General features: G+C 65.1%; 48 protein-coding genes and 3 pseudogenes (1 of these 51 running past the window's edge). 25 read left to right on the top strand and 26 right to left on the bottom strand.

What is annotated here, in order from left to right; translation table 11 throughout:
* The 6 genes from LFM09_RS44805 to LFM09_RS44780 form a co-directional block, all read right to left on the bottom strand.
* Window positions 1-1,513, bottom strand: partial view of a hypothetical protein gene (locus tag LFM09_RS44805; RefSeq protein WP_414102736.1) — the beginning only. Its footprint begins 1,727 nt before the window's first position; the window shows 1,513 of its 3,240 coding nt (coding positions 1-1,513); the start codon lies at window positions 1,511-1,513; the stop codon falls past the left edge of the window.
* Window positions 1,514-1,657: 144 nt separating this feature from the next.
* Window positions 1,658-2,356 (bottom strand): hypothetical protein, encoded by a 699-nt coding sequence (locus LFM09_RS44800; protein WP_414102735.1) that lies wholly within the window; start codon window positions 2,354-2,356, stop codon window positions 1,658-1,660.
* A 228-nt stretch (window positions 2,357-2,584) separates the two neighbouring features.
* On the bottom strand, window positions 2,585-2,881 hold the full coding sequence (locus LFM09_RS44795) for a WXG100 family type VII secretion target (RefSeq protein ID WP_414102734.1): 297 nt from the start codon (window positions 2,879-2,881) through the stop codon (window positions 2,585-2,587).
* Window positions 2,882-2,929: 48 nt separating this feature from the next.
* On the bottom strand, window positions 2,930-3,277 hold the full coding sequence (locus LFM09_RS44790; protein ID WP_414102733.1) for a WXG100 family type VII secretion target: 348 nt from the start codon (window positions 3,275-3,277) through the stop codon (window positions 2,930-2,932).
* Window positions 3,278-3,659: 382 nt separating this feature from the next.
* Window positions 3,660-4,544 carry a DUF2199 domain-containing protein gene (locus LFM09_RS44785; protein ID WP_414102732.1) on the bottom strand — a complete coding sequence of 295 codons (885 nt, stop codon included), beginning with the start codon at window positions 4,542-4,544 and terminating at the stop codon, window positions 3,660-3,662.
* Between the two features lie 343 nt (window positions 4,545-4,887).
* Window positions 4,888-5,559 carry a helix-turn-helix transcriptional regulator gene (locus tag LFM09_RS44780; RefSeq protein ID WP_414102731.1) on the bottom strand — a complete coding sequence of 224 codons (672 nt, stop codon included), beginning with the start codon at window positions 5,557-5,559 and terminating at the stop codon, window positions 4,888-4,890.
* 309 nt (window positions 5,560-5,868) lie between these two features.
* Here LFM09_RS44780 and LFM09_RS44775 point away from each other — a divergent pair, with 309 nt between their 5' ends.
* Window positions 5,869-6,570, top strand: a complete 702-nt coding sequence (locus LFM09_RS44775; RefSeq protein ID WP_414102730.1) for a response regulator transcription factor — start codon at window positions 5,869-5,871, stop codon at window positions 6,568-6,570.
* A 296-nt stretch (window positions 6,571-6,866) separates the two neighbouring features.
* A complete protein-coding gene (locus tag LFM09_RS44770; RefSeq protein WP_414102729.1) occupies window positions 6,867-9,815 on the top strand; it encodes a BTAD domain-containing putative transcriptional regulator in 2,949 nt (982 codons plus the stop codon).
* A 43-nt stretch (window positions 9,816-9,858) separates the two neighbouring features.
* Here LFM09_RS44770 and LFM09_RS44765 read toward each other — a convergent pair whose 3' ends face one another.
* The 4 genes from LFM09_RS44765 to LFM09_RS44750 are packed head-to-tail and all read right to left on the bottom strand — an operon-like array spanning window position 9,859 to window position 14,586.
* Window positions 9,859-10,770 (bottom strand): carbohydrate ABC transporter permease, encoded by a 912-nt coding sequence (locus LFM09_RS44765; RefSeq protein ID WP_414102728.1) that lies wholly within the window; start codon window positions 10,768-10,770, stop codon window positions 9,859-9,861.
* Entirely contained in the window at window positions 10,767-12,098 is a 1,332-nt protein-coding gene (locus LFM09_RS44760) for an ABC transporter permease subunit (RefSeq protein ID WP_414102727.1), read from the bottom strand. The genes LFM09_RS44765 and LFM09_RS44760 overlap by 4 nt, the downstream gene beginning before the upstream one ends.
* Window positions 12,095-13,381 (bottom strand): ABC transporter substrate-binding protein, encoded by a 1,287-nt coding sequence (locus tag LFM09_RS44755; protein WP_414102726.1) that lies wholly within the window; start codon window positions 13,379-13,381, stop codon window positions 12,095-12,097. The genes LFM09_RS44760 and LFM09_RS44755 overlap by 4 nt, the downstream gene beginning before the upstream one ends.
* Window positions 13,378-14,586, bottom strand: coding sequence for an ABC transporter ATP-binding protein (locus tag LFM09_RS44750; protein ID WP_414102725.1), 1,209 nt, complete (start codon window positions 14,584-14,586; stop codon window positions 13,378-13,380). The genes LFM09_RS44755 and LFM09_RS44750 overlap by 4 nt, the downstream gene beginning before the upstream one ends.
* 202 nt (window positions 14,587-14,788) lie before the next feature.
* Between LFM09_RS44750 and LFM09_RS44745 the strand changes: the two genes are divergently transcribed.
* On the top strand, window positions 14,789-16,060 hold the full coding sequence (locus LFM09_RS44745; RefSeq protein ID WP_414102724.1) for an ATP-binding protein: 1,272 nt from the start codon (window positions 14,789-14,791) through the stop codon (window positions 16,058-16,060).
* A gap of 383 nt (window positions 16,061-16,443) precedes the next feature.
* Window positions 16,444-18,966: a trehalose-phosphatase gene (otsB, locus tag LFM09_RS44740; RefSeq protein WP_414102723.1), complete on the top strand. Its 2,523-nt coding sequence runs from the start codon at window positions 16,444-16,446 to the stop codon at window positions 18,964-18,966.
* A gap of 49 nt (window positions 18,967-19,015) precedes the next feature.
* Here otsB and LFM09_RS44735 read toward each other — a convergent pair whose 3' ends face one another.
* On the bottom strand, window positions 19,016-19,642 hold the full coding sequence (locus LFM09_RS44735; RefSeq protein ID WP_414102722.1) for a helix-turn-helix transcriptional regulator: 627 nt from the start codon (window positions 19,640-19,642) through the stop codon (window positions 19,016-19,018).
* Between the two features lie 180 nt (window positions 19,643-19,822).
* Between LFM09_RS44735 and LFM09_RS44730 the strand changes: the two genes are divergently transcribed.
* Window positions 19,823-20,509: a response regulator transcription factor gene (locus tag LFM09_RS44730; protein WP_414102721.1), complete on the top strand. Its 687-nt coding sequence runs from the start codon at window positions 19,823-19,825 to the stop codon at window positions 20,507-20,509.
* Window positions 20,510-20,516: 7 nt separating this feature from the next.
* Here LFM09_RS44730 and LFM09_RS44725 read toward each other — a convergent pair whose 3' ends face one another.
* The gene (locus LFM09_RS44725) at window positions 20,517-21,140 is read right to left on the bottom strand and encodes a helix-turn-helix transcriptional regulator (RefSeq protein WP_414102720.1); all 624 of its coding nucleotides are present in this window, start codon (window positions 21,138-21,140) and stop codon (window positions 20,517-20,519) included.
* Window positions 21,141-21,282: 142 nt separating this feature from the next.
* Here LFM09_RS44725 and LFM09_RS44720 point away from each other — a divergent pair, with 142 nt between their 5' ends.
* Window positions 21,283-21,639 (top strand): hypothetical protein, encoded by a 357-nt coding sequence (locus LFM09_RS44720; protein ID WP_414102719.1) that lies wholly within the window; start codon window positions 21,283-21,285, stop codon window positions 21,637-21,639.
* Window positions 21,640-21,921: 282 nt separating this feature from the next.
* Here LFM09_RS44720 and LFM09_RS44715 read toward each other — a convergent pair whose 3' ends face one another.
* Window positions 21,922-22,398, bottom strand: a complete 477-nt coding sequence (locus LFM09_RS44715) for a hypothetical protein (RefSeq protein ID WP_414102718.1) — start codon at window positions 22,396-22,398, stop codon at window positions 21,922-21,924.
* A gap of 300 nt (window positions 22,399-22,698) precedes the next feature.
* On the opposite strand from LFM09_RS44715, the gene LFM09_RS44710 reads away from it, so the two are divergent.
* Both LFM09_RS44710 and LFM09_RS44705 read left to right on the top strand, forming a co-directional pair.
* Window positions 22,699-23,517 carry an SAM-dependent methyltransferase gene (locus LFM09_RS44710; RefSeq protein ID WP_414102717.1) on the top strand — a complete coding sequence of 273 codons (819 nt, stop codon included), beginning with the start codon at window positions 22,699-22,701 and terminating at the stop codon, window positions 23,515-23,517.
* A gap of 238 nt (window positions 23,518-23,755) precedes the next feature.
* Window positions 23,756-26,287, top strand: coding sequence for an AAA family ATPase (locus LFM09_RS44705; RefSeq protein WP_414102716.1), 2,532 nt, complete (start codon window positions 23,756-23,758; stop codon window positions 26,285-26,287).
* Between the two features lie 3 nt (window positions 26,288-26,290).
* Here LFM09_RS44705 and LFM09_RS44700 read toward each other — a convergent pair whose 3' ends face one another.
* Both LFM09_RS44700 and LFM09_RS44695 read right to left on the bottom strand, forming a co-directional pair.
* Window positions 26,291-26,572 (bottom strand): HAD family hydrolase, encoded by a 282-nt coding sequence (locus tag LFM09_RS44700; RefSeq protein ID WP_414102715.1) that lies wholly within the window; start codon window positions 26,570-26,572, stop codon window positions 26,291-26,293.
* Window positions 26,569-26,937: an HAD hydrolase-like protein gene (locus LFM09_RS44695; RefSeq protein WP_414102714.1), complete on the bottom strand. Its 369-nt coding sequence runs from the start codon at window positions 26,935-26,937 to the stop codon at window positions 26,569-26,571. Before LFM09_RS44695 ends, LFM09_RS44700 begins: the two co-directional genes overlap by 4 nt.
* Before the next feature lie 99 nt (window positions 26,938-27,036).
* On the opposite strand from LFM09_RS44695, the gene LFM09_RS44690 reads away from it, so the two are divergent.
* Window positions 27,037-27,198 (top strand): hypothetical protein, encoded by a 162-nt coding sequence (locus LFM09_RS44690; RefSeq protein WP_414102713.1) that lies wholly within the window; start codon window positions 27,037-27,039, stop codon window positions 27,196-27,198.
* 336 nt (window positions 27,199-27,534) lie between these two features.
* Here LFM09_RS44690 and LFM09_RS44685 read toward each other — a convergent pair whose 3' ends face one another.
* Both LFM09_RS44685 and LFM09_RS44680 read right to left on the bottom strand, forming a co-directional pair.
* A complete protein-coding gene (locus LFM09_RS44685; RefSeq protein WP_414102712.1) occupies window positions 27,535-28,782 on the bottom strand; it encodes an MFS transporter in 1,248 nt (415 codons plus the stop codon).
* Window positions 28,783-29,800: 1,018 nt separating this feature from the next.
* Window positions 29,801-30,439 carry a helix-turn-helix transcriptional regulator gene (locus LFM09_RS44680; RefSeq protein WP_414102711.1) on the bottom strand — a complete coding sequence of 213 codons (639 nt, stop codon included), beginning with the start codon at window positions 30,437-30,439 and terminating at the stop codon, window positions 29,801-29,803.
* 308 nt (window positions 30,440-30,747) lie between these two features.
* Between LFM09_RS44680 and LFM09_RS44675 the strand changes: the two genes are divergently transcribed.
* Window positions 30,748-31,755 (top strand): glutathione S-transferase family protein, encoded by a 1,008-nt coding sequence (locus LFM09_RS44675; protein ID WP_414102710.1) that lies wholly within the window; start codon window positions 30,748-30,750, stop codon window positions 31,753-31,755.
* 12 nt (window positions 31,756-31,767) lie between these two features.
* Here the strand turns inward: LFM09_RS44675 and LFM09_RS44670 are convergent, their stop codons facing one another.
* The 5 genes from LFM09_RS44670 to LFM09_RS44650 all read right to left on the bottom strand — a co-directional run bounded on the left by LFM09_RS44670 (window position 31,768) and on the right by LFM09_RS44650 (window position 40,588).
* The gene (locus LFM09_RS44670; protein ID WP_414102709.1) at window positions 31,768-33,087 is read right to left on the bottom strand and encodes a cytochrome P450; all 1,320 of its coding nucleotides are present in this window, start codon (window positions 33,085-33,087) and stop codon (window positions 31,768-31,770) included.
* On the bottom strand, window positions 33,084-34,559 hold the full coding sequence (locus LFM09_RS44665) for a pyridoxal phosphate-dependent decarboxylase family protein (RefSeq protein ID WP_414102708.1): 1,476 nt from the start codon (window positions 34,557-34,559) through the stop codon (window positions 33,084-33,086). Before LFM09_RS44665 ends, LFM09_RS44670 begins: the two co-directional genes overlap by 4 nt.
* A complete protein-coding gene (locus LFM09_RS44660; protein WP_414102707.1) occupies window positions 34,556-36,007 on the bottom strand; it encodes an FAD-dependent oxidoreductase in 1,452 nt (483 codons plus the stop codon). The genes LFM09_RS44665 and LFM09_RS44660 overlap by 4 nt, the downstream gene beginning before the upstream one ends.
* Window positions 36,008-36,230: 223 nt before the next feature.
* The gene (locus LFM09_RS44655) at window positions 36,231-36,815 is read right to left on the bottom strand and encodes a malonic semialdehyde reductase (RefSeq protein WP_414102706.1); all 585 of its coding nucleotides are present in this window, start codon (window positions 36,813-36,815) and stop codon (window positions 36,231-36,233) included.
* Between the two features lie 497 nt (window positions 36,816-37,312).
* Window positions 37,313-40,588 (bottom strand): BTAD domain-containing putative transcriptional regulator, encoded by a 3,276-nt coding sequence (locus tag LFM09_RS44650; RefSeq protein WP_414102705.1) that lies wholly within the window; start codon window positions 40,586-40,588, stop codon window positions 37,313-37,315.
* Between the two features lie 538 nt (window positions 40,589-41,126).
* Between LFM09_RS44650 and LFM09_RS44645 the strand changes: the two genes are divergently transcribed.
* Entirely contained in the window at window positions 41,127-41,432 is a 306-nt protein-coding gene (locus tag LFM09_RS44645; RefSeq protein ID WP_414102704.1) for a hypothetical protein, read from the top strand.
* Between the two features lie 316 nt (window positions 41,433-41,748).
* On the opposite strand, the pseudogene LFM09_RS44640 reads toward LFM09_RS44645, so the two are convergent.
* The 3 genes and pseudogenes from LFM09_RS44640 to LFM09_RS44630 form a co-directional block, all read right to left on the bottom strand.
* Window positions 41,749-42,565, bottom strand: a pseudogene (locus LFM09_RS44640) (transposase family protein).
* A 196-nt stretch (window positions 42,566-42,761) separates the two neighbouring features.
* A complete protein-coding gene (locus LFM09_RS44635) occupies window positions 42,762-43,100 on the bottom strand; it encodes a cupin domain-containing protein (protein WP_414102703.1) in 339 nt (112 codons plus the stop codon).
* Window positions 43,101-43,372: 272 nt separating this feature from the next.
* Window positions 43,373-44,092 (bottom strand): annotated as a pseudogene (locus LFM09_RS44630) (transposase family protein).
* A gap of 6 nt (window positions 44,093-44,098) precedes the next feature.
* On the opposite strand from LFM09_RS44630, the pseudogene LFM09_RS44625 reads away from it, so the two are divergent.
* The 9 genes and pseudogenes from LFM09_RS44625 to LFM09_RS44585 form a co-directional block, all read left to right on the top strand.
* Window positions 44,099-44,230, top strand: a pseudogene (locus LFM09_RS44625) (IS5/IS1182 family transposase); the annotation flags it as partial.
* A 507-nt stretch (window positions 44,231-44,737) separates the two neighbouring features.
* The gene (locus tag LFM09_RS44620) at window positions 44,738-46,192 is read left to right on the top strand and encodes a cytochrome P450 (protein ID WP_414102702.1); all 1,455 of its coding nucleotides are present in this window, start codon (window positions 44,738-44,740) and stop codon (window positions 46,190-46,192) included.
* A gap of 129 nt (window positions 46,193-46,321) precedes the next feature.
* Window positions 46,322-47,950: a prenyltransferase/squalene oxidase repeat-containing protein gene (locus tag LFM09_RS44615; protein ID WP_414102701.1), complete on the top strand. Its 1,629-nt coding sequence runs from the start codon at window positions 46,322-46,324 to the stop codon at window positions 47,948-47,950.
* Between the two features lie 17 nt (window positions 47,951-47,967).
* A complete protein-coding gene (locus tag LFM09_RS44610) occupies window positions 47,968-48,618 on the top strand; it encodes an acetoacetate decarboxylase family protein (RefSeq protein WP_414102700.1) in 651 nt (216 codons plus the stop codon).
* A 5-nt stretch (window positions 48,619-48,623) separates the two neighbouring features.
* A complete protein-coding gene (locus LFM09_RS44605) occupies window positions 48,624-49,973 on the top strand; it encodes a protoporphyrinogen/coproporphyrinogen oxidase (protein ID WP_414102699.1) in 1,350 nt (449 codons plus the stop codon).
* On the top strand, window positions 49,970-50,626 hold the full coding sequence (locus LFM09_RS44600) for a hypothetical protein (RefSeq protein WP_414102698.1): 657 nt from the start codon (window positions 49,970-49,972) through the stop codon (window positions 50,624-50,626). The genes LFM09_RS44605 and LFM09_RS44600 overlap by 4 nt, the downstream gene beginning before the upstream one ends.
* On the top strand, window positions 50,619-51,527 hold the full coding sequence (locus LFM09_RS44595) for a terpene synthase family protein (protein ID WP_414102697.1): 909 nt from the start codon (window positions 50,619-50,621) through the stop codon (window positions 51,525-51,527). Before LFM09_RS44600 ends, LFM09_RS44595 begins: the two co-directional genes overlap by 8 nt.
* Window positions 51,528-51,887: 360 nt before the next feature.
* Window positions 51,888-52,661 carry a DddA-like double-stranded DNA deaminase toxin gene (locus LFM09_RS44590; RefSeq protein ID WP_414102696.1) on the top strand — a complete coding sequence of 258 codons (774 nt, stop codon included), beginning with the start codon at window positions 51,888-51,890 and terminating at the stop codon, window positions 52,659-52,661.
* The gene (locus LFM09_RS44585) at window positions 52,652-53,059 is read left to right on the top strand and encodes an Imm1 family immunity protein (protein ID WP_414102695.1); all 408 of its coding nucleotides are present in this window, start codon (window positions 52,652-52,654) and stop codon (window positions 53,057-53,059) included. The genes LFM09_RS44590 and LFM09_RS44585 overlap by 10 nt, the downstream gene beginning before the upstream one ends.
* A 259-nt stretch (window positions 53,060-53,318) precedes the next feature.
* Here LFM09_RS44585 and LFM09_RS44580 read toward each other — a convergent pair whose 3' ends face one another.
* The gene (locus LFM09_RS44580; RefSeq protein WP_414102694.1) at window positions 53,319-54,173 is read right to left on the bottom strand and encodes a DUF5753 domain-containing protein; all 855 of its coding nucleotides are present in this window, start codon (window positions 54,171-54,173) and stop codon (window positions 53,319-53,321) included.
* A 294-nt stretch (window positions 54,174-54,467) separates the two neighbouring features.
* On the opposite strand from LFM09_RS44580, the gene LFM09_RS44575 reads away from it, so the two are divergent.
* The 5 genes from LFM09_RS44575 to LFM09_RS44555 all read left to right on the top strand — a co-directional run bounded on the left by LFM09_RS44575 (window position 54,468) and on the right by LFM09_RS44555 (window position 57,631).
* Window positions 54,468-54,782, top strand: a complete 315-nt coding sequence (locus LFM09_RS44575; protein WP_414102693.1) for a hypothetical protein — start codon at window positions 54,468-54,470, stop codon at window positions 54,780-54,782.
* A gap of 125 nt (window positions 54,783-54,907) precedes the next feature.
* Window positions 54,908-55,333 carry a hypothetical protein gene (locus tag LFM09_RS44570; RefSeq protein ID WP_414102692.1) on the top strand — a complete coding sequence of 142 codons (426 nt, stop codon included), beginning with the start codon at window positions 54,908-54,910 and terminating at the stop codon, window positions 55,331-55,333.
* Window positions 55,330-56,277, top strand: a complete 948-nt coding sequence (locus tag LFM09_RS44565; RefSeq protein WP_414102690.1) for a DUF5753 domain-containing protein — start codon at window positions 55,330-55,332, stop codon at window positions 56,275-56,277. Before LFM09_RS44570 ends, LFM09_RS44565 begins: the two co-directional genes overlap by 4 nt.
* Window positions 56,278-56,345: 68 nt before the next feature.
* Entirely contained in the window at window positions 56,346-57,218 is an 873-nt protein-coding gene (locus tag LFM09_RS44560; RefSeq protein ID WP_414102689.1) for a DUF5753 domain-containing protein, read from the top strand.
* Window positions 57,219-57,349: 131 nt separating this feature from the next.
* Entirely contained in the window at window positions 57,350-57,631 is a 282-nt protein-coding gene (locus tag LFM09_RS44555; protein WP_414102688.1) for a hypothetical protein, read from the top strand.
* Window positions 57,632-57,671 lie beyond the last annotated feature (40 nt).

Below are 57,671 nucleotides of genomic sequence, written 5' to 3'. Positions count from 1 at the left end.
GCGAGCCGGCTTCCCACGGCTTCTTGACGCCGCCGAGCAGACCGGACGAGTCCGGCCGCTCCGCACCAGCACCACCGGGCTGCCCACCCATACCCGCAGGAGGCGGCATCATCGGTGCTCCCGGGGGCGCGGTCGCGCCGCCGCGATCAGTGCCCGTGCTGGTTCCGGGCGGCCCCTCGATGTTGAGCGGGGGCGGCTTCGGCAGGTTGGTACTGGTGCCCGACCCGACGGTGCTGTTCGACGGGGAGTTCACCGACAACGACGGCGGCTTGACGGCGCCGGCACCGGTGCCGGTTCCTGTACCACCGGTTCCGGTACCGGTTCCACCGCCTGTACCGCCGATGGCGCCGGGGGGGCGCGGAACGTTCAGCGGAGGTGGTGCCGGCACATTGGTGTTGCCACCGGTGGTGTTCCTCGGCGGAGGCACGTTCAGCGGAGGCGGAGGGTTCACACCCGCGTTGCCACCACCAGCGCCAGCGCCGGGAGGCGGAGGCACGTTCAGCGGAGGCGGCGGGTTCACGCCCGCGTTGCCACGGCCACCAGTACCACCGCCAGCACCACCACCTGCACCAGGAGGCGGAGGCAGATCCAGCGAAGGCGGAGGCGGAGGGTTTCCGCCCGCGTTGCCACGGCCGCCAGTACCACCGCCAGCACCACCACCTGCACCAGGAGGCGGAGGCACGTCCAGCGAAGGCGGAGGTGGAGGCGGAGGCGGAGGGTTTCCGCCCGCGTTGCCACCACCAGCACCACCGCCGGCTCCGCCGCCACCAGCACCAGCGTCGCCGCCAGCGCCACCGGGAGGCGGAACGTTGCCGTCAGAGCCGGGCGGCCCTGGAGTGACGTTGAAGTCAGCGGGGTTCGGCGGTGTCACGCTGTTGGTGTTCATGACGTACTGCTGGGCGAGGACCCGGACGACCTTCCTCATGTCCTCGCCCATTTGCGCGACGAGTTCGGGGTAGTCGGAGATCCGCGCGAGGCCGTCGCCCATCGTGACGCCAACCGAGCGGACGTAGGTGGCGTAGTAGCTGTCGATCCACTGGATCGTTTCCTGCGCCCACTGCAGGTAGTTGCCGCTGTTCCAGAGCTGAGCGGGCACGTTGTTCGTACCGACGAACTCGCCGCCGTTGATCTGCTGTGCCTTGGCCTCGAGCTTCGCCGCGAAGAGGAGGTTCATCGAGCGGAAAGCCGCGGAGGCGGGACTCTGCCACGCGCCGTTCTCCCCCGCGAGCGCTTCGGTCTGCAGCCTGACATTGTCGCTCACGTACTGTAGAGCCGCGCGCGCACGGTTGAAGACCACGGAGGCGTTGCGGAGCGAGTCGGGGTCCGCGAAGGGTGTGCTCGTCGGAATGGCCGCAGCGGGCGCCGCCGAGTAGCCGACGACGGCGGCCCGGATCTGCTTCCAGTCCCAGCTCTCGTAGTCCCTGTTGTCGGTCAGGTTCGCGGTGGGATCCGCGAAGACCCCGCCGTTCGGACCGAGCCTGAACCCGTCTTTGTCATATACGCCGGGAGGCATCGCACACCCACACCTTTACTGAAGACAGGCCGGCCAGGCTGGCGACAGCACCTGGCAGACACCGGAACCACTCACCGCCGAAGGTGGCGTGCCGGGCCCTAACACTGCTGGCTGGGCCCGGCTGGGTCGGACTCGTCGAACTGATCAGCTGGCAGCACCCAGAGGCAGGTTGTCGACCCTGGACTTCACCGTGGCCACCATCCGCGTGAACTCGGCGGCGTCCATATCGCTGAGCTCGTCCGCGTTCCTGTACTTCTGCACGATCTCGTCGCACCGCGCGGCGACTTCATTGATGATCGTCTCCGCCTCCACGAGCACCTGGCGCGTCGACACGAGCAACGTGGCGCCGCTCTGCCCGCTCGCACCGCCGAACACCTTGGCCTTGAAGTTGTTCGCGGCACCGAAGTTGCCCGGACCGAATCCCCTGGCCGCGAGGTCGTCCAGCTCCTTGATCGCCCCAGCGATCACGGGCAGCAACGCCCTGATGCTGCTGGCGTAGTACCTGATGGCCTCAACACTGACGACGGTGACACCCCTACCTGGGCTGTCGGCCCCGCCGGGCACGTTGGGCGCAGGCGGAAACGGCGGCTGTGAACCCTTGTAGATGTCCCACGGGTCGCCGTTCTGAGCACCACTGGTGTCAGGCGTCCAGCTGGCGTCCGGCTTCGGCACGGCGGGACCGCCCGAATAGACCTGGTCACCGTTGTCGTACTTGAGCAGCCAGCTGCCGTTCTCCTGCTTCGTGGCGCTGACGAAGTCATACCCGTCGTGTCCATCGGCGTGCTTAACACCGGGCGGTAGGGTGGCGATCACGGTTCCGGGATTGACATCATCGGCCGGCATTTGCCACACCTCCTTCATCTCTCGGGCCAGGAACGAAAACGGGCAGACGCGACGGGTCTGTCCTTGTCCTGGGCGACTTGCTTCGAAGTGACGCTCGTGAACTTGCTGTTCGGGTTGACCACCTGGAACCGTGGCGACGCGGACCGTGGCCGGGTGGACTCGGCCACCCGGCCACTAAGTGCACGCAACACCCAAGCGAGTTCTCAGCCGATCACTCGCACCGAACGCTCAGCTCCAGCTGTCGGTGATGGCCGTCTCGGTGTTGTTCATGCGAGTCGTGATGTTCTGGAGCGTCTGCGACGCGACCTGCAGCGACTGCGGCATCGCGTTCGCGGCAGCGTCCCAGCGCCTCTTCCGCGCCTCGTACTGAGGCTTCGAGCTGGGCGACTGCCAGGCGCTCAACGACGCCTGGAGGTCCGCGTGCATCGTGTCCAGCTCGGACTTGATCCTCGTGTTGGCGTCCATCATCTCCGCTGCGACGGAGTTGTTGATGCCCGTGCTGTAGGTGTAAGTGGGCTGACTCATGGTTCGTTTCCCTTCTGGAGTGCTCGGGCTGTGCGGAACGGTCCGCGATCAGAGCCCGGGCAGCTGGGCTTCTCCGGAGTGGACGGCCATCTGGGCGAGGCCTTGTGCGGCGTCGCTCTCCGTGTCGGCGTCACTCTTGCCCACGACCTGGGCACCGTCGCGCATGATCCTGACCATCTCGCCCAGCGCAGCTTCGATTTCCTGGACGTTTGCGAACCAGCCCGACATGGCGCGGCGGTACGTCGTGGCGGCGCTACCGCTGAAGGTGCCGAACAAACTTGCGATCGAGGCCTCGACCTGGTCGCGCTCGGACCTGACAATTCGCAGGGTCTGTTCCATCCGCGCCGCCGCGGCTTCCATACCCTCTCTAGTTACCGAGGTCTCGGCACTAGTCATCGCTACTCAACTCCTCATTTGAATCCCACGAAGTCGCCGGTCCATGCCCAAAAAATGAGGGCTACAGCCACCGAAACGTCGTTTTGGCGTTTAACTGGACGATCAGTCCGGCGAAGCCACCTAAATAGGTGAGGCCACCACGGATACACTTCAACACCGGGAGCTTGCCGCCCCTAAATCTGGACGCTAGCCGCGGCGACGCAGCTCACGCAACCGGCGTGCCCGAACATGCCCCAGCTGTTTGCCCTTTCAGACATCGACCCGGCCGGCACGGCCTATATCTACGTTCCACGCATGAACAACCTGCGGTTCACGTACCACAAACCGGATTTCAGATTCACCCGGCGAGCGTCTCATTTCGCAGTCCGCTGCGAATCCGTCTTCACCCGTGGTGGCGGACCGAACGCAGCACGTGCAGCGCCCACTTCTGATCGTCCGGGTCGCGGTAAAATGCGCCGAGACTCAACGCGGTGCCCTGCCGGACCACGTGGGCATAGAAGTCGTACTGCGGAAGACCATCGACCTCGGTCTCCAGCCAGAAGGCATGGGTGATGTCCTCGTCCGTTGATGTGATGAGCGTCTGCCCCTGAGGCACCTCAGGGGCATCTTTCAGCAAGTCGCGCAGGACCTCGGCCGGCGGGCGCCGCTCGGTGTCGGTCAGCACGTCGACGAACACCGAGCGATCGGTCTTGGCGAACCGCCAACTGCCTCCGTTGAGTCCGGCCACCATGCCCTCACCTCGCTCGAGGCTCCAGTGCTTGCTGACCTTGACACGGATGGCGATGGGCAGCGGGTCGGGAAACCAACTCAGCACGATGTCGCGGTCCCAGGTCTCAGTCAGCATTCGCTGGAGCATGGGATGGTCCGAGTTCATGATTGTCGGCGGCTCGTCCATCGCACGGACCGAAGCCATCACCTCCGCACCACGCAGCGAGGCCGTCCATGGCTTGAGGTCGTTACCTAGCGTGCCGTACAGGACCAGGCTGGCCCAGGAGGAGTCGTGCCAGGCGGTTGACGCGCGCCGGAAGTCCTCCTGGCCGATCTCCATCCACGCCATGTACATGAGCGTCGTGCTTCCCGTAAGCGCCACGGGCAGAAGGCACCGCACGAACGTCTGCCCAGACTCCAAGCGCAGGAACGCTGCATTGGGGTCGGTCTCGTCCGCCGCAATCGCGCCATCAGGCAGCGGCACCGTCAGATCGATGCGACCGGGATTGTTGATCGCTGCGCCGCAGCAGGCGCACCGCTCGGCCGGAGTTGTCGTCACAGCGACGAGGATATTTCAACGCCGCACTCGGTCCAGTCCGATCCGCCAGCCGGGTAGCCGCGATACCTCCCGATCAGCCCTTCCGTGCCGATCTCGGGCTTCGATCAGGCCGGACCGACTCCTCACCGCGGCGTTCGAGGGACAGCAGCCCCGTCATCTTCCGGCTCTTCGACGATCCCCAGGAGAACACCGTTCTCACTCATTTCGTAGACACCCTGAAGCACCTGAGACGTGAATACGTCCTTCAGCGCGTCGGACTCAAGTTCGAACGATTGGGCCGCAGTACTGCGCATCGACTTCTCCTAGTCGGCTTATGAACCCAACACCGGACACCGGGAACCGGTCAGATAGCACCAACGCGCATTGCATATGACACCGCGTGCGCGCGGTTACGCAGCTTCAAACGGCTCATCACGTCCTGAATGATTTTCTTGATGGTGCGCTCGGAATAATTCAGCTCGCCCGCGATGCGACTCGTGTCGCACCCGTCGGCCAACCGCCGGAGCACCTCCACCTCACGCACGGTCAGCCCACCCGTGAGCGGCCCCTGCGACACCAGCAGATCACTCTGAGCCGACCGCACCTCGTCGACGAGCCAGCGCACCAGCAGCTCAGGTATGACCGCCCGTCCGGCATAGCTGGCCACCACCGCGCGTACCACCTGAGCGGACGTCGCGTCCCGATACGGAAGAACGCTCACCACCCCGGCTGCAAAGAGCCGCGACAGGTATCGCTCCCGCATGGGACCAGCCAGCAGCACGACCCGCTGCCCCAGGTTCTCTGTTTCCTGCTCCCACCCCGCGAGCTCGTCGACCACGGCATCGGTCACCAACTCCGCCAGTGCCACGACCACATCCGCAGCGCCGCGCTCGGCCACCTCCAACGCCCCCGCCTCCCGGCACGTGGCCAGGGCGACCTCCAGGTCGTCCGCCAGCCGCGCATCACCCGCCAGCACCGTCACCGCCACCCGAACGGGCTTGGACGACACAGCTCCTGCAACCGCGTGCGAATCCATCACGGCACCTCTTCCACCTGGCACGGCACATTCGACGTCCGAGAACAACACAGAACTGTCAACGCGCCGTCGACACACCGTCTACGAGGCAGCGACAGCCGAGCCGACGACTGCGGCAGGCCAGCCAGAAGGGACGTCAAGCGGGTGCACCTCCAGCGCCTGGACACCAGCAAACCGGGAGAATGCGCAGTTCACAGGGTGTGACATGGACTACAGGTCACACCTGTCCCCCGGCCGTCGACATCGCGTCGACAGGACGTTGACAGCCCGCTGCTGTACTGGGCCACAGCGAATCGGAGGTGCAGCATCATGGACTGTCCCGGAGTTGTCAGCACTACACTGCGCGGAGTGGCAGGCGGCGGCTTTCCCAATGAGGCCGGCGACCACATCGCGGTCGGACTGTTGTCGGGAGACCCGGAGTCGGTCACGTCGTTGCGGCTCACGCTCCGGACATCGCCCGCCTTGAGGTTCCTGGACAAGGCGGACAGGTGCCAGTCCGACGTCGTCCTCGCCATCACGGACACCGTTGACGACACCTTCCTCGACGCGCTCACCGCGGTCGCTGAGGAGGCAAGCAACCCGCGACAGCGGATCGTGCTGGTGAGCGGTCGACTGCAACGCCGGCACCTGCCACGCGTGTTCAGTGCGGGCGTCGCGTGTGTGCTCGCACGCCGCGACGCCACCCCCCAGCGGCTCGCCCGCGCGATCTTCGCCTGCCACCGCGGCCAAGCTGTGCTGCCCGGACAGCTCACGCGATGGTTGCTGGACGAAATCCGATTTGTCCAGCACGACCTGCTCGCCTCCCAGAACCTCGCCCCCGGCGGACTGACCACCCGCGAGGTCGAAGTGCTCCGTCACATCGCCCAGGGCGACGAGACCTCCGAGGTCGCCGCGAAGCTGAGCTACTCGGAACGAACGATCAAGAAGATTCTGCAGGACATGCTGGTACGCCTGCGGCTGCAGAACCGCGCACACGCTGTCTCGTACGCGATGCGAGTCGGCGCCATCTGAACGTTCCTCGATGCGGCTGCCTCCTGACCGTCGCATCGACGGCCTCCTCAGGTTTGGAGGGCCAAGCACTCACATCGTAATAGCACAGCCGCTCGTCACCCAGGTGCATCCGCCGCAGGGTAGACGGCGCAATGAACACTGCCCGGATGGCTTCGGCTGAACGGTGCATCGGGACGTAGCATGCGGACATGGTCGCGTTCAACCTGCCCGAGACGAGAGAGGTACTTCCACGGACCGGTGAAGGTCTCGCTCTCGCAGTACTCGGGTCAGTGCGCATATGGCGCAACGGTACGGAGTTGGACGCGGGATCACCGCAGCAGCGGCTCACTCTCGCCGTGCTGGCACTGGCCCGCGGCAGGGTGGTGCAGGTCTCGGAGATCATCGCGGCCTTGTGGGGCGATCGGGCACCTCAGGCGGCGCGCGGTACCGTCAGGACCTACGTCCACCGGCTGCGCCGTGCGTTCGACGACGGCTCGGACACACGGAACCCGTTGCGATCGGCCGGGAACGGCTATCAGCTCAAGATCGATGACGACGCCTTCGACCTGGGCCGTTTTCTTACCGCGCGCCAGGCCGCCGCCGAGGCCAGAGCGAATGAGGACACTCTCGGCGCGGTGGCACAGCTGCGCGACGCCACCAGCGAGTGGCATGGCGACGCCCTCGCCGGGCTTCCCGGCGAATGGGCCGAGTCCGAACGGCACCGCCTCAAGCGCCTCAGCATCCAGACGATCGAAACGCTCGCAGAGCTCGAGCTCGAACTGGGCCACAGCACAGAGGCCGCGGAACGGCTGATCGCACTCGCGGAGGCCGAACCACTGCGGGAACGAACGCACGAGCTGCTGATGCTCGCCCTGTACCGCGCCGGCCGGTCCGCCGAGGCACTCACGGTGTTCGAGAGACTGCGCATCACACTGCGCGACGAACTCGGCGTCGACCCTGGATCTTCGCTGCGTACCCTGCACCAACGCATCCTGAACGCCGACGCCGCACTACTGCCGGCGGCACGAACCGAAGCGACACCGCCACCAGCCGCGCTTCCTGCCGTGATCCGTCCCGCCCAGCTGCCGGCCTCCCTGCCCATTTTCATCGGCCGACGAACCGAACTCGACGAGCTCACCACGAGGCTCTCCACCGCACCGGTTCCCGCTGCGGTGGTGGTGCACGGCACCGCAGGTGTCGGCAAGACGACGTTCGCGGTGCACTGGGCGAACCACGTCGCACCGTCCTATCCGGACGGACAACTCTACGTCAACCTCCGCGGCTTCGAAGCGAGCGGCGCCGCCAGGAAGCCGGAGGAGGTGCTCAGCGAGCTGCTCGATGCACTCGGCGTGTCCAAGACGAACCGGCCGACCAGCGTCGACGCCCTCACCGCTCTCTACCGCAGCGCAATGGCCGACCGGCGCGTGCTCGTTCTGCTCGATAACGCGCGAACCAGCACCCAGGTACTGCCTCTCCTACCCGGAGGACAGCACTGCCTCGCATTGATCACCAGCCGCGTCGAACTGACGGGCCTTGTCGCCACCACAGGCGCACACACGATCACACTGGACCTGATGGACGACCAGGAGTCCACTGAGCTCATAGCCGCGCGACTCGGTGCGAACCGGGTGGCCGCCGAACCCGGCGCCGTCCGCGAGATCGCGGCCACCTGCGCGCGGCTTCCCCTCGCACTGGCTGTGGTCTGCGCTCGCATCGCCAGCAACCCCAGGCTCCCACTCTCCGACGCCGTGCATCAGCTCACGCACCACGCCGAGAACCGGCTGGATGCGCTGGGCGCCGCCGAACCGAGCATGGACCTGCGCTCGCTGCTGTCCTGGTCGTACCACGCACTCACACCTCAGGCCGCGCGCCTCTTCCGACGCCTCAGCCTCCTCCCGGGAACCGAGTTCACTCCCGACGCGGCCGCCAGCCTCATCGCACTGCCACTGCGCCAGGCGAACAAGTTCATGCAGGAGCTGACCAGGGCTTGCCTGCTCATGCCGCACCGGGGCCGGTACAGCTGGCACGACCTTCTCCGCGACTACGCCAGGGAACTGCTCGAGGAGACCGAGAGCGCCGACGAGGTCCGAGCAGCGCATCACCGACTCTTCGACCACTACCTCTTGCTCACCAAGGCAGGCACGGAGGGGATGGATCCGCACAACGAGGACCAACCGCCTTCGATCGAGATCGCTGAAGGGGTGCTGGAAAGCCGGAACTTCGACGAGCTGTCCTCGGTGGCCATGTTCAACTCCGCCTACGACACCGTGCTGACCCTCATCCGCCGCGCCGCCGAGACGGGGTTCGAGCAACACGCCTGGCATCTCACCTGGTACATGCGCCGTTACCTCGACTGGGCCGGTCGCATCGACGACCTCGCCACCTGCAACGAGATCGCCCTGCACGCGGCACAGCGAGTCAACGACCAGCGCGGTGCCGGCTACGCGTATCGCGGACTCGCCCGCGTCGCCTGGTGGTACAACGACATCGACACATGCCTGAGGTACATGGACTCCGCAGCCGCGGAGTTCGCAGCCGTCGGTGACCGCCTGGCGGAGGCATACGTCCACCGCCAGGCGGTCGGCGTGCTGGCGGCCGTCAAACAGATCGACGCCGCGCTCGATCGAATCGAACGGGCACGAGAACTCCTGCGGGCCGAGAACCGGATGGACCTGGAACGCGGATTGCTCAGCGTCGCCGCCAAATGCCTGTTTCAGCAGGGCCGGTACGAAGAGGCCATCGAGGCCGGGCACGTCGCCAGGGAGCGTAACCAAGAAGTGGGACTCAGGGACGACCTGTCCACCGCTCTGACCGTGCTCGCCTACGCCCATGCATACCTGGGCGACTACACAGCTGCCGTGCAGTACATGGAGCAGGAGCTGGAGCTCCAGCGTGGCAGCGAGGAGTTCACCGGGCCCAACTACGCGGCGAGCCGACGTGGTCAGCTGACCAACGAAATGATTCTGTTCGGCCGCATGCTCTTCGCCGCCGGAGAGCACGAGCGGGCAGAACAGGTGCAACGTGAGGCGCTGCGACGACTCCGCAGCGAACTGACCGACGCCTGGTCGACAGCGGACCTGGACGGCAGCCGGGGTGATCAGCACGCGGTGCTCGCCGACTTGGACGCATTGCTGGCTGTGGACCAGCCAGACCACGACTGGCACGTCGCCTGCGAGGCGATTTTCCACCGGGCCGACGAGGAGACCAACTCCGTCGGCTCCCGGCACTGGCTGGACGATGAACTCCCACCGAAGGATCCGAGGTGAAGAACGGTGCTCGGCCGGCGTGATCACGGCCGAGCACCGCGCTCTATTTGGTGGACCCGGCTAGCACTCCCTGTACGAAGTACCGCTGGAACACCAGGAACACACCCAAAGGCACCACCATCGACAAGAACGCACCGCTGGCCAGCAAGTCGATGTTGGTGCCGAACTGGCGCAGTTGCCCTCGCAGAGCGACCGTGATCGGCGCCGAGTCCTGGTCGGCGAACACCAACGCCACCAGCATGTCGTTCCACACCCACAAGAACTGGAAGATCGCCAGTGACGCGAGTGCGGGCTTGGCGACCGGGAAGACGACCCTGCGGAAGATGACCCACTCGGTCGCACCGTCCATCCTCGCCGCTTCAACGAGGTCACGAGGGATTCCGGTGAAGAAGTTGCGCAGCAGGAAGATCGCGAACGGCAGCCCGAAGGCGACGTGGAACGCCACCACACCGGCGATCGTGCCGAACAGGTCCAGCGCCCCGAACAGCTTCGCAACCGGGATCAACGCAACCTGCACCGGCATGACCAGCAGACCCACCACCACCACGGTGAGCCAAACCCGTCCCGGGAACTCGATCCAAGACAGCCCATACGCCGCCAGCGCCGCCACCACCACCACGAGGACGGTCGACGGCACCGCGATGTAAACGGTGTTGAGGAACGACTGCAGGACCGTCGTGTTGCCCATGAGGTCGACGTAGTTGTCCAGAGTCAACTCGGCGGGCTTGGTGAAAACGGTCCACCAGCCCGACTCGCTGTTCGCCCGCTCGTCGCGCAAAGAGGCAACCAGCAATCCGAACACCGGCATCAGCCAGAACACCGCGACCAGCGCGAGCACGACCTGAACCGCGCCGTTGCCCAGCCCCGCCATCGCACGGGACAGCACGCCCCGGCGCGGCGCTCCGGAAACGCTCAGCTCCACGACGCGAGGCTCGTCCTCCACAACAGTGCTCACGTCTGCTCCCGTCGGAATCGGCGGATGTTGAACAACATCGCGGGCGCCACCAAGACGAACAGCAACACCGCCAGCGCGCTGCCCGCCCCCTGGTCACCACCGGCACCGAAGGAGACCTGCCACATCTGCAGCGCCAGCACGTTCGCCTCCTCCTGCACCGAGCCGGGCGCGATGACGAACACCAGCTCGAAGATCTTCAACACGTTGATCACCAGCGTCACGAAAACGACCAGCAACACCGGCATCAGCAACGGCACCGTCACCCGCCGGAAGACCTGCCACTCCGTCGCACCGTCCACTCGCGCCGCTTCGAGCGCGTCGCGCGGGATCGCGGAGAGTCCCGCGGCGATGAAGGTGATCGCGAACCCTGTCATGATCCAGATCCAGGACGAGATGATCACCGGGGTGATCAGCGAGGGTCCAAGCCAGGTCAGTCCGCGAAACGGCAACTCGAAATTGTCCGAAGGAAACCGCAGCGCGTATTCGCGGTCAGCGAGGTCCGGGAAGGTGAACACACCGTCGGATCCGGTCTTGGTGCGAGCAACGACCGTTCCGTCGGCCACCGCCTCGACGGTGATGCCGGGTAGCCCGCGCTCCTCAGGGTCCGTCTTCGACGCCACGCCGCCCGCCGAAACGTCCAGCCACACCACGCCGCGCAGCTCCCCCGGTTTCGGGACCGGGACGGCCGCACCAGCCGCGGTGTCGGGCATCTCCTGCGGTGCGAACCCGACCATCGGGACGGTAACGACGTCACCGTTCTGATGAGACGAGGTCGTGGCGTAACCGTCCGGTGTCGCCGTGAGCGCCCTACCGTCACGTGGTCGCGCGCCAGGGAACGACGACGGCGAGGCGAACACGTCGTGCACGCCGACCGTGACGGCGTTGACGATGCCCTGGTCTGGGTCTTCCTCGTACACCAACCGGAAAATGATGCCGGAGGCGAACAGTGAGATGGCCATCGGCATGAAGAGCACCAGCCGGAACGCCGTCGCCCAGCGGATCCGCTCCGTGAGCACCGCCAGGATCAGCCCGAGACCGGTAACCGCCGCCGGCGCCACCACGACCCAGATCACGTTGTTCTTGAACGCGATCAGCGTCCTCGGGTCGGTGAAGAGGTCCACATAGTTGCCGAGCCCGACGAACTCGTCGCCGGAACGGTCGAAGAAGCTGCGCACCAACGAGTACAACAACGGATACACGACGAGCGCGCCGAGCACGAGCAGTCCGGGCAGCAGGAACGGGATGGCCTGTGCCGGAGACCGCCCAGGGGTCGGATCCGGCCGCACTCGGCGCGTCCGCGCAGGTGGGCGTTTCGTGGCTGCGGTCATGCGGTGAACGCCTTCGCTGCCTCGGCCTCGAGTCGTTGCATGGTCGCGTCGATGCCGGCTGGGTCGGCCAAGAAGTCCTGCAACGCCTTCCACTCCCCCGCGCCCTTCGTGCCGCCAAACGCGGACGGAGCGAGGTCGGACATGTCGAAGCGCACGTTGTCGCCTGCCTTCACGATCTGCTGGGCGAGCTCACGGGTCACGTCGTCGGGGTAGGCGTCCACCGGCACGTTCTTGTTGGGAGACAGGAAACCGCCGAGCCCCGCCCACACCGCGGCGGCGTCGGACGAAGCCAGGTACTCCATGAGCTTCGTGGTGGCCTCGTCGTCCTTGAACTGCACCGCCATGTCACCACCCGCGACGACGGCGGGCGAGCTGCCGTTGATCGACGGGAACGGAAAGAACCTGGCGTCACCGCCCACCTTCGCCGAGGTGCTCGCGGTGATGACACCGGAGACGAAGTCGCCCTCGAACACCATCGCGGCCTTCTGTGGGTTGCCGAAGACGTTCGTCACCGACTTGGGGAACTCGGTCTGCAGCGCGCCGGCCGACCCGCCCTCGATGAACTGCTGGTTGCCGAAGAGCTGGGCCAGCGTCTGCAACGCGGTCCGCACCGACGGGTCGGTCCACGGGATCTCGTGCTTGCTGAGCTTGTCGTAGTTCGCCGGTCCCGCGGTGCGCAGGTAGACGTTCTCGAACCAGTCGGTCAGCGTCCAGCCGTCGGCGCCCGCGATCGACACCGCCGGCGTGCCCGCGTCCGAGAGCGTGCGCGCCGCCGTGTTGAAATCGTCCCAGGTCTTCGGCACGGCAACACCGGCCAGCGTGAGCGCGTTGTTGCTATACCAGATGGTGGACTTGTTGGCAGCCTTGAAATACACGCCGTAGAGCTGGCCCTTGACGCTGCCGAGCTGCTTCCACACACCGGAAAAGTTCTCATCGACGGCGGCGGAGACACTCGCCGCGACCGGCTTCAGCTTGCCGTCTGCGGCGTACCGCGCGACGAGGCCCGGCTGGGCCACCAGCGCGACGTTCGGCGCGGTACCGCCCTGCAGCCGGGTTTCCAGCACGGTGGGCAGCTCGTCGCCGGCCGCCGTGTAGGTCACGTCGACCCCGGTCTCCTCCTCGAACGTCTGGAGCACCTGCTCGAAGCGCGCCTGCTCGTCGCCGGACCAGGTGCCGACGACCTCGACAGTCTGCCCGCGCAGCCCGTTCTGACCGCCCGTACCGCCGGAGCACCCGGCCACCATCAGTGCTGTGACGACTGCTGTGATTCCGAAGAGTCTCATCGCTGGTCTCCTGAAGTTGTCCAGATGGAGCGTCCGGTGGCCGGGTCGAAGAAGTGCAGGCGGGAGGTGTCCACCCAAGTGGCGATCTGCTGGCCCTCATAAACGTTCGTGCGGGGCGAGAACCGTCCGACCAGGACAGTTCCCTGCTCTGGAGTGGGAAGGTCGGCAGTGCCCGCGTCCTCGGCCAACAGGCGGGTGTCCTCGGTGTTCGCCGGTGACGCGTCGATCGGGAGGTGCACGAGCACATCCGATCCCATGGCCTCGACGAGGTCCGCGACCGAGTGCAGGATCTGGCCCTCCTGCGCGTCGACGAGCGAGGCGTCCTCCATGTCCTCCGGCCGGATCCCGACGACGACCTCCTTGCCCACGTACTTCGCAAGAGCGGGGCGCGCGTGCAGCACGGAGTCCGGCAGCAGCAGGGTGTCCGAGTTCAACGAAACCCAGTACCGGTCGTTGATGTGGTACAACCGCGCGGTCACCAGGTTCATGCCAGGTGAGCCGATGAAGCCGGCGACGAACAGGTTCGCCGGACGGTCGTAGAGCTCCTGAGGTGGGCCGACCTGTTGCAGCACACCACGTTTCATCACGGCCACCCGATCACCGAGTGTCATCGCTTCGGTCTGGTCATGGGTCACGTAGACCGTCGTCACACCGAGATCACGCTGTACCCGCGCGATCTGTGCGCGCATCTGCACCCGCAACTTGGCATCCAAATTGGACAGTGGCTCATCCATCAGGAACACTTGCGGTGAGCGCACGATCGCGCGGCCCATCGCCACCCGCTGCCGCTGACCGCCGGACAAGTTGCGCGGCTTGCGGTCGAGGTGCTCGGCGAGCTCCAGCGCCTCGGCGACCTCGCGCACCCGCTCGTCGATCTTCTGCTTCGGCAGCTTGCGCAACGTCAGGCCGAACGCGATGTTGTCGTAGACGTTCAGATGCGGATACAGGGCGTAAGACTGGAAAACCATCGCCACGTCCCGATCTCGGGACGGCACGTCGTTGACGACGCGCTCGCCGATCCGGACGCTGCCCTCGCTGATGTTCTCCAGCCCCGCGATCATCCGCAGAGCGGTGGTCTTCCCGCAGCCGGACGGGCCGACCAGCACCAGGAACTCACCGTCGCGGATGTCGAGATTCAGATCTTCCACCGCGCGAGTGCCGTCTGCATAAGCCTTGCCGAGCCCGGTGAGGACTACTTCAGCCACACCTTCTCCTCGCTCTCTTGCCAGCCGAGCCATCTGCGGTCCAGAGCGGCCGGTGCGAGGAAAGTAGTGCGAGTTCCCTTAACCGATCCTTAAAGGCGGAACACGTTTGGGTCGGTCTGCAACACAGGGATGACGACACGGCAACAGCGATTTACTCTCCGGTCATGTCTCATGACTTCGCGGTGCTGCCATGAAACGCGAGATGACCAGATCGTTGGTCTTGGTGGCCGGAATCGTCGCGCTGGTTCTCGTCTGCGCCGGAACCGTACTCCTGTTGTGGGACAACGCCCGCCAAGCCGCCGCCGCCGACCGCCAAGACGTCGCAACGGTGGCAGCGGTCGTAGCGGTGACCGGCGAACCGGACCACCTCCGGTCCGCTGTGGCCCGCACGTCCGCCGGAGCAGACGGCAGGATCGCCGTTCATCTCGCGGCCGGCGGCATCATCGGTTCCGGTCGAGCGTCCCGCGCCGAGGTGGCCGCAGTGGCAGCCGGCGCACCGGCTCCGTCGTCGTGGCGAGTGCTGCCAGGTCGCGCCGTTGTCGAGCTGGCGGAGCCAGCGTCTGTGGTGGACGCCGCGACGACGCTCGAAATAGGGCTGCTCGTGCTGATCGGTGTGGTCGGTGGTGCCATCGCTGTCCCGGTGGGGGCCTGGCGATTCAGCCCTCTGCTCCAGGACATGCGGACTCTCGCCGACGCCGCGCGCGCTGGCGGGACGCGAGTGCGTGCGACCGGACCGCGCGAGCTCGCCGACCTCGCCGCGGCCGTGAACGAGGTCGCCGATCGCACAGATCGGTTACTGGCCAACGAACGCGAGATGATCGCGGACGTGTCGCACCGGCTGCGCACACCGTTGACCGCACTGAGGCTCGACATCGACGTACTCGACGACAGCGTGGTCGCGAACCGGATCCGCAGCGCGGTGTGCGCGATGGACCGTGACGTGGACTTGATCATCGAGTCGTTGCAACCGGTCACGCCGGCGCGCCCCGCCGAGTGCGACCTGGCCGCGGTCGTGCGGGCGCGCATGGAGTTCTGGACTGTGCGCGCCACCGACCAGAACAGATGGTGCGAGGTGGACGTTCCCGATCAACCGATGCCGGTCGAGGTGCCCGCGGACGTCCTCGCCGCAGCCGTGGACACAGTGCTGGACAACATCTTCCAGCACACCCCCGAAGGTTCGCCGATCGCTGTCGAGGTCGTCGCGCACGCCGACTGGGTCACGCTGGCAGTGGAAGACGGCGGCTGCGGGGTGTCCGCGCCAGCCGAGGCAGTGCTGCGAGGGAGGAGCGGAGGCGGTTCGACCGGTCTGGGGCTCGCGATCGCACGTGCTGCAGCGGAGTCCACCGGCGGGTCACTGCACGTGGAACGCGGCAGACTTGGCGGCGCACGCATCAGGATGAGGTTCGGCGGAGCGGGCAGAACGGGCCGTGACTCGGCGCCGCGCGCGTGGCGGCTCTGGCACAGCACGCGCTGACGAGACGGAAGGTGCCCGCCGCTCTGAGAGAGGAGCAAACGGCGGGCACCACCTCGCGCACGCCGGGGGTGTCGTCAGCGCGAGGTCTCCAGTAGGTGGCGGGACACCTACGGCGTCAACCGGCGAGGATTGCAGCACTCGGCCGGAAGTCTTCCACAATTCTCAGCGGGGGACTTTCGTGCTCCACATTAAGTCCTGCAGCCCCCAGATTGCCAAGCACAGAGACCGAAGTGGAGCACGCGGGCAAATTAATGTGCATCAGCGGGCAACCACTCTTCAAAAAAGGAAGTCAATGTGCTTGTCTGCGCTGCGAGCCCGTGTTAGTGGAGGAAAATATAGTGACGGCTGCGACGACGACTTCTCACGGCACAGGCCCAACACCTGTGCAGGCACTGCCATTCGAACTTCGGCAAGGTCTCACGAGCCTTGCCCGGGCGCCGCACCTGCTGGTCGCGTGTGACTACGACGGCACGCTGGCCCCGATCGCCGGAGCGCCCGACGAAGCCTTTCCCGACTTGCGTGCGGTCGCTGCGCTGCGTTCGCTCGCCGGCCTGCACGAGACGACCTGCGCGGTCATCTCGGGACGTGCGCTGCGCGACCTGGCCGCACTGTCCCGGTTGCCGGGTGAGGTGCACCTCGTCGGGTCACACGGCTCAGAGTTCGACGTCGGCTTCGTCAACGTGCTGCCCGAGCGCGCCCGCGACACACTCGCCGCGCTGTACCGCGAACTCGACGCTCTGGTCAGGGTGACGCCAGGTGCACTGCTCGAGCTGAAGCCCGCTGCCGTCGCGGTGCACTACCGCAACTGCTCGGAGTCCGCAGCGCAACGCATGCTGAAGGTGCTGGAGGCCGGCCCGTGCACCTGGGAAGGTGTGCAGGTCACCGAGGGCAAGGCCGTGATCGAGCTCGCGGTCGTCGAGACCGACAAGGGCCACGCCCTCGACATCCTGCGGCACCAGGTCGGCGCCACCGCGGCGATCTTCCTGGGCGACGACGTGACGGACGAGAAGGCGTTCGCGCGCCTGCACGGTCCGGACCTGGGCATCCGCGTCGGTGCGGGCGAGTCACTCGCCCAGCACTACGTGAACGACCCCGCCGACGTCGCGCTGGTGCTGGCGTTCCTGCTGGAGGAGCGCCGGGCGTGGCTGCACGGCGACCAGGCCGTGCCGATCGAGCGTCTGACGATGCTCGCGAACGAGCGTTCCGTCGCTTTGGTGACGCCGGACGCCAAGGTCAACTGGCTGTGCCACCCCGAGCCGGACTCCGCGGCGATCTTCGCGGACCTGCTGGGCGGCCCTGCCGCGGGCCACTTCTCGATCAAGCCGGAGCACGGGTCGTTGCCGCTCGGGCAGCGCTACCTGCCGGGCACGATGATCGTGGAGACCCGCTGGTCGCGGTTGCTCGTGACGGACTACCTGGAGCACGACCTCGCGTCGCACCGCACCGATCTGGTGCGCCGGATCTCGGGCTCGACGAACGCGGTGATCACGTTCGCGCCGCGCCCGGAGTTCGGCCAGGTGCCTGTCCGGTTGCTGCGCGAGCGCGACGGTCTGCGCGTGGTCGGCACCTCGGACCCGATGGTGCTGCGTTCGCCGGGCGTCGACTGGGAGATCACCTCCGACGGCGTCCAGGAGACCGCACGCGCCGTGGTCCGGCCGCGTGAGGGTGCGGCGGTGTTGCTGGAGCTGCGTTGCGGCACCGACGACCTCACCGAGCCGGCCGCGGACGAACCTACGCGGCAACATCGTGCAGCCACCTACTGGTCCGACTGGGCCGCCGGGCTCACGGTACCCGCAGTTGAGCGCGATCTGGTGCTGCGTTCGGCGTTGACCTTGCGCGGTCTGGTGCACGTGCCGTCCGGCTCGATCATGGCGGCGGCCACGACGTCCTTGCCAGAAGAGCTGGGCGGTGTCCGCAACTGGGACTACCGCTACTGCTGGCTGCGTGACGCGGCTATGACTGCATCCGCCCTCGTCTCGCTGGGTTCGTTCGCCGAGGCGGAGGGCTATCTCGACTGGCTTCACGGTGTACTCGCGACGGTACCGGGCCCGGAGCGCCTGCATCCGCTGTACACGTTGCAGGGCACGCAGCTCGGCGCCGAGGCCGTGATCGACACGCTCCCCGGCTACGCGGGCTCACGCCCGGTGCGCGTCGGCAACCTGGCCAACCAGCAGGTGCAGCTCGACGTGTTCGGCCCGGTCGTCGACCTCGTGGTCTCCCTCGCCACGGCACGAGGTTCGCTCTCGGACGCCGACTGGACGATGGTCCAGGCGATGGCCGAGGCGGTCTCCCGCCGCTGGCACGAACCCGACCACGGCATCTGGGAAGAACGACACGCGCCGCGCCACCACGTGTACTCCAAGGTCATGTGCTGGCTGACCATCGACCGCGCGATCAAGCTCGGCGAACAGTTCGGCCGTGCCTTGGATCCCTCATGGGTGCCGTTGCGCGACACCATCGCCACCGACGTGCTGAAGAACGGCTGGAACGACGAGGTCCAGTCCTTCACCACCGCCTACGACGGCGACGATCTGGACGCCGCTTCGCTGTTCGTCGGTCTGTCCGGGCTCATCGATCCTGCGGATGAGCGCTTCCAGTCGACCGTCACGGCGATCGAGGCGGAACTGCGGTCCGGCTCGACCGTGTACCGCTACCACCGCGACGACGGCCTGCCGGGCGACGAGGGCGGCTTCCACCTGTGCGCCGCCTGGATGATCGAGGCCTACCTGCTGACCGGCAGGCGCACCGAGGCCGAGGAGCTGTTCGGCCAGATCGTCGCCGCCGCAGGTCCCACCGGTCTGCTGCCGGAGGAGTACGACCCGGTCGCCGAGCGGTCTCTCGGCAACCACCCGCAGGCGTACTCGCACCTGGGCCTGATCCGCTGCGCCCAGCTGCTCTCGCAGTGACCGACGCGGCTGCCGAACCAGACCCGAGACCGGTTTCGGCAGCCGCTTGTCACACCAACCCGACGCGTGCGGCCTGCGCAACCGCTTCGCAACGGTTGAGCGCTCCGCATTTCCGAACCACGACCTGCACCCGGTTGACCACCGTACGGTGCGATAGCGACAGCTTCGTGGCGATCTCGTTGGTGCCCCAGCCGCGCGCAACCAGTTTCAACAGTTCGACCTCTCGGTCTTCCAACACCGCCATCGGGTGGTCATGGTGGTGGACCGTCGCACGCACATCCTCAAGCTCGCCACGCAGTGCGGCGACCAGCGACTCCGCGCTGGTCGCCGCATGTTGAGGCTGTTGCCTCGGTGCCGCGACCACAGCGGCCACCAGGCGATCGCGATCCATCGATCCGCGTGGCAACAGGCTCACGACCTGGGCAGGCTCCGCCCTGCCAAGTACGTCATCGGGCATGTTGTCGAGCGCCAGCACGACGACCGCGCCCTTTCGCCGCGCCGTTTCTCCAAGTGAATCGAGAAAGGGCCCGTCAACCAGGCGCGCAACGGCAACGAGCACGTCCACCGGGGAATCTGGGAGCGCATCGGCGATAGTGATGTCTGGATGCGAAGTGAGCCAACTCGCCACCCCTGCGATGACGACCGGCTCGGCCTCCGGCAACTGCACCCGAATCACTCAGATTCCACCTTTCGTGTACTTCCGTTCTCGCATCGATGCCTCGGCGGATATCAATCCGTGCCCTTCCAACCCGCAAGCGCCGTCAAGACGTCCCTCGCGCCTGAGCGGCAGGCAGTATCTCGCCATAGCCTTTCCCCTGGAGGGCCCGTCCGGCTCCACCTACGCACGCGAGGTAGCATGTATTCCGTTCTGCTCGTCGAAGATGACGATGCAATCAGAGCTGCTCTGCGCGACGCGTTGATCGAGCGCCGTTTTTCCGTCGTCGCGGTCGCGACCGCAGCGGAGGCACTGCGGGAAACCGCCGCCGGTCCCGTGGACATCGTGTTGCTGGATCTCGGTCTTCCAGACCTGGATGGGACCGCTGCTCTGCGCATGATCCGCGGTATCAGCTCGGTCCCAGTGATCATCGTGACCGCTCGTCGCGGCGAGACGTCCGTCGTGCAGTTGCTCGACGCCGGCGCAGACGACTACGTGGTCAAGCCGTTCTCCGCTGATCATCTCGTCGCACGCATGCGTGCGCTGCTGCGCCGGACGTCCGCCTCCTCTGTCCCGGAACAACATGTCGTTGCCGCTGGAGGACTGCAGATCAATCTGCTCGAGCGCAGCGCGTCGTTCCACGGACAGCACCTCGACCTGACCCGGCGCGAGTTCGACCTGCTGGCTTACCTCGCCGAACGACCCAACCGCGTTGTGACCCGACGGGAACTGAGCGACCAGGTCTGGGCGAGCTCCGAGAAGGCCAGCGATCAGACCATCGACGTGCATCTGTCGTGGCTGCGCCGCAAGCTGGGCGAGACCGCCGCCAGACCACGCTATCTGCACACGATCCGCGGAGTCGGCGTCAAGCTCGTTGTGTCCACCTGACCGCCGGTCAAATCGCGCCGACCCGCGCCGCATAGGCGACCGCGTGCGCGCGGTTGCGGAGATTCAGTCGGCTGATCATGCCCTGAATGATGTTCTTCACCGTACGTTCGGAATACCACAACGCCTCTGCGACCTCAGCCGTGTCCTTGCCCTCGGCCAGCAAGATCAGGACGTTGATCTCCCGCGGTGTGAGGCCTGAGCTGGTCAACCCGTTCGGACGCAAGACCTTGTCATGCAACGTGTGCACCTGGTCCAGCAACGGCCCGATCAGCTTCGCCGGAATCTCCCCCGCGCCGCCGACGACAGCGTTGATGGTGTGAATCAACCTGTCCCCAGTTGCCTGCGACATGGGCACAACAGCCCTCACCCCGCACTCCACCGCTCCCAGCAACTGGGATTCCCGAAGGTCCTGCACCACGAGGACGATCGGCTTGGCGAACTCGGGCATTTTCTCCCGAAGCCCTCGCAGATCGGAAATCCTCAAGTGATCGTGCGCCACCACGAGAACATCCGCGTCCTGCCACCGCTCCACCGGAACAGTTTCGATGGCTGCCTGCCCTCGCAGCAGCGCCATCACTCCGGCACGCAATATGGGCGTGTGCGCGTGTACCGCAACCGGTGTCGGATCCACTCGACGGCCTCCTCGCCATTCCGCATCGAACGCAATGATGAGGGAGCAATTCTTAACGCATCCTTAAAGCAAATTCACGACTAACGGGTAACATAGACCTGGTCCACATACTGGGCTAGTCCGCGATGCGGGACTCCGCCTGGTGAGCGGTTTCCAGGTTCCGCAGAACCAAACCTGCGTGAAACGCCATCGCCTCACCGTCGTCGCGCTCCACAGCCGCGACCAGCTCCTCTGCCGCTACAACCGACGCCAACAGGTCAACGACCTCTTCCGCACCTTCGTAGTCCTGCTGACGCACAAGCTCGCGATGAACCTCGAACAACAGCACATCATCGACCGGCCGGGGTTCTGGAACCGCCATCGCAGCCGTCCTTTCGACAGAGTGACCATGAGATTGGACGACCAGAGGCCGTATGGCCAGCGCCCGACCACGTTCCTGCCCTCACGGACGTTCAAGGCGTGCCTCAAACACACCATGGGCGTGTCATGCTGCGTTTGATCTATGACTCCTGATACCGCCGATGTCGTCGAACGCCTCCCCACGTCGTTGCCAGGGTTCCGGCAAAGTCGTCCCGCCGCCCGAAATGCCCGATGAGAGCGCGCCCACGACCGCGCGTTGTCGATGAACGGAACCTTCATCGACCTGACGTGGATGAAGGTTCCGTTCATCCGCATCAGGCTCATTTCCAGCTCTTGATCGACTCGCTGCCCCTGCACTCAGGCCAGGAACTGCCGAGCGACTTTGCCGGAACCCACGTCGTTGCGGTGAGCGGCTCAGCATTCACCCGATGAGAACGCCATCACGCCCTGCCGCCCGCCAGGGAGTCCTGTGTGCACGCAGGGCATAGGGAGTTACGGCGTTGATCGCGGATAGGACCGAAGCGGCGCGCGGGAACCAGCGGCGGGCAGGATCCGGTGCGCGGAACCAACTGCGGTCGCACGGCAGCATAGTGGTCAGCAGTGGCAGCCGCAGTGCGACGGGGACAGTCAGGTACCGCACGCCAGAGGGCATCTCGAACTGCCCGAACGTCGCGTCGTCGGCATCCGCCAAGAACGTGACGCGCGCGTCCGGCCGCTTCACGAACAGTGCGGGCGTGTGAATGTCGTTGCGTTCCAGGGCCTTTTGCACAGGCACCGCCCGATCTACCGGGACCTCGAACGCGACGACGCCGCGGCCCAGCGGGAGCAACACAGCATCCCCTTCGACACGGACTGGCCAGAAGTGGCGTTCGCGGTACCAGGCCTCGGCGCGCTCCACTTCGGCGGACTGAGCTGGTTGCATCACCGGACTCCTTCGCATCGCAGATGCTCTCAGTGCAGCATTCAGATGGCCAGTGACTGAACCTCCCACCAACAGGGATGCCCAAAAGGGCCCAAAACTTCAACCGATCCCTCCGCTGGCAACGGCCTTCTGACAATCGACGCCTGCCGATCGGTGCGCAGCTGTGCAGCACCGGTGGACAGGATGGGCATGCATCGACCACAACCCCGCCATCAAGACGATCGCTGTGACTTCATCCCTCGGGACCCACATCCGTGCGATCAACGGAGGAAACCGATGTACACGTCGTCGGGCCGCGCGACGGACTACCACGACGCCGACATGGTCTGTATCGCACGGGTGCACGACTACCTGCGCGGTGGCGAACACAACTTCTCGTTCGACCGGCGCTACGCGGACGCCGATCCCGAGCTCGCCCACGTGGTGCGCGCGATCCTCCGCCGTGAGCGTTCCTTCCTCGGCCACGCGGTGCGGTTCATGCTGAACCAGGGAATTCGCCAGTTCATCGATCTGGGCTCAGGACTGCCGGCGAAGGGCAGTGTTCTCGACATCACCGCCCAACTCTGCCCAGATGCACGGGTGGTGCACGTGGACGCCGACCCAGCAGTGGTGGAGTACGGACGTCTCATCCTGGCCGAGCAGAACGAACGCACACACTTCCTCTTGGCCGACGCCACCCGGCTCGACCACGTTCTCGGCCCCTCCATCGTGGCGGGAATGCTCGAGCTGCACAGGCCGATCGGTGTGCTCGCCATCGGATTGCCGCACCTGCTGTCGTCATCAGCGCGCGCGCTGTCGTTCCTTTCCTCGTACGGCGCGGCGCTCGCACGCGGCAGTGCGGTGGCCGTCACTCACCTTGTGCCGTGGTTCGCTGACCGGCTCACGACCGCCGCGGCGCCGCTCATGGCCGGTCCTGGAAAGTCCGTCTATCCGCGACGGAGGCGCAAGGTCGCGTTGATGTTCGACGGCTTCGACATGGTGGAGCCCGGCATCATCTCGTTATCACGTCAGTGGGCCTCGGGGCCGCCCGCTCCCGATCCGCTAGCGGGGAACGAGGACACAGCGATGCTGGCTGGCCTGGGCATCAAATCGTGACGCCACCGTGGAGCGGACCGCCAAAGACGACCCATTGTTCGGCCGAGTGCTCTCCGGCTCGGGAGGTAGCGGTACGCAGGTGTCGGGGTGTGTCACGCCGAGCCGCCTCTCAGCGATCGTGCTCTGCCAGAACGCGACGACCACGAACAGACCCTGAGCGTCCGGCGTTCGCCTGACTGCGGACGCCGTGGCATCCTCGATTCCGCAGTTGCGGAACGGCAGGGGGAACGGATCACCTATGACGCTGGTCGGACGTGACGACGTTCTGTCGATCTGTCACAACGCGCTTGACGGCGCTCGTTCAGGCAGGGGCAGCGTCATCGTGGTTCGGGGCGGTGCCGGCGCAGGGAAGACCGCGCTGCTGCGCGAGTTCGGAAACACCGCAGATGCCGCGATGGTGCTGAGTGCGACCGGATCGTACGGCGAGCGGGAACGCGCCTCCGGATTGGTCGCGCGGCTGCTCTCCAGATCGGATGCCGACGCTGGCGGTCGACCTCACGCGGTGCTGGCAACGTTGCGCGATGCAGGAGACCCTGTGGTGCTGCTCGTAGACGACCTCCAGTGGTGCGACCGTGAATCCCAGCGCTGGTTGTCAGCGCTCGCGGAGCAATCAGGCCATTGGCCGGTCGTCCTCGTCACGGCGGTGAGCGACGGCGCGCCGGGGTGGGATTCCGCTGAGGTGGAAGATGTCCTTTTCGCGGGTACCCACCACATGAAGCTCGACAACCTGGACCACGAGGAAGTCCGGGAGATGCTCGAGTTGCTGCACGGCGAGGCTCCGGCTGACCGGGTGGTTGCGGAGTGCCTGCGCGCCACCGGAGGTGTTCCGTGGCTGGTGGCGGGGTTCCACGACGCCGAGGCGATCGCGTTGTCTGCGAGGGTGCGGCTGCGTCGCATGGGACCAGCAGCGCTGGACGTGTTCATGGGCGTCGCTCTGCTCGGCGCCGTGCCGATCGACGTGTTGACGAGATTCTGCGGACGGCCTGGTGCCGAGGTGATCGGCCTGTGTGCGGAGCTGTCGGCGACCGGGTTGCTGAACGTCGGCGAGACCGAGACCTCGGTGACTCACCCGCTCGTACGGCGGTCGCTGTTGCAGCACGGTTCGCCTGCGGAACTGCGGGCGCTGCGCAGGAGAGCAGCTGAGTTCCGGCACGACGAGGGCGCCGAACCGGCAGAGGTCGCCGAGCACCTGCTCGCCAGCGAGCCGCGCCAGGAGCAGTGGGTGATGGACGTGCTGCTCGCGGCCGCGCAGTCGGCGATGGCAGTAGGTGAACCAAGGCGTGCGGTGAGGCTGCTGCGGCGGGCACTGTCCGAACGGCCCGACCGCGCTGCTCAGGAAGGTCAGGTGTTGCTGCGACTGGCCGAGGCGCAGGTACGGGGTGATGTCGAAGGGGCATTGAAGACCCTGGACAGCGCGCTGAAGGTCGTGCCTGAGGCCGAGGTGGATCTGGGCATGTTCAACGTGCTGATGCTGGACGGGCGGCGAAGTCAGGCCGCGGCGATCGCGGCAAAGGCCAGCGGGGCGACGGCCGCGCGGATGCGGGCCAGGCTGTCCTGGCGTCCCGCGGACGCGTCGGAGTCGGTGGCGATGAGCGAGGACGCTCTCATGTCTGCGGTCGGCACGCTGAGCCGGACACTGGCTGGACAAGGGCGGTTGCCAGCGTTGGCTGTTGCAGCTGAACTCACCGATCGGGCACCGGCCGACGTCGACGTGATGTTCGCCCAGGTGATATCGGCGGATCTGTTCGGATACGCAGGACAGCTCGCCAGCGCGACGCAGGCCTGTGATTCTGTCGTGAACGCTGCCGAGTACCTGCGGCACTGGCCTGCCTTGGCGTACGCGTTGTCGTCCCGCGCGCAGATCCAGCGCCGGGCAGGCCGGCTCGGCGCCGCGGAATTGGACGCGGAGCGGGCACTGGACCTCGCGGCCACCTGCGGCATGAGCCGCACAGGCCGCGCGGTGCGGACGATGCTCGCCTGCTTGGTCGAACTCGCACTCGACCGTGGTGACACGGCCGCTGCCTCGGAACTGCTGACCGTGCACCAACCTGTTGGCGCGGACATCGCCGAGCCCGGCGGCGAGGCGCTTCTCTTCGCCAGGGCCAGGCTGCGGGCGGCAGACGGAGACTTGCTCCGAGCGTGCAGCGACCTGGAACGGTGCGGAGACCTGTTGACGTCCATAGGTGTGCGGAACCCCGCCGCGATCCCGTGGCGGAGCGAGCTCGCCCGGTTGCTCGGAGCTGTCCCGCTCGCAAAGGAGCTGTGCGACGAAGAGGTCGAGTTGGCACGCCAGTGGGGAGCGCCCGCGACTGTGGGGCGTGCGTTGCTCGCTGGCAGTGGACCGATGATCGACGAGGCAGTCGATCTGCTCGCCGAGTCCGAGGACAGGTTCCTGTTCGCCCAGGCGCTGCTTCAATGCGGAGTGCAGCGAGCGGGAAACGGCGACCTGATAGGCGCACGGCGGGAACTGCGGCGTGGCCACGAAATCGCGGCCGAACTCGACTGCGCCTACCTCTCCGGCCGCATCGGCGCCGAACTCGTCACGGTTGGAAGCCGGCCGCCGAAACCGAAGCTGTACGGCGTCGGCGGATTGACGGAGGCAGAGAGCCGCGTCGCGCGGCTTGTAGTCCTGGGGCACAAGAACAGGGAGATCGCGCGAATGCTGTTCGTGCGGGAACGCACGGTTGAAGTGCACTTGACAAGAATCTACCGAAAGCTGGGCATCGAGGGGCGGGCGGCTCTGGTGAGCCTGCTCGGTCCGGACGAGTGAGGTTCAGAGCCGTCTGAGCCGGACGCTGGAGGGCAGGTTGATACCGCGACCGGTCCAGCGGATTCCGCGCAGGCTGCGCACGACGACAGGCGCCGGCGTGTGCAATGCGGCAATGCCGACACCAACCACGTGCGCGGGCTTGGCGGCGAGACCGGCAGCCACACCGTTGACGCTGTCTTCGAAGATCACGCACGCATCGATCGGCAGACCGAGTTTGGCCGCTGCCCGCAAGTACCCCTCGGGACTGGGTTTGCCGCGCGTGACGTCGTCGCTCGTGATGATCACCGGCGGTGTCGGGAGCGCGGCCGCGGCGAGCCTCGCCGTGAGCAGACCCGTGAGGCAGACGTGGCAACGGCCCAGTTCACAGGCAGGGACTCCACCAGCTCGCGGGCACCGGTCAGGGGCGAGGTCATGTGCGCGCCAGCGATCTCGATGGCATCAATCCGGCGCAGCGCGTGGTCGCGCACGACCACGGGCAAATGCAACCGGACGGTGTCCGCGGAGCGACGGCCGTGCACACCTCGCAGTACTTGTGAGGGATCGAGCCTGAACTCGTGCGCCCATTGCGTCCACGCCTGCTCACCGACGAGGGTGGAGTCGACCAGCACGCCGTCGACGTCGAAGAGCACGCCCCGACAAGCCGGGTTCACCGCGTTCACAGCTACCAGGCCCGAAGCGTGCTCTGACCCGAACGTCGGCGACGCGCAGCCGTTGTCTTGGATCGCGCGTTGCTTGCCGCCACAACCTGCGTGAGGATCGGCAGGGCCAACTCCGAGACCCGTGCGCCGCACTGCCCGAAATCGCACGACTTCCTCGGGCCGGTGTACTTCGTGTCCCCGCGGAGCGCGTCGAGCAGCGACCTGCGGTTGTCCACCGTGAAGGGCTGGGTCTTCCGTTTGACCTTCAAGTGACCTTCATGCAATTTTCGTTGAAGGTCGCGTCTGTCATCGCCTTTCCCTTTCGAACTTTCGATCAAAGCAGCGTACGAGACCGCGAGCCTGGCCGATGCTCCCGGACACTCGCCCGATCGTGCTGACCGCCTCACGGCATCACGTTCATGGCAAGACGATTACCCAAGTTGTTCGGCATCTGTTTCGGACCGTTGGACCGTGTTCGGTGGTTAAACGATGCAGCAGCAAGGGGGCGGTTCACGGCCCGGACCGCAGTGCACAGGACTCGCTGCGACCCCAAAGAGGGTGATCGTACGAGCACGAATGACATTCGGCAGATAGTTCGCTCACCGACTTTCAGGAACGAATGTCCTGCGTTCGAAACATCTCCGGTTCACCGCACGCCGCTTCTCGCGAGCCAGGCCGAATTGTCAACTTCAGCCACCTTGCGCCTGGCCACAACGCTGCCAGGACCGAGATCGCACCGGCGATCGCAATCACACAGGACGGGCTCACGACCTCTGCGGCGACACCTGCCAGACCGACTCCGAGGCCTTGCGCCGCGATGTTCACTGAAGACGCAATCCCCATCCCGTTGGCCCGATGACTGTCAGGAAGCAGTTGAGACATCATCGAAACCGACATCACCACCTGAGCCGCCCACAATGCGCCGCTGACGGCAAACAGCATCATTGCGCCGTATACCCCGCAGAGCGGCACCAGAACAAGCGGAAACCCGGCTGCCGCGCAGGCGATCGGGAGAGCGATCCGATAGCGCTCCGGCGTCACGAAACGCGAGAACAACGGCAGTCCGACTATCGCACCCGCACCGCAACTGGCCAGCACGATTCCAACCACACCGGACCCGTGGCCGAGCTCGTACACATATGGCGCAGCAATGCCTTCAGGCACGACGTAGAAGATCCCCAGCATGGCCATCAGGAGAATCACGCGGCGCCTTGGCTCACACCACAACATTTTGACACCCGCAACGATGAACAGATCAGACGTCGAGGATGCTCCTGGAGCCGGCCGTGAACGTACGCCCACTCTGATCAACACGGCAGATGCGGCGAACGTGAACGCGTTGATGGCCAAGCACACCTGGGGACTCACCGCAGCAGCGAGGAGGCCGCCCACCACGAAACCTGCGAGTTGCGCCGCCTGAACAGTTATCTGACGAAGGGTCATACCGACCGGATACTGCTCAACACTGAGGAGGTCACTCAACAGCGCGAGCTGCCCGGCACCGTAAGGACCACCGACATAGGACATGGCCGCCACAAGAACGCACAACCACGGCAACTCGATGCCGGGGATCACCATGACCGCGACCAACAGCGCGCGGACAATGTCCAAGACGATCACAACATCACGACGTGAACGCCGGTCAGCGATGTGAGACAACGTCAAGGCCCCGAGCAAGCTGGGGATGAACGTAAGGGCGTATGTCAAGCCTGCGATCGCGGCAGAATTTGTGCGGTCGAACACCAGCACGACAAGCGCAACTCGCGCAAACTGGTCCCCCGCGAAAGAGAGCAGCTCCGCCAGCCACATTGCTCGAAACTCGCCGACGGACAGCACCTCGCGAAACGTGACTCGCACAGCTTCGACACCTGCCCATTCAACTACTTCGCGCGGTGGGCCGCCCCCAATGTTGCGGACACCAGCACATGACGGTTTCTCCTGCATCAACCTTAGAGGCAATGATCCGCGATCACGACCAAACGGCACCTTCAGGCAAGATCTTGTGCACCTTCCATCATGTTTGTTGCTTCCATTGAGCCAGACGTGATGACATCCCCTTGTCATATCCGACACCGACGAGCAGGGGAGGCTGGACCAATGGCCATCGCACCGGCATGGTAGTAACTGACTGAAAGCGCCAGGGGTCTGCGGGTCGGCAGGGGGCTCGCAGACCTCTGGCCTTTGTCGACTGGCCTTCAAGTTCCCGACAGCACGATTGCCCACAGCAGAACTTACGACCGGGCTGACCGGACGTGCACATCCATTTTCCTACTGGCCCGATTGGGCTTCGGTTGTGCCAGTTCGAGTTCTGCAGACGATCGCGGAACCCGCCTTGAAAAGTGGTGCAGCGTGGCTAGGCCTCAACGATAGCTGCGCAGGACATGAGCACCTCGGAGACCGCTGGATCCGGCCCTGGGAGCGGTAGCGGGACGTACGCCACCAGGTATCCGCGCCTTCCTCGACATCTGCCCGTAAAGGCCGACCTGCGACCCGCGTTGGTCTGGGACGACAAGCCGCCTCCACGTGTGGTCGCCGCGCTCGTCCACAGCCATGACCGACGGCAGCTACACCCCAGCCGCCACGCCTAGGGACTATCGGCGATACGTCTCCACAGGGCCGGACCTGTCGAGGCGGACGCCCCGAGCTATAACTGACGATGAGCGCCGCATCCCAAGCCGCGACATCGATTGCGCATGATCACAACTGACGTTTCCGTGCGATCGTGTGGATCTGTCAGGCGTGCTCATCGGACATCGCGTCATTACCGCCATTTCACCGCGGGCAGGACGACGTGGACACGAGCTGTTCAGCCATCCAGCACGCGGCGGTGGGCTCTGCGTAAACTTCAAACTCGAGCATTCCGCTGTGGTGTAAGTTAGATGGCGCCGACACGAAGAGCATATGACACGGCGTGCACCCGATTACGCAGGGAAAGTCGCGCCATCATTTCCTGCAGGATCTTCTTGATGGTCCGTTCAGAGTAGCTCAGCAGCTCGGCAACGCGTGCCGTGTCCTCGCCGCAGGCGATATGCCTGAGGACCTCCACCTCGCGGACGGTAAGACCACCCGCAGTCAAGCCCTGAGTGGCGAGCAGGTTGGTGTTCGCGAACCGGATCTGGTCAACCAGCCACCGGGTGAGCCTGTCAGGCAGCACGGCGCGCCCGTCCGATGTTGCGAACAACGCGCGCACCACCTGGCCCGCCGTCATTCCCCTGCTGGGCAGGATGCTCACCACACCAGCTTCGAACAATCGCGGCAGATGCCGCTCCCGCAACGGACCGGCCACCAGCACGGTGCCTCTCGCAGAGGTCTGCCCCTGCTCCCCCAGCGCGACTAGCTCCGCCACGACGGCGTCAGTAACCGATTCCGCGAGCACCAGCACCACGTCGGCAGACGTGACGTCCCGATCGGTGACAAGTCGCAGGTCCTGGCAGGTCGACAACGTGGGCACCAAGTCCGCGGCCAGCCGCTCATCGCAAACGATGAGGCCAACGGTGATCCGGTCGACTCGCATTGCACGGTCCAAGCCCGCAGCTACCACAACGAACCTCTCTGCACGACGGTCCAACGCCCGCATCAAGCGAAGCAACCACCTGTCAACACGGCGTCGACGCCGCATCAACGGGGCGTCGACACCGTGTGCACCGCCACAACGATCAGGGCCATCGACTGCTTCGCAGCGTACGTTTCTGCATTTCAGGGGACCGGATGGCTACAAGTGCGTGGACTGATGGCGCTAATTGAGGCCCCGCCCCAGACTGCGTGATCAACATTTGGTGGGTCAGACTCGAGCGATGTTCCTGGATGCGGTAGACCTGAGGGATGAAGGCGAATGAGGTTCCTGCAGAAGAGATGACACGTGATCCCATGGCGTTCACCGACCGCGTGACGTCCAGCTCAGCCAGGTGGCCAGTTGAGGCAGGCCGGTATCGGCTGGTGATCAGCAGAGCATGTCCGTGGGCCAATCGGACTGCGATCGTGCGCCGGTTGATGGGTCTCGACGGTGTGATTTCGCAGGCGGTTGTCAGCCCCGTCCTGGAGTCGATCGCGGATGACTCACACTGGGTCTTCTCCGACTACGACGGTGGGGTCGATCCGGTGTTGGGCGTGCACGCGTTGCGCGAGTCGTATCTGGCTCGGCGGCCGGGTTACAGTGGCGGGGTCAGCGTGCCGGCTTTGGTCGACGTTTCCAGCGGGCAACTCGTGTCGAACGACTTCGAGGCGCTCACCATCGACATGGGGCAGGAATGGGGTGCCTGTCAGCGTGTCGGAGCTCCGGACCTCTACCCGGCGTCGTTGCGCGACGAGATCGACTCGGTCAACGAGGCTGTGTATGCCAACCTCAACAACAGTGTCTACCTGGCTGGGTTCGCACCGAACCAACAGGCCTACGACCGCGCTGTCAAGCGTGTGTTCTCGCAGCTGGACGAGCTGGAGGCACGGCTCGAGAACCGCCGCTACCTTGTCGGCCACAGTCTCACTGAAGCAGATGTGCGGCTGTGGCCGACGCTGGTGCGTTTCGACGCCGTTTATCACGGCCATTTCAAGTGCAACGTGCGCAAGCTGGTCGAGTACCCGGCGTTGTGGGCTTATGCGCGGGATCTCTTCCAGACTCCAGGGTTCGGGGACACCGTTGACTTCGACCAAATCAGGAAGCACTACTACTTCTCGCACTCGGGGATCAACCCGGCGCGGATCGTTGCCGTTGGACCTGGTCCTCGAGCCTGGTTGACCGCGCACCACCGGGATGAGCTCGGAGGCAGCCCTTTCGGCGACGGGAAGCCTCCTGGGCCTCCGCTGGACGAGGACGCGGTTCCCGAGATCGGATGAGGTGCAGGAGGATCAGGCTAGTTCCACCAACGCTCCATCAGCCGGCGCCATGAAGAAGCCTTGCAGCCGAGCGGTGGGGAGTTCTGCATCCACGGCCTGTAGTTCGTATTCGAGCAGCACCTTGGCGAGTACGAGCTTCATCTCGTTCATTGAGAAACCTCTGCCCACGCACATTCGGCTGCCGCCGCCGAAGGCTCCCCAGCTGTACCGGTCCAAAGGGGCGTTGACGAAGCGTTCTGGAAGGAACTCGTCGGGTGCGTCGAAGACGTCGGACGATCTCTGGAGCAGATGGGCGCAATGCACCAGCACCGACCCGGCCGGAATGTGGTAGCCGTCCAGTTCGACGTCCTCTCTCAGCAGCCGGACTCCGTTCAGCGCGGTGACTGGGTGCAGTCGAAGAACCTCCTTGAGCACGGCCTCCAGATACGGGATCGCGTTCACGGACTCTCGGCTAACGCCCGCGTCACCGACACTACTGACGATCGACTCTGTGAGCAGCTGCAGAACGCGCCGGTCACGAGAAAGCCGAACCAACGTCCACGCCAAGGTGTTTGCCGTGGTCGAGAATCCGGTGTACAGCAGGCTGAATGCCTCGTCGCGGATCACTTCGTCTGTGAGTTCGACGTCACCCTCCGAAGCGAGGTGCACCAGGGATGAGATGGTGTCCGGACTCCGGGTCCCGTTGAGCTTGTGATACCGCGGGAGGCTGTCAGCGATCAGCGCGCGGATGTCCTTGTCGGCTGAGAGCACTTCCTCGCGGGTGTACTTCGCGTTCTCTGTGCGCAACAGCATCGTGCGGATGAGACTGCGGTCTTCGTTGCTCATGTTGCCGCACACGACTTCGGTGATGATGGCGGCTGTCATGGCTTGCAGCTCTTCGAACAGAGGGAACGGCACGCCTTTCGGCCATGTTTCAGACCTGCGAGCTAGTTCGGTCAGCACCAAGCCGGAGTAGTCACGGCTGCCACCGAACGCGGGGTGAAGCTGCTGGCGGCGCTTGCGATGTGCGTTGCCCTCGATGTACGCGACCGACGCCTCGTCCGTTCCGAAGAAGATCTTGTTGGCCTCGGCCCCTGAAAGCGCTTCACCTGATGACTCGTACATGATCTTGACCTGGTGTGGACGACTGAGAAACACCCACGAGCCGTTGCGGTCGATGTCGGCGAGGCCGAGACCGCCGATGTTGCCCAGCGGCAAGCTGAAGAGGGTGCCGTGTTCACCAGCCAACTCGTCCAGGTAGCCGAATGCGTCCTCGTTGAACCGAGCGAGCACCTCGTCCGGCCGCTCGCTCGGACTCGGAACCGTCACCTTGGCGCTGTCGCGCTTGATCAAATTTCTCCGCCGTTCAGAGTCCTCACCGAACACGCGATGTCGTCGATCAACTGGTCGACGACAGCCCGGTCGGTCTTGTGGTGGAGGATGCAGACCCTCAGGACGAGACCGTGTTCCGGAAGCTCGGTTGTCGTGAGGTAGACGTTGCCCCTCGAGCAGATCAGCTCGCAGAGTTCCGCGTTGCGCGCCGAGCCCTGGTCGCCGCCAAGCTTGAAGATCACCACCGGCAGCTGCAGAGCATGTGGGCGTACCAGCTCCAGCCCGTCCACTTCGGACAGCCGGTTGGCGAGGTACTGTGCGAGGTCCAGCTTCTCGTCCAGGGCGGCAGCGAATGCAGGCACGCCGTGCATCTTCAGCGGAAGCCACGCGGTCAGGCCGCGAATCTCGCGAGAGAGCTCAGGACCGTAGGAAGCGAAGTCAGCAAGCTCAGGTTCGTCCGCGAAACCGGGAAGATATGCCGCCCCTGGGATCTGGAAGGCTTCTCCCAGCCGGGAGCGTTCTTTGACCAGCAGCGCAGAGATGCCGTGCGGCAAGAAGAGCGATTTGTGTGCATCGACTGAGATCGAGTCGGCCTCCTCGATGCCACGCAAGGTTGCCTTGCCCCGTTCGGTCAGCCGGAAGAACCCGCCGAAGCAGGCATCGGCGTGAAACCACATTCCTTCGTCACGAGCAATGCGAGCGAGTGTAGCCAGGTCGTCGACAGCACCGGTGTTGGTCGTCCCAGCCGTACCCGTCAGGCACACGGGGTACAGACCCGCAGCGCGGTCGGCCGCGATGCGAGAGCGTAGTTCGGTCAAGTCCATTCCGTAGTTCTCGTCAACGCCGATCACGTGTACCTGCGCAGCGCGGAGACCGGACATCGTTGAGGCTTTGATCATCGAGAAGTGCGCCTCTGATGACACATAGACCACCGCTCTGCCGCGATCGTCGTCCTCGTGCGCCGTCAACGCGCATCGCACAGCCATGAAGTTGGCCAGCGACCCACCAGTGGTAAGATACCCGAAGGAATTGGCGCCGTAGCCCAGCATCGTGCAGAACCACCGGATCACATTGGACTCGATCCGCTGGAACCCCGGTGCGGCGATCCACACACCGGCGAAGCGGTTCACCGCACGCGCGATGAAGTCACCTACGGCGCCTTGGATGAGACCACCGGAGGGGATGTGAGCCATGAACCCAGGATGCGGGTGCAGAGTGCCGTTTGACATGGCTTCGTCGAACACTTGCTGCAGCAAGACGTGAAAGTCTGTGCCTGCATGCGGAAGCTCGTCCTCACGAAGAGAATACGAGACGTTCCTGCCTTCGTCATACCGGTTGACATTGAGCGAGTCGAACACGTACGAGGCTGGCAACTCGCGCCTGTCCAGTTTGGCGCTCAGAGCGATGAGGTGTTCAGTCGCCGCCTTAACAAGGGCACGGACCTCCTCGGCGCTCAGCTCCAGCGGACGGGCAGCATCGCGATCATGTGTCATCGAACGAGTTCTTCACGAACGGCGACGATCAGCTCCTGCGCCGACTTCGGCTGATGCCGGCCGTACTTCGCCTGTTCGACGAACAATCTGATGATGACTTCCTCATCGGTCGCGAGATCATGCTGCCAGCACAGCTCATCGAGCATGCGGCGGTGCCACGTGTACCGGTCGACAGCCAGGTGGTACGGCAGTTCGGAAAAGGCCACGAGGTGGTACAGAGGTGCGAACAGTTCTGGGTACCGTGCGTGCAACTTGAGCTCGAGTCGGTTTCGTGCGTGAAACTCCTTTGAATCAGTGTGCGCGGACAACTCGCGAAGGTTAGCGAGGGACAGCTCGGTGATCGCCTTCACCGGCTCACTGCGCTCCTGCGTGAACCGAGCCAGGACCGAAGGCACGTCGTCGATAGCGCCACCGCGATCATCGGCTTGTTCCAGCGATGACATGAGGACCTGGACATCCTCGAACGAGCAGTTGATGCCCTGTCCGTAGAACGGGACGAGCGTGTGTGCCGCATCGCCGAGCAGCACGGTCCGGCCGTGGTGGAACGGGTCGCAGGCGATGGTCCGCAGCGCTGAGGCGCGACCAGCGAAGAACGCCGTATCGAGCTCCGGCAGGAAAGCAAGGGAGTCGGGCAGGTGTTTTTCGAAGAAGTGGACCACACCTGCCGAACCGCGCAACATTTCGATCGATGGTTGCCCCTGAATGTCGCTGCGCAACGGCATGAACAGAGTCGCGGTGTAGGTCTGGTCCCGGTTGGGCTGCGCCAGCAACATGAAGTCCTCACGCGGCCAGACATGCAGGCCGTGTGAGGAACTCTCCGGCACCATCGGGTCGCGCAGGGCGTGCAGCAGAGAGTGCAGACCTCGATCATCAGGCGGCATCGTCAGCTCGACATAGCCGTGGGGAATGAAGAACTGACGGATGTCGAGACGTCCGCCCCGGCGGGATATCTCGTGCCTCACCGTACTGTTGGCGCCGTCACAACCGATCAGCAGGTCGGCCGTTTCCACGATCACCTTGCCGCAGGACACGAACTGAGCTGTCGCGTTCCTGGGATCCGCACCGAAGCATTCGTGGTCGAAGTAGAACTGGGCACCTGCCGCTTTGGCCTCGGCGAGCAGGAGGCGGTGCAGTGAGTTTCGAGGAATCGAGAGCAGATGCTGGCCCGTGGTCACTCCGTAGGGCTGGTAGGTCAGCGAGCCGTCCTTGTGATGGATGACGCGCTGCGGAAGTTCGACGCCGGCCCGGTAGACGCTGTCTCGGAGGGCTAAGGGAAGAGACCGCAGGCCACGTTCCGTGAGCGTCAAATTGAACGAGTTTCCGCGGCCGGGTCGTGTCGAGAGCGGATTCATCCCGCGCTCGTACACGCGAACTTCGTGTCCGCGTGTCCTGAGTCTGATGGCGGCCAGGCACGAGACGGGCCCGCCTCCGATGATGATGACCTTCATGTCGCCCCCTTGTCAGAAGTTGCGCTTGATTTGATGGCTCCGTGCGACGACGCAGCCGCGACGGAGCCCGCGCGTGAACTCGGTGAACACCGGGTCAAACCGACGAAGATCGTTTCCGGATGCAGAACGATCCGACCTCGTCGACGAGCGCGACTTGAGCCAAGCGAGTTGCCAATGAGAAAGGCGGAACAGCCGCCAAAAGATGACAACCTTGACTGGCGGATCAGACAGAAGTGAAAACGTCCTCGTATTGGAGACGCGGCAAACGGGCGAACCCAGGTGAGTTCTGAGCCGGTTCGCCCACGTTGACCACTGCCACGGCCTGAAGCTCACCGTCAGGGAAGAAGTCAGCGTTCAGAGCCTGGTGATCGAATCCGGTCATGGGGGCTGCGGCGAGTCCGGCCGCGCGAACGCCGACGATGAAGTAGCCAAGCTGGATGTGGGCGTTCATGGTGGCGGACGCCGTGCGCATCTCCGGGTCGGCGAAGAACTCCTCTGCCCCGGGAAGCACGGGAAAGAGTTCGGAGAGCCGGAGGTGGAAGTTCAAGTCGGCGGCAATGATGACCGACAGGGGCGCGGCCAGGGTCTTGGCCTTGTTGCTGTCGAGCATGTGCTCGACGAGACGACCACGGGCCGTTGACGACTGGACGAGCACAGCGCGCAACGGCTGCTGGTTCATGGAAGTCGGGCCGTACTTGACCAGGTCGTGGATCGCACGCAGCTGAGCGTCCGACACTGGTGCATCCTGGAACGCGGTGACAGTGCGAGGATCCAGGAAGAGCAGGTCCTGTGCGTCCTTCGCGAGCACAAGTTCAGCCGGATTGAGATGTTCCACTCTTTGCGCTCCTGGGGCTAATTCTTGTATTAGCTGTGAATCCTATGGGTTCACAATGACCTCAGAATCGAACGGCATTCGACGGTGTCGGTCAACCAGCTTTCTAGCACTGTGTCCGTCTGGGCCTGACTTTTTGCCCGCAAGTGCTCGCGATGGCGATCGGTCCATAGTGATCGCAGTTCAGATTGTGATCAGTGGCACACTCGCATGGCCTATTGTAAATTCGGTTTCAATGTGAGACGTCTGCGGCCCAGCAGTGGAAGTCTGGTAATGCGTCCCGCAGGCCTATCTATTGAGCTCGCAACGGCCAGCTCCTCAGCCGATCCGGCCTTCGGTGCCGTCACCACGAGGGCGCAAGTCAGCAGTGTGTCCGAGTTGTGTGTCGTCACAAGTTCATCGGCGCCCAGGCCCACAGTTGTTGCCGCCGCAACCTCCGCAATCAGCGACAGGGCCCTGTCCAGAGAGCGCCATCAAAGCCGGACCTGGTCCCGACTACGGCGAATCTGCTGCCCGCCTGCGGCTCGTTCACCGAGCTGGCTGTTGAGTCCGCCAACTGCCACACAGGTGTCGTGGTGTGATTCGGTTAGGTCGAGTCTTGCGGTTCTGTGGCGATTCGACTCAGTCGAATCGCCACGTGACCCGATCGGTTCCGGCGTAGCATATGAAACCAAACCCATTTCCGACATCGAGGCGACCACGCGCGCGTAGGTGATCATGCTTGCGAGATACCACTCGGCAGTGGGCCGATGATCCGCGAGGACGGCGTCAAGATCGGCAAGCGCGGTCACCAGGCGTGAGTCGGCACGATCGTAAGGATTGGCCACGAGCAGAGGATCGGCCAGGTCTGCCCGCAGCCGCTCCAACGCGATGCGTTGGGCCCCGGTCGCGCGGTCGTGTTCCCCCGCTTCGTGCAGCACCCTCCCCAGCTGAGACCAACATCCGGTCAGCATGCGGTCGAACAGCGTGTGCCGCGTCTGCCCGTGGTCCTTCAGCTTGAGAAGCCACGTGATCTGCTGCTCAAGGAACTCGGCGGACCTGACGTACTCCCCCTGGTTTTCGTAGATGTCGCTGATCATGCTCAGGATGAGCAACCAGTCGTGCGGCGGAGGATCGTCGCCGGCCAGGTCGCGAGCCTTGAGGGCACACGCCAGCCCTTCCTCGTAACGTCCGCCCTTCATGTGACACCGTGCGAGTACCGCCAGCGCCCCGCTCTGTCCGGTGGGCGCCTGCTCGGCCCTGAAGAGTTCGCATGCCTGCTGAGCAAAGGAGAAAGCTGCCTCGTCATCACCCCAGTACGAGTAGGTACCTGCGGCCTGACGAAGCGTGTAGCCCTCAGCCATACGATCGCCTACCGCGCGAAAAGCTTGGGCTGCGGCATCGAGCCGCCTGTAGGCGGAATTTCTCCGACCGAAGTGGAAGTCGACACGTGCCAAACACCGCAGGGCGTAAGCCACGCCGTGTTGATCCTTCGTCTTGGCTGCGGCTTGAAACACAGTCTTGTTGACCATGTCCATCTCGTTCCAGGCGCCCTCCCAGTCGAGATGGTGACGCATGCCCCAGGCAAGGCGCCAAGCATGCTCCTCGAATCCATTGGTCGCAGCGAACTGCGCGAGCGCGAGTACCGTCGCCCGCTCGGCTTTGCCCGCATCGAGCGCAGCCTGAAAGTCAGCGGGGGGCGTCGCAACTACTCCCGGCGACACGGGAAGCGGCACCGGGGCGTCCTCGTCCCCGTTCGTGTGTTTCGCCGCTCCAGATGCGATCACGAGATGGTGATCGAGCAATCGGCGCCGCGCTGTCCGTTGCTCTTCGGGACTCATTACCTCATTCAGCAACTCCTGGGAGTACTCGTGCAGGAGGTCATGCCAGCTGAATCGGCCTGATCGGTCTTCCGACACAAGGTACGCATCGGCCAGTTCACTAAGCAACGTCTGGACCCGTGCCACGGGGAGTCCTGCGAGGCTCGCCGCCTCGGCGATATTCGTCTGGGCCAGCGGCAACAACCCAAGCAGCCTGAACAACGAGGCCGCAGGCTCGCCCAATGCCTTGTAAGACCACGACAACACGGAACGCACATCGCTGGTCGGCTCATCCGCGGCCAGGAAGTCCAACCCTGGGACATCACACTCGGTCAACTGACTCGCGATGTCCGAAAAGCGCAATGAAGGATTGCTTGCCGCCCTCGCGCACACGACCGCCAGCGCCAGCGGCAACCGCGCACAGGCGAACATCACCTTCCGCACGGCCGAGGGCTCCTCCAACATGAGGCGTGCGCCCAAGCGCCGGGTCATCAGCGCGGTGGACTGCTCCTCGTCAAGCAACGTCATCTCGACGGTGTGCGCGCCTGTCGCCGCGACAAGCCCAGTGAGCGCCGAGCGACTGGTGATCAGCAGCAGGCAGCTCGGGTTGCCAGGCAACAGCGGCAAAACCTGCGCGCTGTCCCGGACGTTGTCCAGCATGAGCAAAATCTGCCGCTCGGCGAGCACGCTTCGGTACAACGCGGTCAAAGCGTCCAGCCCCAACGGGCGGTTCAACGCCGGTATGCCAAGCGCATCCAGCAACTCCCACAGCACTTCTTCGGGCTCACGGACCGTATCTTCGCTTCCGAACCCTCGCAAGTTCACGTACAACTGGCCGTCCGTGTACGAGGAAGCCAACTGGTTTGCCCAGTACACTGCAAACGTTGTCTTTCCCGAACCCGCAGTACCGTGCACAACGACTGCCGTAGGTGGATGCGCCTCGCGGAACCGTGCATTCAGCTCGGCGAGCTCCGCCCCACGCCCGGCGAAAACCGGCAATGCGACCGGAAGTTGAGCAGGGCGCAGCAGGGAACTCTCTGCCGCCAGCTCCGGCTCCGCGCGAGCGAGCTCGCTGGCGGGCGCGGGAATCAGCGCAGGATCCGCGCGCAGGATCCGCTGGTGCAACTCCCGCAAAGCCGGACCAGGATCAACACCCAACTCCTCACGCAACGTCCTACGGACGTTCTCGAACACTGCCAACGCCTCGGATGATCTTCCAGACCTGTACAACGCCTGCATCCAAAGTTCGTGCACACGTTCCCGCAGTGGCTCCCGCTCCGCGATCGCCGCCAGCCGCTCCAGTAGTTCCACGCCGCCGCCCAGCCGCAGATCCAGGTCCGCCAATGTCTCCACCGCCTGGACCCCCAGCCGTTCAAACCTGCGACGCTGTTTCGCCGCCCATTCCCCAGGCAGGCCGGCCAGCGCATCGTCACGCCATTCGTCCAGTGCGTCGCGTAGCAGGGACACTGCTTCGCCGAGATTCCCGTCTGCCTTCATCACGTCAGCGGCCCGCACCGACGCCCTGAACCGGCCGAGGTCGATCTGCTCGTCCTGAATGTTCAGTCGATAACCTGCGCCGTCCGAACGCAGCACCGGCTCTCCAGAAGCGTCAACGAGAACACGACGCAACCGATGCACATACGTGCGCACAGTGCCCCGTGCCGATCTCGGAGCATCCTCGCCCCAAAGCACGTCGACGATCTCAGATACCTGTACCGAACGCCCGACTTCCAGAAGCAGCACTGCGAGCGTCATCCGCTGCTGGGGCGACCCCAGGTCCAACTCGTCACCATCGCGCCAGGCGCGCACCGGGCCCAACAAAGCAAAAGCCAGGCCCTGCCTATTCGGAGTGCCCTTTCCCGGCGGGGTAAAGATGACAGGTGCCATTCGAGGACTCACCTCCGGTGTCAGCGTCATCAAGTTGAGACTCGCTGAACGCTCGAAATTCATGACGGCATATGCCGAGGCCTGTCAAGTTCGCGTGAGCCTTCATCAACCGCATCAGCAATCAACTCCGGGTGCGACCGCGCCGACATCGCAGCGCCAACATCGACCGGCACGTACACCTCAAGCTCTGCCGGCAGATCTGCAGGACATAGCGCTCATACGCCGTCTGACCGGGCAGCGCACCAACCAGCGGCTCAGTCACGAGACGCCTCGCAGTGGGGTGTCCGGAGCGGTTCACCTCTCCGGATCAGGTGCGCCACGCTCTGGACACCACCGGTTAGCGCCATTGGGGTCTTCCGGCCAGTCTGCCAACACGGTCCCGACACGGTTGCAGTATAAGGATGATCACGCAGGTGCCGCAGCAGGCGCCGCAGCCGGCACCGGCCCGTCCAGCGGGGGTGTCCTAGATGCCAGCGTCGCATCAATCCGAAAATCATGGTGACCGGGGCAGGCGGCAGCGCGCCGGTCCTGCTGGGGTGGCTTGGCGGGGTCTGCTGGTCAGGCGGCTGGGGTGAGTTGTGGCCCGTCATGGTTCGACGACATGTGGATCACCGACGCCGCCCTGCTCGACAACAACCATCACCTCCTGTGCGACGGGCAGATCTTGCTGGCCGACAAAGGCTTCGCCGGAATGGACTTCGAACAACTCACCCGCGACAAGGGGCTGCGCCTGCTGCGGCCCGACCGCAAGGACGAGACCTTCTCGACCTCGAACGCCACGGCGCACGAACCCGCACGGCGTGTTAACCGCGTCGCCCAACGCCTGCTCGCCATGTCCGCCGGCATCTGGCACAACTCGACCACCGGAGTGACCAGCAAACGATCACCGATCGCCTACGACCACTAACACCAGATTCACGTGATCAATCATGTAGGTCGCCACCAGCAGAACTCACTCGCGCAGGTCGAGTCGCACGCCTCTGGAGAGTGCCGGCGGCGCTCATGTCACGTATCGCAAAGGGCCTGTTCCTCACCACTTTTGCGGAACTGGCCAGGTCGCCAGCCCAGAACGGGACAATCCCCTCCAACCGACTTACAGAGAAGATCTCTCCCACCATGATCACCGACCAGCCTTCACACAAACCACCGGATCACAAGACATCCCTGACCACTGAGGCTTTCCGAGTAACCATTCGTGGCGTTGTGTGATCAACTGTTGTTGGTCATGTGGTGCGTCCGTGTTCGCGGTGGAGCAGGACCAGTGCGGCGGCGACGATGCCGCCGAGGCGCCAGGGGCAGCCTCGGTAGCGGCGCAGGGCCTTGTAGCTGGTCTTGAGCAGGGAGTTGGCGCGTTCACCGAGACAGCGCAGCGCGCCGCGTTGTACGTCTGCTGGCCCAGGGTGAGTTGCCCGTCTTTGGGCTTCTTGACTGGGATCGTGAAGGTCTCGGCCTCGCCTTCGTAGCCCAGGTCGGTCAGTGCCAGGGCGCCGTCGCTGACCCAGGCGGTGATCGCGGCCAGCGGTTCGGGATCGGCGCGGGCGGCGCTGATGTCGTGCTCGCGGCCGGGACGCACGTCGGAGGTCCACAGGGGCCAGCCGCCCAGGGCGGAGACGACCTGGACGTTCCCGCCGTGATGGTGGTGCTTGCGCTCCACCACAGATCCACCCCCGTGGTCGGGCCGGGCGTGGAGATCCGGTCGGTGCGCATCAGCGTGCCGTCCACGATCACATGCGAATGCCCGGCCGCCTTGGCCACCAGCAGCGCCCCGTGCAGCGACGGCCGGCCCGCCGCAAATACCGCGACGCCCTCGTCCCGGTAGTCACAGGCGGCAGCCAGGGCGATCCCGGTATTCCTGGCCAGAGCAGACATCCGGGTATCGTCCAGGAACCAGCGCAGCACCAGCACCGCCTGGTTGTAGGCCCCCAGCGCGCGGGTCCTCTTGCACGCACCTCGCCGTTCACGCTCGGCGTGCAGCAGCGCCGACAAGAACAGAACGGTGTCCTCGGATGCTTCCAGGACAGCGGTGTATGAAACACTCATGGACCCGCGGAACCTCGGTGAAGCTGACCTGTGGAAGGACCCACTTCATACCGGGGCTCAGCGTCTTTGCGTTGTATCGCAACAAGTTCGGCGCGTCACCAGCCGCTGCTACACAACGTCACCCCCAGCTACGCGGAAATCCTCGCTCTATGCCTCGAACTTCTGTGCCACGAGAACAAGCACTTCCACGAGCGGCTCAGACGTCCCGTGAGACCGCCTCAACTGTCGAGTTCATACTCAGGTTGACGGCGGCGTGAACAACGCCCTTCGGAATGAATATGAATTCTCCGGCCCCGTGTTCTTTGGGTTCCAGTTCTGGACCAATGAGTGTCGCCGCGAATCCTTTCAGGCACACCACCACCACTTCGGCGTTCCTGTGGAGGTGAACTTTCGAGGATCCCCCTGGTGGCAGATTCACGTAGCACGCCGAAACTTCGGTCGCGCCACAAAGGACACGACTCACCACAGGCATGATCCTGTTTCCTTGGAGGCTGAGTACCTCTTCGGCGTTGACGCTGAACAGAGTTTCTGTCATCAAGAATCCTTTTGCTGTCTCCGGCTCCCGACTGAGTAGGTAAGGGTGGGCGATACTATCTCCTCTGAAGTCGTAGGTCCAGACTTCGTGGCGCCGCCCCCAGGGCGAGTACATTGAGGATTTCCGCGTAACTGGCGGTGACGTTGTGTAGCAGCGGCTGGTGACGCGCCTGACCTGTTGTGGTGCAACAAAAGACGCGGAACCCCGGTATGAAGTGGTCCTCTCACAGATCAACTTCACAGGGGTTTCCGCGCTCCGTGAGTGAGCCTTTTTCATCCTGCGGCGACCTCGTAGTTCTGTAGGACGTGGATGGCTTTGGCCAGTCGGCCGGCGCGGCGTGGACAGCAGCGGACCTTGCACAGGACGCGCCACGTCTTGAGCTGGGCGTTGGCGCGTTCGCCGGGTCCGCGCAGGCGGGCGTGGGCCCGGTTGGCGTCCTTCTGCGACTCGGGTTTGTTGCGGCCCTTGTACGGGGTGGTCACGTGTCGGCCGGTCTTGTCATAACCGTGATAGCCCTTGTCTCCCAAGGCGATCAGCCCAGCTTGGCGCAGGGCGGCGAGGATGTTCCAGATCCGGGCCGCGGCGGTGTCGTGGGTGCTGCCGGGCAGGTCCCCGGACACCCACAGGATCGCGCCGTCCGGGGACGCGATCACCTGCAGGTTCACCCCGTGCATCTTGTGTTTGCCGGAGTAGAACGGGCGGTCGGCGGCGATCCGGTCGATCGGGATGAGCGTGCCGTCGATCACCACGTAGGCCAGGCCCTGACGTTTCGCTTTCCGCAGCGCCTGTCGCAGCTTCGGGGACCGCTGGGCGAGCAGTTCGACGGTCCCGTTGACGTAGCGCCAGCAGGTTGTGGCCGAGACCGCGAACCCGGCGCCGAGATCTGCGAAAGTCTCGCCTTTGCGCAGGTACACCAGCACCAGCAGTGCCTGTTGTCCTGGGTTGAGCTTGCGCCACACCGACCCCAGCTGCTAGCGGTGGGCGCGGAGCACCTCGGTGAACGCGCCAACTCCCTGCTCAAGACCAGCTACAAGGCCCTGCGCCGCTGCCGCGGCTGCCCCTGGCGCCTCGGCGGCATCGTCGCCGCCGCACTGGTCCTGCTCCACCGCGAACACGGACGCACCACATGACCAACAACAGTTGATCACACAACGCCACGAATGGTTACTCGGAAAGCCTCACTGATCACCCTCAGGACTACCAACCGGCCACAGCACGTCGCGATTCGCTCCCAGACTTTGAGGGGTGCGACATTCGGCTGCATGGGCCTGGTTCGTCCTCGGAGACACCGAACGCCACATCACCGCGACCGACTCTGTCGGCGCATTCACAGTCCACCTCAGCAACGAGACCGGCCAGCGCGTCGGCCTCGGGCCCGGCCGGCTGCGAGGCCCGAGGTTCGCGTCGGCCGGCGCCGACCCACCCCGAGCGGTACGGCTCTTTGCCGTGACAAGAATAATCTGCGCGTCCTGCAATTCGTCGTCCACGAGACCCTGCGACAAAGAATCCGCCACGACACTTAATCACGCGATCCCACGCATGATCAACCCAAACGAGACATATTTTCAGCGGCCAACAAATTCCGGGTTCCAGCCAGTGGAACACGTACTTGTCGCTCATTCAATAGCAACGCTAGCATGGCGTCGCTAAATGAATATCATTTCCTCGCTCGATTAATGGCGGGATATTCTATGACTACGACACATCCCTCAGAGAACCAGTCGTACGTTCGCGGGGTTGCGCCCGGCGCGCTTCCTTTACTCGGCCACGCACCCCAATTCCTGCGCGATCCGCTGGACTTTGTCACGTCCCTGGGCGCACACGGGGACATCGTGGAGATCCAGCTGGGCCTCCAGCCGGTGCTGGTGGCGTGTGCGCGCCCGCTCGCGAACGAGGTGATGCAGCGCTGCGACGTGTTCGACAAGGGCGGGCACTTTTACGACACGATGAAGGGAATGCTGGGTGACGGGGTGGGCACGTGCTCCTGGAGTGCACACCGCCGCAAGCGCCAGCTCGTCCAGCCCGCGTTCCAGCGCGCCAAGATCGGAGCCTACGCGCGGGTCATGCACTCCGAAGTTGCCTCCCTAGTCGCAGGCTGGCGCACCGGGCAGACTGTCGACGTCAGCCCCGCCTTCTACCGCATGGCCACGAGGGCCACCGTGCGCGCCCTGTTCTCGTCCGACCTGGAGGCCACAGCGGTGGCGGAGATCCAGCGGTGTTTTCCCATCGTGTGGCGCGGGATGCTGACGCGAATGCTCGTGCCTGCCAGTCTGCTTCGCCTCGTGGCCACCAGGGGAAACCGCGGGTTCGACGCGGCGCTGGCCAGCCTGAACCAGGTGCTGGCCGACATCATCCGCGCCTACCGGACGGCCGGAGTCGACCACGCCGACATCCTGTCCGCACTGCTGGCCGCGGAGGACGAGGCGACTGGCCTGCCGCTGACCGACGCCGAGCTGCACGACGAGCTGATGACTCTGCTTGTCGGCGGCACCGAAACAACGTCAGCCACGCTGGCCTGGGCCTTCCATCTGCTCGCAGGGCATCCGGAGGTGGAACGGCGCCTGCACGCCGAGGTGGATGAGGTGCTGGGCGGCCGCATCGCCACTTTCGAGGACATTGCCCGACTGGAGTACACGCACCGGCTGGTGACGGAGACTCTCAGGCTGTACCCGCCAGGTTGGGTCACGACCCGCCTGGTCACCGCGGACACCGAGCTCGGCGGCCACCACCTTGCGGCGGGAACCGCCGTGATGGTCAGCCACTACGCGATTCACCACGACCCGTCCGTGTTCCCGGAGCCCTACCGGTGCGACCCCGACCGATGGCTCCCAGAGCGGGCTTCCACCATCCCCAAGGACGCTTGGGTCGCCTTCGGCAGTGGGAGGCGCAGGTGTCTCGGCGACATGTTCGCGCTGACCGAGATCACCATGGCGTTGGCCACGATCGCGGGTAGGTGGTCGCTGCGGCCCGCTTCCGACCGCCCCTTGAAGATCCAACCGCGGATGTTCTTGACTCCTGGCAGCCTGCCGATGACGTTCACCGCCCGGCCCGCAGGCGACGCGCAGGCACCTGCTGCGGACGGCGGCAGTTGAGCGCGATCCGCTAGGGATCTGGCGCGATCGCGTTCGCGCGCAGATTGGTCGACGAGTGGCCGGGGAACAGCCACCCATCTCTCGGCCTGATATTTCCGATCGAGGGCATTTCGTCGACTGGGCGCGAATTTGCCCAAGGCCCTGGTTCGGCGAGTACTAGAGGAGCCCATTGAAATGCGCAGTTCCAGTATGTGGTCGGGTATGCGCCCATGGCCGCCGGAAGCGTTACCGCCGGGATTCGAACTACGACTTGCCGCACTGCTCAACCGTGTTGTCGAACAAGTCGACTCAGACGGCGCTGTGCGGTCGCCATGCCGCAGTCGTGTGCTGGAAAGCGCACTGGCCGTACGGTTGTTCAGGCGGGTCGATCCGCAATCCCGGCATTTACGCCGGGTGGTCGACTACCTGCGCGACGCAAGATCCACCGCGTCACCGTGGGACGCGTTGACGATCGACCTCGCATTGGACGGGCCCGCCGAGGTCCCTTCCTCAGTGTGGGACGACCTGCTTGCGCGATCCCCTGACTTCACTGGATCGCGCAAGCTCGCCTTCCTCAATGCCTACCTCGCGTTGTGCGGCGCCGCGCCGCAGACACCCGAACTCGCGGCTACCGGCACGCTGGACGGTCTGCACTGCTGGGCAGCGGTGCAGGTCACGAGCACCAAGGTCGTGCTGGCAACGGAGTCTGGAAGGTCAGATCTGGTCAATGACGAGGATGTCCGGATCCTGCTCGGAACCCAGGGACAGGACGGGGTGTGGGAGGGCAACGTGCTGCTGCACCTCTGGGCCCTGCACGCGTTGGACCGGCTGCCCGGCACAGCTGACGTGGTTCGGTCTGGTGTCCGGGCCCTACTGGTCTGCCAACGGCCCGATGGCGGCTTTCCGTTCGTGACTGACACAGACACCTGGTGCACCGCGACCGCCGGAGTGGCGCTGGCCACTGCTGGCGCACCGTCCAGCGTTCTCGCCCGCATGGCGTCGCACCTGCTGGAGCGTCAGCAGCCTGCCGGCGGGTGGTCCTACACAGACCGCAGCACGCAGACTGACGTCGACGACACGTCGGTAGCAGTCCAGTTTCTACACACCCTCGATCCGGTCGCGTACGCGGTACCGATCGCGCGGGGCATCCGGTCCCTCTACGCTGTTCGGGGCCACGACAGCGGGTTTCCCACCTACATCTCCGGCGCACCGTCCGAGGCGTGCATGACCGCGGCGGTGCTTGACGCACTCACCACCGACTGGTGCCGGCACGAGGACGCCATCGTGTCCGGGCTGGTTTATCTCGCGGGCAACCAGTTTCCCGATGGACACTTCGCACCTGACTGGAGCGCGAGCCGATTCCACACGGTGTTCCGTGTCCTGCTGGCGTGTGACCGCAACCCAGAGCACCAACCCCCACACGTGGTGGACATGGTGGCCAAAGCGCTGGATCTGGTGCGGGCGCACCAAAACCCGGACGGCGGCTGGGGCCAGCAGGACGGTGACGCCAGCGATCCGATAAGCACCTCATACGCCATCATCGCGCTGTGCGGCCAGGACGACTCCGAACCAGTGTCCAGGGGTCTCGAATACCTGTTGTCGCATCAGCGCCCAGATGGCGGAATCTCGTCCGTCTCCGACTCCATCGGTCCGCGCCCGTTCATCTTCACAGTGCCTGCGCTGGCCGACATCTTCCCCCTGCTCGCGCTCGGCCACGTCGCCCGGCGCGTCGAGCAAACCGCCCGAGACGTGACCGCCGTGGTCCCCATCCACAGCTGAGCCAGCCAAGGAGAATCATGGATTCGACCCACGAACCGCCGCTGGCTTCTTATCCACCCGCCCCCTGGCGGTCGGGCGGCACGATGTGGATCGCTCTGCTCCCGACAACCCGTCCGGTACCGGTACCGGAGGGTCTCACCCCGGTGGGCAAGGACCGGTTGGTGCTCATGGTGATCCGCTACCGGACTGGCACCCTGTGCTACGACGAGCTGATCATCGGCAGGTTGGTTCGGCACAACCGCCGCGTGGGCGTGTGGGTTCACGCGATCTGGGTGGACAGCGCGGCGTCGCTGTGGGGCGGCCGCCAGATCTGGGGGGTACCGAAACAGTTGGCGACCTTCACGTGGCGTGAGCGCGGCGTGCTCATGAAGGACGATGCCGGCATGCGAATCAGCATCGAGTTCGGACGCAGCTCCACCTGGTCGGTGCCGACACCTTTCGTGGCTCCAGCGTTCGGCCTGCTGCTGGGACAACTGCAGTTCTTCCGGGGTGCCGGTCGCGGTCGGCTTCGAACATCGAGGGTTCGACTCGTGTCATGGCCTGCGGGGTTGCCGTCCGTGCGGACCGGCCTCGCGCGGGCCGCGCATTTGGACAAATTCCAGATGGTCGTCGGCGCCCCACGAGAACTGACGGGCGCCATGACCGACACGCACAGGACAGGGAGGTGAGCGCTATGGTTCCAGGTGCACGTGTAGTGGTCGTCGGTGGAGGTATCGCCGGCCTGACAGCCGCTTTCCGTCTCCAGCAGGCGGGCTGCGACGTGGTCGTGGTCGAACAGTCCGGCCCCGAGCAGATCGGCGGCCGTATGAACACCACGACGAGGGACGGCTTCGCGATCGACAACGGCGCGACCTTGCTGCTCTCCTCCTATCACGAGATGCTCAAGCTCGCTGTCGACGTCGGCGTGGCCGACCAGGTGCTCCCCACGGGCGACATCTTCGGCATCCTGTGGAACGGCGCCGTGCGGCGGCTGCGCAGCGGTGACAAGCGGGCCCTGCTCAAGAGCGACTTTGTTCGCGGCCTGAACCCGATCGACGGAGGGAAGGTGGCAGTCGACTTCCTCAGGATGCGCTCGAAGCTGGGTTGGGACGACATGACGGCGACAGCTGCCCAGGACTTCGAGACCGTGCGCGAATACTGCTTGCGCCGCGGCCTGCGGCCTGAGACGTATCAGTTCCTGCTCGGGCCGTTCACGTCAGGACCGGCGCTGGCCGACCCCGAGGAGGCATCGCTCGTCAGCGCGTTCTTCGCGTTCAACACCATCGTGGTCAGCGGAGGTGGTTTCACCAGCGCGGACGGCGTCGGATTCTTGCCGCGGGCGCTGGCCGCCCGCATCTCCGTCGTGCACCACGCCCGCGTAACCTCGATCGAGACGCGCGGCGGTGGGGCGGTGGTCACGTGGACCCACCCGGTGGACGGCGAGACCGTTCAGGAGGCATCCGCCGTTGTGGTGGCTGTGCCACCGAAGCAGGCCACGCCGATGTGTCCCGGACTGCCGCCCGCGCTGCTCGACTACTTCCGCCACGTCAAATACTCGCGAGCGGTCCACGTCGCATTCGGACTCGACCGGCCGACGCGGGAGTCATCGCTTCTTCTACAGATCCCCAAGATCGAGCACCCCACGTTGGCCGCCTTCGTCATGGAGCACAACCAGGCGCCGCGACGCGTTCCCGCGGGCAAGGGGCTCGTAATGGCGCACCTGCGCGGCGGCTGGGCGGTGGACAACTGGGAGATGGACGACGACGCAGTCGTCGAGCATGTGATCGGTGAGACCCGCAGACTGGGCGTGCTGCCGGAGATCGAGCACCACGCCACCTTCGCAGAGGTGGTACGGCTACCACTGTGCACGGTCATCCGACGGCCGGGCGAGTACCGCTACGCAGCGCGGATCGCTCCGGTGCTGAGGGCACAGGCGCCGATCCACTTCGCGGGCAGCGACTACCTGGGGCAGTCGTCGACGAACGGCAGCCTGGTGTCCGGGGAACGCGCCGCGGCTGCAGTGCTGAAGGGCCTTCGCCGGTGACCGCGCTCTCGCGCTTCTCCACCGCAGTGGAGTTACTGAGCGCGCGGATCGCGTCCGCGCGCCGTGGGCACACCCTGCACCCGGCAGGAATGCGGCTCGACGGCGTGATCACGGTGCAGGACAACAGCCTGCTGCCGACTGGCACCTGGCCGGTCACGGCTAGGCTGTCCAAAGCATTCGGCACGCCAGGGGGTACGCCCGACATCCTGGGCCTCGCCATCTGCTTCGGTTCACCTCGGTCGGACATCACACTGTCCTCGTGCGGTTCCGGGTCGTTCACCAGGTTCCTGGTCAAACCCGTGCGCAGCTGGCGGCGAGCGTTGCTGGGCAGCATCGCCGCCTACTATCAGCAGGGCCGCTACCTCTGGCTCTACGCGACCATCTCCACGGACGCGCGCGACGCGTCGATCGAGGCCGTGACCGCCCGGCTCCCGATCGAGATCACATTGGCTTGCGGCACCTCCCCGGTGAAGGCACGGCGTATCGCGGTCATCAGCCTCGACCGGATCGCAGAGCACCTGCCGCACGTCTTCGATCCGATGCGGCACCGCCCAGCCGACGCGACCATGGCACCGGGATGGCTGTACACGCTGCGGAACGCCGCGTACCGGGGCAGCCGGACTGGCCGGACAGGAGCAGCTTCCGATGATTGACCTCGACGTGTTCCATCGCGCGTGCCCCGAGTCCGAGGTCGGCCCGTCCGCCGCCGACTTCGCCCACTATCTGGAAACGAGGTTGAGCGGGGCCGACCCGACCACCTCAGCCGCGTTGGAGAACTGGCGGGGCGCGCGCTACGAGCTGCTCGCCGCGCGGATGTACCCGATCGCGAGCGGTCCATGCGTTGCGCTGGCGGCGGACACGGTGCTGTGGCTATTCCTCGTCGACGGCTGCCTCGATCCGGGCGGGCCCTGTGACGATCCAGATTACGTCCGGGCACTCGCGGCCGGAGTCGAGCAGGTGCTCGCTGACGGACCCGCCAGCGACTCCCCGGATCCGATCCTCCGGTTTCTCGCGGGCTTGATCGACAACGCAAAGGCGTTCCCCGGCGAGCCGTGGGTGCGGTCGTTGCTGGACAACCTCCGTTCATTCGTCAATGCCATGGCGATCGAGCACGACGCACGGTCCAGCAGGAACCGCCCGACCGCGCTGGAGTATCTGACCCTGCGGCGGGATACGAGCGGCTGGAAGCTGCTGGTGGACCTGCTCGAACCCGCGTTCCGCATCAACATACCCGCCGACGTGCGGGAATCGTCGGAGTTCCAGGCACTCCGACAGACGGCGGGCGATCTGGCGCAGGCCCTCAACGATGTGCACTCGTTGTGCAAGGAACGCGAGGCGGGCGAGTACCACAATCTGGCGCTGCTCACGAGCGCGGAGGACTTCGGTCGACTGTTCGAACGGATGCTCTTCTGCCACGAGGCCGCCAAGGCCGCGTTCCTCGCGAGGTTTGCCGGGCCTTCCCCGTTCTCCGCGAAGGACTACGCGGCGGCTCTGGAGCTGATGCTGCGCGCCACCTCAGACTGGGCGGCAAGGAGCGAGAGGTACGAGTCCTGAACGCGCCGTGTCGCGAAATCGCTACAAGGCGTTCGTGAACAACTGGACAGCTACTGCGCCTAGCGATCATAAGCGTTGCTGACGGGCCTTGATCATGAGGAAGGCTCCGTGTGTGGTCGATGACATGAGCGACGCAGGCAAGGTTAACGCAGGTCAGGTGGGGCAGCCGCCCGTGTTCGACTCGTACGCGCGGCTGTCCTGGAACCCCACGACGCACGAGTTGGAGAAGATCGAGACCCAGCACGAGGACAACCGCGATCACGAGCTCGCATATCTCGAACTTGCTGGTCGTCGTCGCGTCGGCCGTGGCAGCATCGAGCGACCGACACAGAGGGGCAGGCTGTGGCGTCGCTTGGGGACGTGGGGGACGCGCTACAGCGTGGGCTGGACAAGATCAACCAGTCGATAGCCGCCCACCACACCGCGGCTGATCTCGCCGAACAGGCGCGTGATCTGCTCGCCGCCGCGGCAACCGGGTCCACGCAGGCAGACGCGGAACAGACGTGTGCGCTATTGACGCGGGTGATCGAGGGAATCTCCGAGCCGCAAGGGCAGCTTCTCCACGCTGGCGACCGTCGCCGACGCGATTCGTTCCTACCTGCGCAGTCACGAAATCGGTCACGAAACCAGTGCGGTCCCGCACTCGGCCGGCTCGCCCGTTCCCGCCACCGCGTCACCCGAGCCGCAGGCTCGGGCTGCGTCACACGATCCGTCCCTGCCGAACGCCTCGATGCCCTTCGTCGTGAGCTACCGCCGCCAATCAAGAGCACCGATTCCGGCCGGAAGACCCACGGCCGGTGGATTGGTCCCGACGGGGTGGCTCAGCCGATCACCAGTGGTGTGGACGACGACTCACGCGCGGCCGGCGAACGCCTGCGACAGCTCGGAATTCTCATGCGTCCGACGAAAGCCTCGGACGTGGAAATGAAGGTGGCCGCGCGCATGGTCCGCGACGGCATCAGGCACGCCACTGTCTTGATCAACAACACGCCGTGCCGGGGACGTCTGAGCTGTGACACCCTCGTACCGATCATGCTGCCCGACGGTGCCACGCTAACCGTTCATGGCGTGAACGAGGACGGCACGCTGTTCCGGAAGCGATACGCAGGAGGTGCCCGCCCGTGGTGGCGCTAGAAGCATGGTTCGACCGCGACGCGGAAGACCCGACCATCGTGCACACGGCGGAGGAACTGGACGCCGTGCTGGATGCGGTCGCCGCGTTGCCGCGCCCGAGCACCCTGCAACTACTCATCGCCGACGACCTCGGCCGCGCGGTGCTCGATGTAGGCTTGGACGGCGCGCACGCGCGCGGAGTCCTCTATTACTCGGGCGCGGAATGCCCGAACGGGTGCGCTAGTCAGGGCACCGACGCCGCCGAAGTGTTGCCGATCTACTACTACATGGGCTCGGACACCGAGTATCCGGCGACGACGGAGATCCCCTCGACCGATGTGCGCCGCGCCGCTCACGAGTACATGGCCACCGGGGGCGAGCGGCCCACCGGGATCAAGTGGCAACCCTGGTTCGACTAACTCCGGCAGACCGCAGGAGGTCGGCCCTGCCGCGCGCGATGAGGCAGGGCCGACACTTCGACTCGGCGCTACCCCGCCTCGGGCGACTGGCCGGGGAACATCCCCGCATATTTGATGAAGCTCGCAAAAGCGTACGGACTCGGTTCAATTACCGGTCCCGGCACGTTCTTGCTGTCTCGCACGAATCCTGCCGCACTCTCGATTGCAAGGTCCGTGCATGCCGATTGCTCCGGGCTCGCGTTCTTCCAGTGCAATTCCCTCACTGCAGATTTCTCCTTATCTCCCTGATCATCTCAACCGATTCCTCAGCTGAGAGCGCAACCTTGACAGCGGCGTCCCACGCGGCGCTATAAGCTTGCACCCGTTCCGGCTTCAGGACGGCGAGTGCTTCACCGGAGTCAATCCAGCCCTCTACAGGCCGCATCACATCGCGTGGCTTGAGTAGCACCACCGTTCCGGTGTGAATGCCATAGGCACCTCCGCTCAACGGCAGGATGCGGATGCACACGTTCGGCAGTGCACCGACCTCAAGCAGTCGCGCAAGCTGGTCTTTCATGACCGCAGGACCACCGACGACGCGCCGCACCGCCGCCTCATCGATCAGGGAGTCGACTCGGAGCGGTTCGTCAAGGCGCAATAGCTCTTGCCGCTCGCGGCGTTCGGCGGCGGCAATATCCTTCCAGCTTTGGCGCACGATCAGCCCAGGAGAGCTGGCAGCCATCGCCTCGGCGTAGTCGGCAGTCTGGAAGATGCCGGGCACGTAGAACGTGTCGACGGTCTTTTCTTCGCTGGCCTCGGACTCCCAGCGGCGGAAGCGCAGGTACTGCGGCGACAACTCCGACGCGTACTCGACCGGAACCCGCTCGTCATCGGCGACCTCCCACACCTTGATGAGGCTTTGGACCTCGTCCTGGGTGGCGTCCACGGCGGTCAGGATGGCCATGAAGTTGTTCCATCGTGGCTTGTTGTTGCCGCTGAGCAAGTTGTAGACGGTGTCACGTGAGACTCTGGCGGTCTTGGTGAGGCTTGTGACGTCCTCCTTGCCCTCACGCTTCATGATCTCGCGCACGAGCTGCCCGAGCTGTTCCTTGCCCGGCGTGGGTCCGATTGCCATGGGATCACTCTAGTCAGCAATCCCTGTGTTCGACTCCTTGGTTCCGACTTGCCCGATCAGGCATCCTCATTTGCCTGTCGCAAACGCGACTTTGGCATTTCTGATTAAGGTGAGCGTGATCGCCACGTCTATTCTCTGATGTATTATTCCCTTTGTTCGATGCGCAAGGCGGCCGCTTTGTTGGCCCGAGTCGGCGGGAGGTAGATGTGCCATGACATGGCTGTTGACCCTGCTCGTGAGGGTCGCCGCGCGAACGGTCGCACCGTTCGCCGGCGGTCGAGGCGGGCGGTTCCGATGACCGCTTGGGCGCTGCTGGTCGGCGGAGTGGTGCTGTTTGTGGTGGCGCTGGTGCTGACGTTCGCGCGGCACCTGTGGTGTGGGGCAGGGTGCGGTTCCTGCGCGCAGCGGCGTAGTGAGCGGGCTGTGCGCCGCCGTTGGCGGCGTGACGCACTACTGGCCGAGGCCCTCGCACACGACTGGTCCAGCGCACGCGCATACCTGCACCGCGTCGGTTCGCGGCGACAGGAGCGATTCGGCAAGTCGTCGGGCGTGCACGTGTACCGGGCACGTGTGCGGGGCGGCGACCGTGTGCGGGTGGTGCTCCGATGAACCCACTCACGCGGGCATACCTACAGATACGCAGTTGGTGGGCCTATCGTCCCGGCGGATCAGCAGCCCGTGAAGCCGAACGCCGACGGGAGGCGCGAGCCACCGTGGCCCGCGCGGACGTCGGGGTGACCGCCGAGGACGCGCTGGAAACGCTGAGAGAGTCCAGGGTCTGGTTCTTCCACTACGCACCGAACCGCGTGCAGCCTGACGCGATCGCGGCGGTGAGGACGTTCCGCCTCGGAGCGGGGCGCGCCCCTTGCCACGATGTGATCCTGTTCTTCAGCGAGCAGTTCACGTACGGCTACCGGGCCGCCGGCACGGACCCGTTCAACCCGAAGTGGATCAAATACGCCTGCCACGGCGATGCAGTCGAAGTCTGCGGCGAAATGCTCGCCTTGAGACACCCCGGGCACCCCGACGCGCCTCAGGTGCCGCAGCGCCCGACCACGTACGAGATGGCCCTGTTCGCACGGTTCCATGGCCCCAAGGTCGTGCGAGTGCCCGACAAGCCGCCGATAGCCGACGTCGCGCGTGGGGCGATCGGGGCATGACCGGGCCCGAGGAACACGCGGAAACAGTTCGCAGCGGCGACTACCGCGTTCGTGAACGGAAATCTGACAACTCTCCGAACCCGTACAAGGAAACAGACGTGCCAAAGAGGATCTCCACCGCGCGTGGTCGTGAGTTCGGCGCTGGCGTGCGGGCGGCCATCGCCGGTGCCGGTCTGACCTCGCGCGCGGTCGCCGACATCGTGGACTGGGACGAAGCGAAGGTCTCCGATGTCGTGAACGGCAAGGGTGGCGCCACCCTGCTCGAAGTCGCCACGTTGCTGGGAGCCTGCCGAGTCGGCGCAGCCGAAATCGCCCACCTGCTGTCGCTGTACCCGCAGGCGGAGATGAAGGGCTGGTGGCAGCCACACGGCACGTGCGCGCCCGTCCGGCTTCGTACGCTCGCCGAAAACCTGGCCGTGGCCAAGTCACTGACGAGCTGGCACACGCACATGGTGCCGTTGTTCCTTCAGACGGTCGAGTACATGCGTGAGGCGCTACTCGCATCCTCCACCGTGCCGGAGGCCGAGTTGCAGGAGCGGGTGGCCGCGCAGCTTGCGATGCAGGAGTTGCTGCGCGGCGGCAAGAAGTGTGCCTTCTTCATCCACGAGTTGGCACTGCATCTCCGCGTCGGTGGCGCCGAGGTCCATACGGGACAGTTGCTACATCTACTGATCATGGCGAAGTGGGCGAACGTCACGATCCGGATCGTGCCCGCCGCACATGGCGCGCATCCTGGCCTGGCTGGACCGTTCACCCAGTTGACCTTTGCGAAGTACGAACCGCTGGTGTGGGTGGACACCGAGAACTCCAGCCTGCTCGCCGAGGCGACGGACGCGATCGCGGGCTACGACAAGGTCATTCGCGCGCTCTATGAGACGAGCCTGGACGAGGTCGAATCCGCGAAGCTGATTGTGCGCCTGTACGACGCCCTGCATCCCGCCTGAGACGAAGCCGCAAGGCGGATTTCTGTCCGTTGAGGACACAAGCCTCCCACGTACCGAGCGAGCCGAACATGCCCAAAGACTTCAAGTCCAACCTTCAGAACCGTGCGGTTGGTCGCGCGCTTGCCTTGTGGCGCAAGGAAAGCGGATTTACCCTGAAGGAGGTGGAAGAACGCGTGGGATGGTCCTCGGCCAAGACGTCGATGATGCAGAACGCGCTCGTCCCAATCGTTGACACCGATGTTGTCGCGCTTGCCCTGGTGTACATGATCCGAGCCGAACGGCGGAAACCGGTGCTACTGGGCGCACAACGCGCACGCGATCCTCTGCGATTCGATCTGCTGACCGGTGACGCTTCAACCTGCGTCGGGTGGACCTATGCCGAAGTGGAAACCGAAGCGAGCTATGCGCAGGTGGTCACACTCGACGTGCTGCCGCCGCTCGTCCGGACGCCGGAGTACGAGGCCGCGCTGCGCGGCGCCCAGGTCGACGCGGTGGCCGAACAGGACCACCGCCACTACAGCGATGCGCACCGCAAGCGAGTGATGCGGCACCTCGGCGACGGGCCGTCGCTACGGCTGGATCTCGTTGTCGGAGAAGCGATCTTCCGACGGCCGGTCGGTGGCGCACTGGTGATGGCCGATCAGTTGCTGCGGCTGGCAGGGCTCGCTGAGTTGCCCGGCGTGCGGGTGTGGCTCGTGCCAGACGAGGCAGGCGCGTTCGCGGGCATGATGTCGTTCACCCTGCTGTCATTCCGTGAGGACGAATTCGAGGACGTCGTGTACCTCGACACCCTGCACGGCGGAACATGGCTGGAAGCCGAGCACGAGCGGCGACCGTACGCGGAGACGTTCGAACGGCTCACCACCGTGGCGCTACCTGCCGAAGACACGATCGGCCGGTTGGTCGAGGCTGCGCAGTTGCTGAAGGACGAGGCGTTTTAGACTGGTGTCGACCAGTCCTTGCCAACCGGTCATCATGAGCGATCCGGCGACTGGTTCTCAGAATCGACCGTTTCTGAGAACCGCAAGAGCCGTTGGTCGGCTGAGCTGCGTGCGCCCGGAATACTCTGCGCATGGATGCTGCGCTTCCGCTCCTCGGAGCCACCAATGCCTGGATCACTCCATCGGCGGTCATCTCTGTGGCCGCACTGATCTTCACGCTTGCATCGTTCTGGTGGATCCAGGTCCGGCGTGGTCGCCTGCGCGTAGAGACAGGACCAGTGTTCAGCGGCGCCATCACCAGCAACAAGATCGTGTTGAACGTTCCCTTGGTCTTCCATAACCCGGCCCCTGCCTCGCTGGTGGTCGCCGACATCAAGCTGCACCTGAGTGGCGGCGGCGACGAGAACTCCTAAAGGTTGTCCCGTAATGATCAACAGCGTTGGCGGGCAGGGA

This window comes from Lentzea alba (genome assembly GCF_047445655.1).
Classification (GTDB): Bacteria; Actinomycetota; Actinomycetes; order Mycobacteriales; family Pseudonocardiaceae; genus Lentzea; species Lentzea alba_A.
Note: the sequence above shows the minus strand (reverse complement) of the source record. Positions and strands in the feature narration are given on the sequence as shown.

Coding starts and splice junctions, on each gene's coding strand:
- LFM09_RS44575 (WP_414102693.1), top strand. CDS start 54,468: ATGACCGCTTGGGCGCTGCTGGTCGGCGGAGTGGTGCTGTTTGTGGTG.
- LFM09_RS44710 (WP_414102717.1), top strand. CDS start 22,699: ATGTACACGTCGTCGGGCCGCGCGACGGACTACCACGACGCCGACATG.
- LFM09_RS44775 (WP_414102730.1), top strand. CDS start 5,869: ATGGACTGTCCCGGAGTTGTCAGCACTACACTGCGCGGAGTGGCAGGC.
- LFM09_RS44660 (WP_414102707.1), bottom strand. CDS start 36,007: ATGAAGGTCATCATCATCGGAGGCGGGCCCGTCTCGTGCCTGGCCGCC.
- LFM09_RS44555 (WP_414102688.1), top strand. CDS start 57,350: ATGGATGCTGCGCTTCCGCTCCTCGGAGCCACCAATGCCTGGATCACT.
- LFM09_RS44595 (WP_414102697.1), top strand. CDS start 50,619: ATGATTGACCTCGACGTGTTCCATCGCGCGTGCCCCGAGTCCGAGGTC.
- LFM09_RS44760 (WP_414102727.1), bottom strand. CDS start 12,098: ATGACCGCAGCCACGAAACGCCCACCTGCGCGGACGCGCCGAGTGCGG.
- LFM09_RS44755 (WP_414102726.1), bottom strand. CDS start 13,381: ATGAGACTCTTCGGAATCACAGCAGTCGTCACAGCACTGATGGTGGCC.
- LFM09_RS44800 (WP_414102735.1), bottom strand. CDS start 2,356: ATGCCGGCCGATGATGTCAATCCCGGAACCGTGATCGCCACCCTACCG.
- LFM09_RS44790 (WP_414102733.1), bottom strand. CDS start 3,277: ATGACTAGTGCCGAGACCTCGGTAACTAGAGAGGGTATGGAAGCCGCG.
- LFM09_RS44635 (WP_414102703.1), bottom strand. CDS start 43,100: ATGACAGAAACTCTGTTCAGCGTCAACGCCGAAGAGGTACTCAGCCTC.
- LFM09_RS44680 (WP_414102711.1), bottom strand. CDS start 30,439: ATGCGAGTCGACCGGATCACCGTTGGCCTCATCGTTTGCGATGAGCGG.
- LFM09_RS44795 (WP_414102734.1), bottom strand. CDS start 2,881: ATGAGTCAGCCCACTTACACCTACAGCACGGGCATCAACAACTCCGTC.
- LFM09_RS44745 (WP_414102724.1), top strand. CDS start 14,789: ATGACCAGATCGTTGGTCTTGGTGGCCGGAATCGTCGCGCTGGTTCTC.
- LFM09_RS44610 (WP_414102700.1), top strand. CDS start 47,968: ATGGATTCGACCCACGAACCGCCGCTGGCTTCTTATCCACCCGCCCCC.
- LFM09_RS44730 (WP_414102721.1), top strand. CDS start 19,823: ATGTATTCCGTTCTGCTCGTCGAAGATGACGATGCAATCAGAGCTGCT.
- LFM09_RS44675 (WP_414102710.1), top strand. CDS start 30,748: ATGAAGGCGAATGAGGTTCCTGCAGAAGAGATGACACGTGATCCCATG.
- LFM09_RS44605 (WP_414102699.1), top strand. CDS start 48,624: ATGGTTCCAGGTGCACGTGTAGTGGTCGTCGGTGGAGGTATCGCCGGC.
- LFM09_RS44780 (WP_414102731.1), bottom strand. CDS start 5,559: ATGGATTCGCACGCGGTTGCAGGAGCTGTGTCGTCCAAGCCCGTTCGG.
- LFM09_RS44580 (WP_414102694.1), bottom strand. CDS start 54,173: ATGGCAATCGGACCCACGCCGGGCAAGGAACAGCTCGGGCAGCTCGTG.
- LFM09_RS44560 (WP_414102689.1), top strand. CDS start 56,346: ATGCCCAAAGACTTCAAGTCCAACCTTCAGAACCGTGCGGTTGGTCGC.
- LFM09_RS44620 (WP_414102702.1), top strand. CDS start 44,738: ATGGCGTCGCTAAATGAATATCATTTCCTCGCTCGATTAATGGCGGGA.
- LFM09_RS44645 (WP_414102704.1), top strand. CDS start 41,127: ATGTGGATCACCGACGCCGCCCTGCTCGACAACAACCATCACCTCCTG.
- LFM09_RS44565 (WP_414102690.1), top strand. CDS start 55,330: ATGACCGGGCCCGAGGAACACGCGGAAACAGTTCGCAGCGGCGACTAC.
- LFM09_RS44650 (WP_414102705.1), bottom strand. CDS start 40,588: ATGAATTTCGAGCGTTCAGCGAGTCTCAACTTGATGACGCTGACACCG.
- LFM09_RS44705 (WP_414102716.1), top strand. CDS start 23,756: ATGACGCTGGTCGGACGTGACGACGTTCTGTCGATCTGTCACAACGCG.
- LFM09_RS44665 (WP_414102708.1), bottom strand. CDS start 34,559: ATGACACATGATCGCGATGCTGCCCGTCCGCTGGAGCTGAGCGCCGAG.